This window comes from Rhodococcus aetherivorans, assembly GCF_011058165.1.
Taxonomy (GTDB): domain Bacteria; phylum Actinomycetota; class Actinomycetes; order Mycobacteriales; family Mycobacteriaceae; genus Rhodococcus; species Rhodococcus aetherivorans.
This window is the reverse complement of the sequence record NZ_JAALEG010000013.1, coordinates 56,508-104,633: the sequence shown is the minus strand read 5'-3', so window position 1 is coordinate 104,633 and position 48,126 is coordinate 56,508. Positions and strand designations below refer to the sequence as shown.

The 48,126-nt window shown below is 71.6% G+C and carries 43 protein-coding genes and 1 tRNA gene (1 of these 44 cut by a window edge); 17 read left to right on the top strand and 27 right to left on the bottom strand.

What is annotated here, in order from left to right:
• Nucleotides 1-170: 170 nt before the first annotated feature.
• The 3 genes from G6039_RS08345 to G6039_RS08335 form a co-directional block, all read right to left on the bottom strand.
• Nucleotides 171-647, bottom strand: coding sequence for a DUF5130 family protein (locus tag G6039_RS08345; protein ID WP_006930552.1), 477 nt, complete (start codon nucleotides 645-647; stop codon nucleotides 171-173).
• The gene (gene ctaJ, locus G6039_RS08340) at nucleotides 634-897 is read right to left on the bottom strand and encodes an aa3-type cytochrome oxidase subunit CtaJ (protein WP_006930550.1); all 264 of its coding nucleotides are present in this window, start codon (nucleotides 895-897) and stop codon (nucleotides 634-636) included. Before ctaJ ends, G6039_RS08345 begins: the two co-directional genes overlap by 14 nt.
• Nucleotides 898-961: 64 nt before the next feature.
• Entirely contained in the window at nucleotides 962-1,585 is a 624-nt protein-coding gene (locus G6039_RS08335) for an HNH endonuclease (protein WP_006930548.1), read from the bottom strand.
• 174 nt (nucleotides 1,586-1,759) lie between these two features.
• On the opposite strand from G6039_RS08335, the gene G6039_RS08330 reads away from it, so the two are divergent.
• The 3 genes from G6039_RS08330 to G6039_RS08320 are packed head-to-tail and all read left to right on the top strand — an operon-like array spanning nucleotide 1,760 to nucleotide 4,708.
• Nucleotides 1,760-2,152 carry a globin gene (locus tag G6039_RS08330; RefSeq protein ID WP_006930544.1) on the top strand — a complete coding sequence of 131 codons (393 nt, stop codon included), beginning with the start codon at nucleotides 1,760-1,762 and terminating at the stop codon, nucleotides 2,150-2,152.
• A 55-nt stretch (nucleotides 2,153-2,207) separates the two neighbouring features.
• Entirely contained in the window at nucleotides 2,208-3,797 is a 1,590-nt protein-coding gene (locus G6039_RS08325; protein WP_043798962.1) for a glycoside hydrolase family 13 protein, read from the top strand.
• A complete protein-coding gene (locus G6039_RS08320; protein ID WP_006930541.1) occupies nucleotides 3,785-4,708 on the top strand; it encodes a DMT family transporter in 924 nt (307 codons plus the stop codon). Before G6039_RS08325 ends, G6039_RS08320 begins: the two co-directional genes overlap by 13 nt.
• On the opposite strand, the gene G6039_RS08315 is transcribed toward G6039_RS08320, so the two are convergent.
• The 8 genes from G6039_RS08315 to G6039_RS08280 all read right to left on the bottom strand — a co-directional run bounded on the left by G6039_RS08315 (nucleotide 4,695) and on the right by G6039_RS08280 (nucleotide 16,447).
• Nucleotides 4,695-5,399 (bottom strand): DUF8010 domain-containing protein, encoded by a 705-nt coding sequence (locus G6039_RS08315; protein WP_006930539.1) that lies wholly within the window; start codon nucleotides 5,397-5,399, stop codon nucleotides 4,695-4,697. The two genes, G6039_RS08320 and G6039_RS08315, sit on opposite strands and share 14 nt — an antisense overlap.
• Nucleotides 5,392-5,826, bottom strand: coding sequence for an acyl-CoA thioesterase (locus G6039_RS08310; protein ID WP_006930531.1), 435 nt, complete (start codon nucleotides 5,824-5,826; stop codon nucleotides 5,392-5,394). The genes G6039_RS08315 and G6039_RS08310 overlap by 8 nt, the downstream gene beginning before the upstream one ends.
• Nucleotides 5,827-5,877: 51 nt before the next feature.
• A complete protein-coding gene (locus G6039_RS08305; protein ID WP_006930528.1) occupies nucleotides 5,878-10,701 on the bottom strand; it encodes an NAD-glutamate dehydrogenase in 4,824 nt (1,607 codons plus the stop codon).
• Between the two features lie 109 nt (nucleotides 10,702-10,810).
• Nucleotides 10,811-11,227 (bottom strand): acyl-CoA thioesterase, encoded by a 417-nt coding sequence (locus tag G6039_RS08300; RefSeq protein ID WP_006930526.1) that lies wholly within the window; start codon nucleotides 11,225-11,227, stop codon nucleotides 10,811-10,813.
• Nucleotides 11,220-12,893, bottom strand: a complete 1,674-nt coding sequence (gene ettA / locus G6039_RS08295; RefSeq protein WP_043798964.1) for an energy-dependent translational throttle protein EttA — start codon at nucleotides 12,891-12,893, stop codon at nucleotides 11,220-11,222. The genes G6039_RS08300 and ettA overlap by 8 nt, the downstream gene beginning before the upstream one ends.
• Nucleotides 12,894-12,974: 81 nt before the next feature.
• Nucleotides 12,975-14,102, bottom strand: a complete 1,128-nt coding sequence (locus tag G6039_RS08290) for a lipase family protein (protein WP_029543063.1) — start codon at nucleotides 14,100-14,102, stop codon at nucleotides 12,975-12,977.
• Nucleotides 14,103-14,180: 78 nt separating this feature from the next.
• Entirely contained in the window at nucleotides 14,181-15,245 is a 1,065-nt protein-coding gene (locus tag G6039_RS08285; protein ID WP_051446034.1) for a lipase family protein, read from the bottom strand.
• A 74-nt stretch (nucleotides 15,246-15,319) separates the two neighbouring features.
• The gene (locus G6039_RS08280) at nucleotides 15,320-16,447 is read right to left on the bottom strand and encodes an alpha/beta hydrolase family protein (RefSeq protein WP_043798966.1); all 1,128 of its coding nucleotides are present in this window, start codon (nucleotides 16,445-16,447) and stop codon (nucleotides 15,320-15,322) included.
• Between the two features lie 98 nt (nucleotides 16,448-16,545).
• Between G6039_RS08280 and G6039_RS08275 the strand changes: the two genes are divergently transcribed.
• Nucleotides 16,546-17,379, top strand: a complete 834-nt coding sequence (locus G6039_RS08275; RefSeq protein ID WP_043798969.1) for a tryptophan-rich sensory protein — start codon at nucleotides 16,546-16,548, stop codon at nucleotides 17,377-17,379.
• Here G6039_RS08275 and G6039_RS08270 read toward each other — a convergent pair.
• The 7 genes from G6039_RS08270 to G6039_RS08240 are packed head-to-tail and all read right to left on the bottom strand — an operon-like array spanning nucleotide 17,376 to nucleotide 26,227.
• On the bottom strand, nucleotides 17,376-19,409 hold the full coding sequence (locus tag G6039_RS08270; RefSeq protein WP_006930510.1) for a cytochrome c oxidase assembly protein: 2,034 nt from the start codon (nucleotides 19,407-19,409) through the stop codon (nucleotides 17,376-17,378). The two genes, G6039_RS08275 and G6039_RS08270, sit on opposite strands and share 4 nt — an antisense overlap.
• Nucleotides 19,410-19,440: 31 nt before the next feature.
• Nucleotides 19,441-20,661 (bottom strand): vWA domain-containing protein, encoded by a 1,221-nt coding sequence (locus G6039_RS08265; protein ID WP_051446033.1) that lies wholly within the window; start codon nucleotides 20,659-20,661, stop codon nucleotides 19,441-19,443.
• Nucleotides 20,658-21,527, bottom strand: coding sequence for an AAA family ATPase (locus G6039_RS08260; protein WP_006946617.1), 870 nt, complete (start codon nucleotides 21,525-21,527; stop codon nucleotides 20,658-20,660). The genes G6039_RS08265 and G6039_RS08260 overlap by 4 nt, the downstream gene beginning before the upstream one ends.
• A gap of 25 nt (nucleotides 21,528-21,552) precedes the next feature.
• Nucleotides 21,553-22,440, bottom strand: coding sequence for an XdhC family protein (locus G6039_RS08255; RefSeq protein WP_043798971.1), 888 nt, complete (start codon nucleotides 22,438-22,440; stop codon nucleotides 21,553-21,555).
• Nucleotides 22,441-22,468: 28 nt separating this feature from the next.
• Nucleotides 22,469-24,865: an aerobic carbon-monoxide dehydrogenase large subunit gene (locus tag G6039_RS08250; RefSeq protein WP_043798973.1), complete on the bottom strand. Its 2,397-nt coding sequence runs from the start codon at nucleotides 24,863-24,865 to the stop codon at nucleotides 22,469-22,471.
• The gene (locus G6039_RS08245) at nucleotides 24,862-25,341 is read right to left on the bottom strand and encodes a (2Fe-2S)-binding protein (protein ID WP_006946620.1); all 480 of its coding nucleotides are present in this window, start codon (nucleotides 25,339-25,341) and stop codon (nucleotides 24,862-24,864) included. Before G6039_RS08245 ends, G6039_RS08250 begins: the two co-directional genes overlap by 4 nt.
• A 4-nt stretch (nucleotides 25,342-25,345) precedes the next feature.
• On the bottom strand, nucleotides 25,346-26,227 hold the full coding sequence (locus G6039_RS08240) for an FAD binding domain-containing protein (RefSeq protein ID WP_006946623.1): 882 nt from the start codon (nucleotides 26,225-26,227) through the stop codon (nucleotides 25,346-25,348).
• Nucleotides 26,228-26,347: 120 nt separating this feature from the next.
• Here G6039_RS08240 and G6039_RS08235 point away from each other — a divergent pair, with 120 nt between their 5' ends.
• Together G6039_RS08235 and G6039_RS08230 are read left to right on the top strand one after the other, a co-directional pair.
• Nucleotides 26,348-27,070, top strand: coding sequence for a dienelactone hydrolase family protein (locus tag G6039_RS08235; RefSeq protein ID WP_006946624.1), 723 nt, complete (start codon nucleotides 26,348-26,350; stop codon nucleotides 27,068-27,070).
• Between the two features lie 35 nt (nucleotides 27,071-27,105).
• Nucleotides 27,106-27,179 (top strand) — tRNA-Arg (locus tag G6039_RS08230).
• A 152-nt stretch (nucleotides 27,180-27,331) separates the two neighbouring features.
• Here the strand turns inward: G6039_RS08230 and G6039_RS08225 are convergent.
• Complete coding sequence (locus tag G6039_RS08225; RefSeq protein WP_043798976.1) at nucleotides 27,332-28,201, bottom strand: SDR family NAD(P)-dependent oxidoreductase; 870 nt, start codon at nucleotides 28,199-28,201, stop codon at nucleotides 27,332-27,334.
• On the bottom strand, nucleotides 28,198-28,728 hold the full coding sequence (locus G6039_RS08220; protein WP_043798978.1) for an NUDIX hydrolase: 531 nt from the start codon (nucleotides 28,726-28,728) through the stop codon (nucleotides 28,198-28,200). The genes G6039_RS08225 and G6039_RS08220 overlap by 4 nt, the downstream gene beginning before the upstream one ends.
• A gap of 100 nt (nucleotides 28,729-28,828) precedes the next feature.
• Here G6039_RS08220 and G6039_RS08215 point away from each other — a divergent pair, with 100 nt between their 5' ends.
• From G6039_RS08215 to G6039_RS08195, 5 genes are all read left to right on the top strand, one after another.
• Complete coding sequence (locus tag G6039_RS08215) at nucleotides 28,829-28,996, top strand: hypothetical protein (protein ID WP_006946627.1); 168 nt, start codon at nucleotides 28,829-28,831, stop codon at nucleotides 28,994-28,996.
• Between the two features lie 141 nt (nucleotides 28,997-29,137).
• Nucleotides 29,138-29,419 carry a hypothetical protein gene (locus tag G6039_RS08210; RefSeq protein WP_043798979.1) on the top strand — a complete coding sequence of 94 codons (282 nt, stop codon included), beginning with the start codon at nucleotides 29,138-29,140 and terminating at the stop codon, nucleotides 29,417-29,419.
• A gap of 121 nt (nucleotides 29,420-29,540) precedes the next feature.
• A complete protein-coding gene (gene otsB / locus G6039_RS08205; protein WP_043798982.1) occupies nucleotides 29,541-32,792 on the top strand; it encodes a trehalose-phosphatase in 3,252 nt (1,083 codons plus the stop codon).
• A 166-nt stretch (nucleotides 32,793-32,958) separates the two neighbouring features.
• Nucleotides 32,959-33,477 (top strand): hypothetical protein, encoded by a 519-nt coding sequence (locus tag G6039_RS08200; protein WP_006946633.1) that lies wholly within the window; start codon nucleotides 32,959-32,961, stop codon nucleotides 33,475-33,477.
• The gene (locus G6039_RS08195; protein ID WP_043798984.1) at nucleotides 33,464-34,048 is read left to right on the top strand and encodes a hypothetical protein; all 585 of its coding nucleotides are present in this window, start codon (nucleotides 33,464-33,466) and stop codon (nucleotides 34,046-34,048) included. Before G6039_RS08200 ends, G6039_RS08195 begins: the two co-directional genes overlap by 14 nt.
• Nucleotides 34,049-34,121: 73 nt before the next feature.
• Here the strand turns inward: G6039_RS08195 and G6039_RS08190 are convergent, their stop codons facing one another.
• The 3 genes from G6039_RS08190 to G6039_RS08180 all read right to left on the bottom strand — a co-directional run bounded on the left by G6039_RS08190 (nucleotide 34,122) and on the right by G6039_RS08180 (nucleotide 39,631).
• Nucleotides 34,122-36,464 carry a heavy metal translocating P-type ATPase gene (locus G6039_RS08190; RefSeq protein ID WP_029543037.1) on the bottom strand — a complete coding sequence of 781 codons (2,343 nt, stop codon included), beginning with the start codon at nucleotides 36,462-36,464 and terminating at the stop codon, nucleotides 34,122-34,124.
• A gap of 120 nt (nucleotides 36,465-36,584) precedes the next feature.
• Nucleotides 36,585-37,976, bottom strand: a complete 1,392-nt coding sequence (locus tag G6039_RS08185) for an FAD-binding oxidoreductase (protein WP_043798986.1) — start codon at nucleotides 37,974-37,976, stop codon at nucleotides 36,585-36,587.
• Nucleotides 37,973-39,631, bottom strand: coding sequence for an L-lactate permease (locus G6039_RS08180; protein ID WP_043798987.1), 1,659 nt, complete (start codon nucleotides 39,629-39,631; stop codon nucleotides 37,973-37,975). The genes G6039_RS08185 and G6039_RS08180 overlap by 4 nt, the downstream gene beginning before the upstream one ends.
• 152 nt (nucleotides 39,632-39,783) lie before the next feature.
• Here G6039_RS08180 and G6039_RS08175 point away from each other — a divergent pair, with 152 nt between their 5' ends.
• Together G6039_RS08175 and gdhA are read left to right on the top strand one after the other, a co-directional pair.
• Entirely contained in the window at nucleotides 39,784-40,467 is a 684-nt protein-coding gene (locus G6039_RS08175; protein ID WP_010596353.1) for a GntR family transcriptional regulator, read from the top strand.
• 138 nt (nucleotides 40,468-40,605) lie between these two features.
• Complete coding sequence (gene gdhA / locus G6039_RS08170) at nucleotides 40,606-41,949, top strand: NADP-specific glutamate dehydrogenase (protein ID WP_043799023.1); 1,344 nt, start codon at nucleotides 40,606-40,608, stop codon at nucleotides 41,947-41,949.
• A 93-nt stretch (nucleotides 41,950-42,042) separates the two neighbouring features.
• Here the strand turns inward: gdhA and G6039_RS08165 are convergent, their stop codons facing one another.
• From G6039_RS08165 to G6039_RS08155, 3 genes are read right to left on the bottom strand one after another with little or no spacing between them, the layout of a single operon-like run.
• A complete protein-coding gene (locus G6039_RS08165; RefSeq protein ID WP_043798989.1) occupies nucleotides 42,043-42,270 on the bottom strand; it encodes a hypothetical protein in 228 nt (75 codons plus the stop codon).
• Nucleotides 42,271-42,283: 13 nt separating this feature from the next.
• Nucleotides 42,284-43,489, bottom strand: a complete 1,206-nt coding sequence (locus tag G6039_RS08160) for a fatty acid desaturase family protein (protein WP_043799025.1) — start codon at nucleotides 43,487-43,489, stop codon at nucleotides 42,284-42,286.
• Between the two features lie 26 nt (nucleotides 43,490-43,515).
• The gene (locus tag G6039_RS08155) at nucleotides 43,516-44,628 is read right to left on the bottom strand and encodes a ferredoxin reductase (RefSeq protein ID WP_043798991.1); all 1,113 of its coding nucleotides are present in this window, start codon (nucleotides 44,626-44,628) and stop codon (nucleotides 43,516-43,518) included.
• Between the two features lie 95 nt (nucleotides 44,629-44,723).
• Here G6039_RS08155 and G6039_RS08150 point away from each other — a divergent pair, with 95 nt between their 5' ends.
• The 3 genes from G6039_RS08150 to G6039_RS08140 are packed head-to-tail and all read left to right on the top strand — an operon-like array spanning nucleotide 44,724 to nucleotide 47,234.
• The gene (locus tag G6039_RS08150) at nucleotides 44,724-45,425 is read left to right on the top strand and encodes a TetR family transcriptional regulator (RefSeq protein ID WP_029543027.1); all 702 of its coding nucleotides are present in this window, start codon (nucleotides 44,724-44,726) and stop codon (nucleotides 45,423-45,425) included.
• 23 nt (nucleotides 45,426-45,448) lie between these two features.
• Nucleotides 45,449-46,288, top strand: coding sequence for an alpha/beta fold hydrolase (locus tag G6039_RS08145; RefSeq protein ID WP_043799027.1), 840 nt, complete (start codon nucleotides 45,449-45,451; stop codon nucleotides 46,286-46,288).
• Nucleotides 46,289-46,292: 4 nt separating this feature from the next.
• Nucleotides 46,293-47,234 carry an SGNH/GDSL hydrolase family protein gene (locus tag G6039_RS08140; protein WP_051359185.1) on the top strand — a complete coding sequence of 314 codons (942 nt, stop codon included), beginning with the start codon at nucleotides 46,293-46,295 and terminating at the stop codon, nucleotides 47,232-47,234.
• On the opposite strand, the gene G6039_RS08135 is transcribed toward G6039_RS08140, so the two are convergent.
• A complete protein-coding gene (locus tag G6039_RS08135) occupies nucleotides 47,218-47,817 on the bottom strand; it encodes a TetR/AcrR family transcriptional regulator (RefSeq protein ID WP_006939010.1) in 600 nt (199 codons plus the stop codon). The two genes, G6039_RS08140 and G6039_RS08135, sit on opposite strands and share 17 nt — an antisense overlap.
• 95 nt (nucleotides 47,818-47,912) lie before the next feature.
• Here G6039_RS08135 and G6039_RS08130 point away from each other — a divergent pair, with 95 nt between their 5' ends.
• On the top strand, nucleotides 47,913-48,126 hold the 5' portion of the coding sequence (locus G6039_RS08130; protein ID WP_006939009.1) for an acyl-CoA thioesterase. 608 nt of this gene lie beyond the right edge of the window; only the first 214 of its 822 coding nucleotides appear in the window; it begins with the start codon at nucleotides 47,913-47,915; the stop codon falls past the right edge of the window.

The window sequence follows — 48,126 nt, the reverse complement described above, 5'->3', positions numbered from 1 at the left end:
CCTTGGCGATCGACACCTTCGTCATGCGCATGGCGAAGAACCTAGCCTTCTTCGCCTCTCGTGCTGCTCGACCCACTGACATCTCCCCTGGTCAGGGAGCGTGTCGCATGGACCACCTGAGTCAGCCCCGATCGACGTGATGTGACATTCGGCCACAGAGGCGAAGGGAACTACGGCGCGGTGATCGCGTTCGCCATGACGCGGATTGCGCTGACGATGCCGTCGATCAGGTCGCCCTGCCCGAACGACGAGATCGCGGCGGTCACGCCGAGCTGCGTGACCCGGTTGTCGACGCGGTCCGCGACGCCGCGGCCGCTGCGGATCTCGATGGAGCGCTGGTTCGGGTACACGGCGATGAGCACCGAGTTCGGCGCCTCCGGCGTGGTCGGGAACACCGCGTCGGTGGTTGCCGCCGGGTCGGTGGCGTCCGCGACGTAGACGTTGAAGCGCACCTTCGTCGCCCGGGTGGCCTCGGTGAGCGCATCGTCGAGAGCGATCATGTCGCGGTCGCGGAACGGCGGGCCCTCGAACAGGCCGTCGAGGGGGCGGGTCCGGGAGATCCGGCCACTCGCCGTCAGCGCCGCACCGTACGGCAGTTCCGCGGGAGCCACAGCCGTCCGGCTGTGCATCACGTCACCACTTGCCACTTGCCCTACCTCCGATCGGGTCGACCGGCGCGCCGGCGACGAGTTCATGATGCCCACCGTGGTGGCCGTGCGTGGTGACCTCGTCGACCGCGCTCCACAGCATCGGATCGTGGTCCCACTTGTCCCCGAGCTTGTACTCGGCGGGCCGCGTGCCCGGAACCGGCTTCGTGAAGACGGAGAAGACCCCGAGTATCACGATGATCGCCACCGGGATGGCAACGAATATGAGGGTTGTCTCGAGAATGCTCACATCGCAAACGGTAGCCCAGCATGTGCGATCCCGGCGCGCTTGCCCCGACTTGCGGCGACGGGGATCAGGCCGCGCCCTCGCCCAGGTACGGCAACCAGGTCGGATGCAGCTCCGGCAGCGTCGCCAGCAGCCGCCAGTGCCGGCCCTTCGGGGGCACGAGCGCGGCGCGCAGCGTCCAGCCGAGTTCGCTGAGCAACTTGTCGGCCTTGCGGTGATTGCACGACGCGCAGCACGCCACGCAGTTCTCCCACGAGTGTTCACCGCCGCGGCTGCGCGGGACCACGTGGTCGATGGTCTCGGCCTTGGCGCCACAGTAGGCGCACCGGTTCCGGTCGCGGTGCATGAGCGCGGCGCGGGTCATCGGCACCCGCGCGTGGTACGGCACGTGCACGAAGCTCCGGAGCCGGATCACCCACGGAATCTGCACCGCCCATTCCGCGGATCGCACCAGCGGGCCGAGCGGATCCTCGTGCACGGTGTCGGCCTTGCCGCCGGCCATGAGCACGACCGCGCGACGGGCGGGCAGCGCGGTGAGCGGTTCGTAGGTGGCGTTGAGCAGAAGTACGCGGCGTTTGACCCAGTCCGGGACAGCGTCGTCGCGTACGACACACAGGGAGTTGGCCCCCGGCGCCCCGTTGTGGGCGTCGGCGGGCGGGAGTTGTCGATGTGCGATGCGTCGGTGCTTCATACGACCTCCGGAAGACTGCTCACAAGTGGACCACGGATCTACGCACGTCGCACGCCGATTCTGACGACTTTCCGGGTCCCGGAGGTGAACATCCCGTGCCGGAGACGTCCGATTGGGGCGCGCACTCCCGGAACCGGCACAATGGACGAGCGAGAGGGACGGTGAGCAGAACTGATGAGTGACGAGCAGACCTTCTACGACGCGGTCGGCGGCGCCGAGACATTCCGCAAGCTCACGGCGCGCTTCTACGAGGAAGTGGCCGAGGACGAGATCGTCCGCCCGCTGTACCCGGAGGAGGACCTCGGCCCGGCGGAACGGCGCATGCGGATGTTCCTCGAGCAGTACTGGGGCGGACCGCGCACCTACTCGGACGAGCGCGGGCACCCGCGGCTGCGGATGCGTCACCACCCGTTCCGGATCGGCCCGCTCGAACGCGACGCCTGGCTGCGCTGCATGCACACGGCGATCGCGTCGATCGACTCGCAGACGCTCGACGACGAGCACCGCAGCCAGCTGATCGCGTACATGGAGATGGCGGCGGACTCGATGATGAACTCGCCGATCTGAGGGCCGGCCACGTTCGAGTCGTGGCCCACCTGTCGGTTTGGCACTATGGGTGGCTGTGAGCACTCCCCCCGGCACCCCTGCACAACGCTGGTGGGCGGACGCCGTCTTCTACCAGGTGTACCCCCGCTCGTTCGCCGACTCGAACGCAGACGGCGTCGGCGACCTCGACGGGATCCGCGACAAGCTCGGATACCTGGAGCTGCTGGGGGTCGACGCGATCTGGCTGAACCCGGTGATGCGCTCACCGATGGCCGACCACGGCTACGACGTGTCCGACCCCCGCGACGTCGATCCCCTGTTCGGCGACCTCGCCGCTCTGGACGCCCTCGTCGAGGCCGCCCACGCCCGCCGGATCCGCGTCATGATGGACCTGGTCCCCAACCACACGAGTTCCGAACATCCCTGGTTCCGGGAGGCGCTGGTCGCCGCACCCGACAGCCCCGAGCGGGCCCGGTACCACTTCCGCGACGGCCGCGGGCCGAACGGCGACCTGCCGCCCAACAACTGGCCGAGCGTGTTCGGCGGCCCCGCGTGGACCCGCGTGACCGAACCCGACGGCACCCCCGGACAGTGGTACCTGCACCTGTTCGCACCGGAGCAGCCGGACCTGAACTGGCGCAACGACGAGGTGTTCGAGGACCTGGAGAAGACCCTGCGGTTCTGGCTGGACCGCGGCATCGACGGCTTCCGCATCGACGTCGCCCACGGCATGGCCAAGCCCGGCGGGCTACCCGACTTCGACCACTGGGAGCAGAACCGGCTGCTGCGGCACTTCGACGACGACCCGCGGTTCAACAACGCCGAGGTCCACGACATCCACCGCCGGATCCGCTCGGTGCTCGACGAGTATCCGGACACGGTGGCCGTCGGTGAGATCTGGGTGCACGACCACGTGCTGTTCTCGGAGTACCTGCGCCCCGACGAACTGCACCTGGCGTTCAACTTCCATCTTGCGCTCGCGCGGTGGGATGCCGCCGAGATCCGGGAGGCGATCGACGTGTCGCTCGCCGCGGTCGCGCCGAGCGGCGGGGTCGCGACGTGGACGCTGTCCAATCACGACATCGAGCGTGAGGTGACGCGCTACGGCGGCGGTCCGCTCGGGCGCGACCGCGCGCGGGCGATGATCCTCGTCGAGCTGGCGCTGCCCGGTGCGGCCTTCCTCTACAACGGTGCCGAACTCGGCCTGCCCAACGTCGACGACCTGCCCGAGGACGCGCTGCAGGATCCGGTGTGGGAGCGGTCCGGGCACACCGACCGCGGCCGGGACGGGTGCCGGGTCCCGATGCCGTGGGAGGGCACGCAGCCGCCGTTCGGCTTCACCAGCGCATCGCAGACGTGGCTGCCGCAGCCGGACACGTGGGCCGGGCTGACCGTCGAGGCGCAGCTCGAGGACGTCTCGTCCACCCTGTCGTTGTACCGGGCGGCGCTCGAGGCGCGACGTCGGCGGCCGGAGTTCGACGGCGCCGACGTGGACTGGTACGGCAGTCCGCCCGGGTGCCTGGCGTTCCGCCGCTCCGGTGGGCTGATCTGCGCCCTCAACACCACCGAGCACCCGGTGGAGATGCCGCCGGGCACGGTGATCCTGTCCAGCGCGCCGCTGGTGGACGGGCAGCTGCCCGGCAACGGCGCGGCGTGGCTGATCTGACCGCACACCGCTCGCCGGCGAGCGCGGTCGCCCTGGTGCTGGCGGCGTCCGCCCTGTTCGGGACGACGGGCACCGCGCAGGCCCTCGGTTCGCGTGCGCTCGGTGTCCCGTTGGACGCCGTCGCGGTCGGGGCGGGCCGCATCGTGCTGGCCGGGACGGTGCTCGCGCTGTTCGCGCGGGCCCGTGGCCCGCTGTTCCCGGCGGGCCGCCGGCTGCCGACGCTGCTCGGCGCCGGCGGCGTGGTGATGTATCAACTGGGGTTCTTCACCGCGGTGCAGACCGCGGGCGTCGCGGCGGGCACGATGATCGCGCTCGGGTCCGGACCGGCGTTCACCGGGCTGCTGCAGTGGCTGGTGTCCCGGCGCCGCCCCGGCCGCGTGTGGGCGGTGTCGACGGCGATCGCGGTCGTCGGGCTCGTCCTCATCGTCGCCGGATCGGGCGGCGGCACCTCCGCGGGCGCCGGTTCCGTCGCGGCCGGGGCCCTGCCCGCGCTTGCGGCCGGCCTGGGCTACGCGACGTACACCGTCGCGGGTGCCGCGCTGCTCGGCCGCGGCGCCACCCCGGCCGCGTCGATGGGCGCGATGTTCGGGCTGGCGGCGGTGCCCATGGCGGCGATCCTGCTGGCACAGTGGCCGGGCGGTCTCGACAGCGCGGCCGGCGCGACGACCGTCGTCTATCTCGCCCTCGTCCCCACGGTGCTCGCCTACCTGCTGTTCGCGCTCGGCCTGCGCACGCTGTCGCCCGCGGCGGTGACCACCCTCACGCTCGCGGAACCGGTGGTGGCGGCCGTGCTCGGTGTGCTGGTGCTCGGCGAGCGGCTCGGCCCGGTGGCCCTCGCGGGGACGGTGGTCGTGGTCGCGGCGCTGACGCTGCTGGGCCGGAATCTCGGCGGCGGTGTCAGCGCACGCTGAGGCCGAGACCTCCGCCGCGGCGGAGGTACACGGATCCGTAGCGGGCGTCGAGCCGCAGCCATGTCGCCGACGCCCGCACGCGCACCACTTCGGCCGGGTCGATCCGGTCGAGGTCGATCTCCGCTGTCGCGGGGGCACCGCCCGTGGGCACGAAGCCCATGGCGTTGAGTGCGAACACCAGCCGCATCGGCACCCCGGCCCGCTCTCCCCCACCGGCGACCTCGAGCACCTCCTGCGCCAGCAGCGACGACGGCGGTCCCTGCCCCTGCTCGCGACTGAGCGTGACGCCGCGCTGCGCGAGGTCCACGAGGACGCGGGCGGGGACGTCGTCGAGGTGGACGTACCCGGCATCCGGAGGCAGGGCCCCGCGCCACGCCGAGTCCATCGCCCACCCCGGGTCCATCCCGTCGCCGCCGGCGGCGACGAGGGCCGCGCGCAGCCCGTCCGCGGCGACGGTCGTGTCCGCCGGGGCGATCGTGCCGCGCAGCACCCGGGCGGCGAGGGCGTCGAACCCGGTGTTCACCCACGCCGAGAGCAGCCCGTCGGGGCGTTGCCGCAGCCGCACGACAGCGGCCTCGTCGAGCCGGACCGCGCGGGTCAGGAACGCGACGAGGTCGGAGCGGTCGGCGGGGTCCGGGACCTGCAGCCACCGTTCGGGTGACGTCCCGGCCGCACTGAGGGAATCAGCCACGACGCCACCGCTGCAGGTACTCGCGTTCGGGGCCGGTGAGCCGGCGCAGCCGCTGGGTGCCGATGTCGAACGCCGCGATCTGGGTGGAGGCGACCACCGAGGGCGTGGCGTCGGCGGGCGCGCCGCCGGGCCGGACCTCGTAGCCGATGGTGAAGTCGACCGCCCGCACCTGCTCGACCCACATCAGCACGTCCAGCGGGCTGTCCTCGTGCCGCAACTGGCCGCGGTACCGCACGTGCAGGTCTGCGATGACGGCACCCTCCCGCAGGTTCACGGTGGGCCGGCCGTCGGCGAACAGCCACGGGATGCGGGCCTCCTCGAGGAGGGTGACCATGCGCGCGTGGTTGATGTGCTGGAACGCGTCCATGTCGGACCAGCGCACCTCCACCGCGGTGTGGAAGCCGAACTGCTCGGTCGCGTCCCTCACTGCGCGGGCCCCGCGGCTCCACGGTGCTCCACCCCGGCGTGCTTCAACTGCCTACCTCCTGTCGGGTGCGCCGGCGCGCACCATGCTCCTGACCTGACGCGCCGCCACGGACAGCGTCGCGAGGTCCAGATTTCCAGACAGGAAGATCTCCTCGAGCGCCGACCTCGCCCGCCCGAGCCGCGAGCCGTTGGTCAGCTCCCAGTCCTCGATCATCTCGCGGGTGCTCTCGCCGGGTTCGGCGGTGCCGAGCACGTCGAGGGTGAGCGTGCGCAGCGAACCGTACAGTTCGTCGCGCAGGGCGAGCCGGGCCAGCGAGTGCCACCGGTCGCCGCGCTCGAGGGCCGTGACCGCGGACAGCAGCCAGTCGATCCCCATGTGCGCGTCCATCGCGTAGTACAGCTCGGCGACCTCGGCCTCGTCGCGTTCGGCGATGTCGGCGATGTCGATGACGTCCAGCAGCGGGAACTGGTCGAGGAGGCGGAACACGTCCCACGTCAGCTCCTCCGGGGCGCCACGCGCGAGCAGCGGCTCGGCGCGTTCCTTCAGGTCCTGTACGTGGTGGCCCTGCATCCACTCCTCCACGCGCGGCGCGAGCCGCGCGAACATCGCGCGGTACCGGCTGATCTCGGCACCGACGGCCAGGGGTTGCGGCCGGTTCGACAGCAGCCACCGCGACGCCCGGTCGAGGACGCGGTGCGATTCGAGCAGCAGGTCGTCGGCGACGGCCGCGGTCGTGTCGGCCGCGCGGATGCGCGCCCACAGGCCGGGCAGGCCGAAGATCTCGGTGACGGCAGCGTAGGCGCGGATGGCGTCGGTGCTCGACGCGCCGGCCTCCTCCGAGAGCCGGTAGACGTAGGTGATCCCGCCGTTGTCGACGGTCTCGTTGGCGAGGATCGTCGCGACGATCTGCCGGCGCAGCGGGTGGGACTTGATGCCGGTGCGGAAGGGTTCGCGCAGTTGCCGCGGGAAGTACCCGGGCAGCCGGCCGGCGAAGGTGTCGCTGTCGGGCAGGTCGGTGTCGAGCAGGTCGTCGGCGAGTGCGAGCTTGACGTGGGCGAGCAGGGTGGACAGCTCCGGGGAGGTGAGTCCCTCCCCTTCGAGGCGGCGCCGCTCGATCTCGGCGTCGCCGGGCAGTGCCTCGAGGGAACGGTCGAGACCGCGTTCGGCGACGAGGTCGGCGATCAGCCGCTGGTGCACCCCGAGCATCGTGGGCGCGCCGGTGCGGGAGTAGCCGAGCAGATTGTTCTGGGACATGTTGTCCTTCAGAACGATTCGCCCGACCTCCTCGGTCATGGATTCGAGCAGCGGGTTGCGGTCGGTGGACGTGAGGGCGCCGGCGGTGACCATCGAGTCGAGCAGGATCTTGATGTTGACCTCGTGGTCGGAACAGTCGACACCGGCGGAGTTGTCGATCGCGTCGGTGTTGATCTTGCCGCCGGCCCGGGCGTACTCGATGCGGCCGCGCTGGGTGACGCCGAGGTTGCCGCCCTCCCCGACCACCCGGGCGCGGACGGTGGCGCCGTCGACGCGGACCGCGTCGTTGCCCTTGTCGCCGACGTCTGCGTCGGTTTCGGTGGCGGCCTTGATGTAGGTGCCGATCCCCCCGTTCCACAGCAGGTCCACCGGCGCCCGGAGGATGGCGCGGATCAGTTCGGGGGGCGAGAGCTCGGTGACGTCGTCGTCGAGTCCGAGCACGCTACGGGCCTGGGGGCTGAGCGGGACGGACTTGAGCGAGCGCTCCCACACCCCGCCGCCGGTGCTGATCAGGTCCGCGTCGTAGTCGGCCCACGACGAGCGGGGCAGGTCGTACAGGCGGCGCCGCTCGGCGTACGAGGCGGCGGGCTCCGGGTGGGGGTCGAGGAAGATGTGCCGGTGGTCGAACGCGGCCACCAACCGGATGTGGGTGCTCAGCAGCATGCCGTTGCCGAACACGTCGCCGCTCATGTCGCCGACGCCGGCGACCGTGAAGTCCTCGCTCTGCGTGTCGACGCCCAGTTCGCGGAAGTGTCGCTTGACGCTCTCCCACGCGCCGCGCGCGGTGATGCCCATCGCCTTGTGGTCGTAGCCGGCCGATCCGCCGGAGGCGAAGGCGTCGCCGAGCCAGAACCCGTACTCGCGGGCGACCTCGTTGGCGAGGTCGGAGAAGGTGGCGGTGCCCTTGTCCGCGGCGACCACGAGGTACGTGTCGTCCCCGTCGCGGCGGACCACCCGCGGTGGCGGCACGGCCACGCCGCGGGCGCGGTCGAGGTTGTCGGTGACGTCGAGCAGGCCCGCGATGAACCGCCGGTAGCAGGCCTCCCCCTGCGCGCGCACCGCCTGCCGGTCGGCGGCCGCGTCCCCGGTCGGCGCGACGGGGCGCTTGACCACGAAGCCCCCCTTGGCACCGACGGGGACGATGACGGCGTTCTTCACGGCCTGGGCCTTGGCGAGCCCGAGGATCTCGGTGCGGAAGTCCTCGCGCCGGTCCGACCAGCGCAGGCCGCCGCGGGCAACGGAGCCGAAGCGCATGTGCACACCCTCGACGTCGGGTGCGTAGACGAACACCTCGAACTTCGGTCGCGGCTGGGGCAGTTCGTTGATGCGGGTCGGGTCGAGCTTGAACGACAGGACCCGGGCGGGCGCGGCGTCGGCGCGCGAGAGCGCGACGGCCCCGTCGTCGCCGGACACGAAGTAGTTGGTGCGCAACGTCGCCCGGATGAGGCCGAAGAGACCGCGCAGGATCCGGTCGGCGTCGAGGCTGACGACGGCGTCGATCCGGCCGACCAGTTCGGCGGCGGCGTCCTGCTCGCGGTCGGCGGACGCCTCGTCGGGGTCGAACATCGCCTCGAACAGTTCGGCGAGCAGCGCGGTGGTGTCCGGGTCGGCGAGCAGCACACCTTCGATGTGGTACTGACTGTAGGGGAAGCCGGCCTGCCGCAGGTACTTCGCGTAGGCGCGCAGCATCATGGCCTGCCGCCAGCCCAGCCCGGCCCGCAGGACCAGTTCGTTGAATCGGTCCGGCTCCGAGAGCCCGTGCCACACGGCGGCGAACGCCGCGGTGACACGGGTGGTCACCCTCGGGTCGGGTTCGAGGTCGACGGGCAGGACCAGGCCGAAATCGTAGATCCAGCAGCTCATCCGGTCGGCGCGGATGATCTGGTACGGGCGCTCGTCGAGCACCTCGACGCCGAGGCTCTGCAGCACCGGCAGCACCTGGCTGAGGGTGATGCCCTCGCTGCCGATGTAGAGCGTGAAGCGCCACCGGCGCGGGTCGGCGCCGGGGGGCCGGTACAGCAGCAGGTCGATGCTGCCGTCGCGCAGTGCCTCGAGGCGGGCGATGTCGGCCAGCGCCCGGACGGCGTCGAAGTCCTCCTTGTAACCGTCGGGGAGCGCCTCCGCGTAGCGCTGCACCAGCACGGGATCGACGGTGTGGTCGGTGGCGGCCAGGTCGGCGAGGTGGTCGTCCCAGCTGCGGCTGGCCTCGGTGAGCAGGGCCTGGATGCGCAGGCGATTCTCCTCGGAGGTGTCGATCCGCGGCAGGGCCTGTCCCGGCGGGGTCCGGATGGTCACGTGCAGCAGCGCCAGGTCGCCCTCCGTGACCCGGGCGGTGTAGTGGATGGAACCCCCGCCGTACTCGCGCATCAGGATCTGCTGCATCGCGACCCGGACCCGTGTGTTGTAGCGGTCGCGGGGCAGGTAGATCAGGCACGAGACGAAGCGGCCGTAGGGGTCGACCCGCAGGAACAACCGCAGTTGCCGGCGCATCGCGACCACCGCGGTGACGGTCTCGTAGAGGGTGTCGGTGTCGGCGGAGAACAGTTCCACCCGGGGCAGCGCCTGCAGCACCTCGAGCATCGCCTGTCCGGTGAAGGACGACAGTTCCACGCCGGCGCGGGCCACCACCTCCCGGACCCGGCGCGCCAGCACGGGAATGTCGAGCACGTTCTCGTGCAGCGCGGTCACGGCCAGCACACCGAGGAACCGGTGCTCGCCGACGACGCGACCGTCCGGGCCGAGGACGGCAACGCCCACGAAGTACGGGTACACCGAGCGGTGCACCGTGGCAGGCAGGGACGCCTGGGTGAGCACCAGCAGCGGCCGGTCGGTGGCCTCGACGGTCGCCGACATGTCGATCACGTCGTCGGCGGCGAGGTCGGAACGCAGCACCCCGAGACCACTGCCGGGCACGGCGCGGGCGTGCCGCGTCCCGGAGGCGTCGGCGACGATGTCGTAGCGCCGGTAACCGAGGACGGTGTAGTTGCCACGCGCGAGCCAGCGCAGCAGCGCCGCCGTCTCCCGCAACTCCTCCGCGGCGTGCCGCGGCGGCGGGTTCTCGGCGAGCGCGTCGAGTTCGACGGCGAGATCGCGTTCGCGGGCGAGCATCGCGGCGGTGTCGGCCCCGACCTGCCGCACGTCGGCGAGCACACCGCCGATCTCGGTGCCGACGGTGTCGAGGGTGGCCTCGGAGGTGGCCGGGTGCAGCTGGACGTGAATCCACGACTCCGCGACGAAGCCGTGCGGGGGCGTGGTGTCGGCCACCATCTCGAGCAGGCGTCCGTCCTCGTCGCGCCGGACGGACACGACGGGATGGACGAGTTCGCGGATGGCGACGCCGAGCCGGGTCAGCAGCGCGATGACGGATTCGACGAGCAGCGGCATGTCGTCGGTGACGATCTGCAGGGCGGCGCCGACGCCCCACCGATCGCCGGGCCGGTAGACGCGGGTCAGGACGGCGTCGGCACTCCGCTCGCGGCCGAGGTCCAGGTGGGCGGACAGGGCCGGATCGGGGGCGTCGAGGGTGTCCGCGTAGCGGCGGTAGACGTCCTCGAGCGCGGCCGCCGAGAGCTCACCGCGCCGGTTCGACGAAACCCCCTGGGGTGTGGCGGACTCGGCCATGGTGCTCACTCCCTCATTCGCCACCGCAAACCGGCAGCGCCGCGGACAGGCTCTGGTTCGAGCCTATCCGCGGCGCTGGGTGTGAGGGGGGAATCCCGGGCCGGGGTGGTCAGCCGACCGTCGCGGCGACGTAGTCCTCGAGGACCGCCCGCTCCTCGGCGGTGAGCGGCCGGGAGGACTCCGTGTGCGGGTCGAACCCGACGAGGACGGCGTCCCCGGAACCGCACGGATTGCCCTGCACGTCGGTGATCACGTGCCGCAGGGTGTACGAGCTGTTGCCCACGTGCAGGACCGAGATGGCGACGGTGATCGGGCCGGAGTCGTCCTTGAGCGGGCGCAGGAACTCCACGTCCATCTTTCGCACCACCACGGCGCCGCGCGCGAACGGTCCGCTCTGCAGGAACTTGATCCGGGCCTCCTGCATGTACTCCACGAACTTCGTGTTGTTCACGTGCCCGAGACGGTCGGAGTCGGCCCAGCGGACCTCCAGCGTGCAGGTGAAGGTCTTCTGCCCCGGCTCAGTCACGGGTGAGCTTCCGATGGGTGACGCGGTGCGGACGCGCCGCCTCCGCCCCGAGCCGCTCGACCTTGTTGGCCTCGTACGATTCGAAGTTGCCCTCGAACCAGAACCACTTGCCCTCCTCGACGTTGCCTTCCCACGCGAGGATGTGGGTGCAGGTGCGGTCGAGGAACCAGCGGTCGTGGGAGATCACGACGGCACAGCCGGGGAACTTCTGCAGCGCGTTCTCGAGCGAGCTCAGGGTTTCGACGTCGAGGTCGTTGGTCGGCTCGTCGAGCAGGATCAGGTTGCCGCCCTCCTTGAGGGTCAGTGCCAGGTTCAGGCGGTTGCGCTCACCACCGGAGAGCACCTCGGCCTTCTTCTGCTGGTCCGGGCCCTTGAACCCGAAGGCGCTGACATACGCACGCGAGGGCATCTCGTTCTGGCCGACCTCGATGTAGTCGAGTCCGTCCGAAACCACCTCCCACACCGTCTTGTTGGGGTCGATGTTCGCGCGGGACTGGTCGACGTAGCTCAGCCTGACGGTGTCGCCGACCTTCACGGTGCCCGAGTCGGGCTTCTCGAGGCCGACGATGGTCTTGAACAGGGTGGTCTTGCCGACGCCGTTGGGACCGATCACGCCGACGATGCCGTTGCGCGGCAGCGTGAACGACAGGTCCTTGATCAGCACGCGGCCTTCGAATCCCTTGTCGAGGTGGTCGACCTCGACCACGACGTCGCCCAGGCGCGGCGGTGTCGGGATCTGGATCTCCTCGAAGTCCAGCTTGCGGAACTTCTCGGCCTCGGCGGCCATCTCCTCGTAGCGGGCCAGACGGGCCTTGCTCTTGGTCTGGCGCGCCTTGGCGCCGGACCGGACCCACTCGAGCTCCTCCCGGAGGCGCTTCTGCAGCTTCTGGTCCTTCTTGCCCTGCACCTCGAGGCGCTCGGCCTTCTTCTCCAGGTAGGTGGAGTAGTTGCCCTCGTACGGGTGCAGCTTGCCGCGGTCGACCTCGCAGATCCACTGCGCGACGTGATCGAGGAAGTACCGGTCGTGGGTGACGGCGAGGACGGCGCCCGGGTAGCTCGCGAGGAACTGCTCGAGCCACAGCACCGACTCGGCGTCGAGGTGGTTGGTGGGCTCGTCGAGCAGCAACAGGTCGGGCTTGCTCAGCAGCAGCTTGCACAGGGCGACGCGGCGGCGCTCACCGCCGGAGAGGTGGGTGACCGGCTCGTCCGGCGGCGGGCAGCGCAGGGCATCCATGGCCTGCTCGAGCTGCGAGTCGATGTCCCAGGCGTTGGCGTGGTCGAGTTCCTCCTGGAGCTTGCCCATCTCCTCCATCAGCTCGTCGGAGTAGTCGGTCGCCATCAGCTCGGCGATCTCGTTGAACCGGTCGAGCCTGACCTTGATCTCGCCGAGACCCTCCTCCACGTTGCCGCGGACGGTCTTCTCCTCGTTGAGCGGCGGTTCCTGCAGCAGGATGCCGACGGAGGCTTCCGGGTCGAGGAAGGCCTCGCCGTTGCTGGGCTGGTCCAACCCGGCCATGATCTTGAGGATGGACGACTTGCCCGCGCCGTTCGGTCCGACCACACCGATCTTGGCACCCGGGTAGAAGCTCATGGTGACGTCGTCGAGAATGACCTTGTCACCGTGCGCCTTGCGCACCTTCTTCATCGTGTAAATGAACTCCGCCATAGGTCCAGCGTATCGGGCGGACCCGCAGAACCCACATCCCGGACGACCGGGCCCGCCCGGCGGGACCCGGGAGCGGGCCGGCTACGACCCGAACAGCCGCGCCACGAACGGGGTGGTGTCGGGCAGGGACCGGGTCATGGTCGTGTTGTGCCCGGCCACGTACACCCGGTAGTCGGCGTCGGCGCCCCCCGCCCGCAGGTCGGCTGCGAGTTTGGCCGACAGCGGCGCCGGAACCATCGTGTCGTGGATGCCCTGGGCGAGGAACACCGGCCGGTCGTACCCGCTCGTCGGGACGCCGAGGTAGTCGGCGAATACGGCGGGGAACCGGCCCGCGGACAGCGGCAGCGCCGCCAGCTCACCCACCCGCACCCCGTCGGCGAGCGCGTTCAGCTCGTTGTAGCAGAGCTGTTCGGCCGCGTCGACGAACTTCCGCCCGGTCGGGGTCAGGTAGCTGTTCACGTCCAGGTCGGGCTGGGCGGCGCGGAGCCCGGCGAAGATGTAGGAACTGAAGGCCACCAGACCCTCGAAGCCCGGATCCGGGAATCCGGGTCCGCCCATGGGAAACAGCTGCTCGAGGTTGGACGGCGCCCCGGTGGTGACGGTGCCGCGGAAGTCGAGCTCCGGGGCCCGCGACGAGGCCCGGTGCGCGGTGTGCAGCGCCGCGTGCCCGCCCTGGGACTGGCCGACGACGACCCAGCGCTGCGACAGCGACGGCTCGGCGGCACGGCCCGCGCGCACGATGTCGACGACGCTGTTGGCGGCGCTCTGCCCGTCGAGATACGGGTGGACGCCCTCGGTGCCCAGGCCCGGATAGTCGGCCGCGACGACGGCATAGCCCTGGGCGAGCCAATGCTCGAGGTACGGACGCTCGAGATCGGACCACGGGTGCCGCGACGGGGCGCAGCCGTCGGCGATGCCGACGGTGCCGTGCGCGTAGGACACCACCGGCCAGCCGCCCGCCGGGGCCGGCCCCGGCGGGAGGAACAGCACGCCGGTGCCGACGGCCGGAGCGCCGGAGCGCCACTCGGTGCGGTAGGTGAGCCGCTCGGCGACCGCGGCACCCGGCACCGACATCTCGGCCGGCAGCGGCTCGACCGACACGATCGCGCCCGGCGCGGGGTCGGCGGCCGCGACGGACGGGGCGAGCACGCCCGCCAGCACCGCGCCGATCGCGCCCAGCGCCCGTCGCCACCGTCTGTTCCGGCCCATGAAGTCCTCCGCTCGTCCGAGGGGCGTGCCGATCGTCGGCATGCGCCACCTCGCACGTCGGTCGCCGGCCGTCCCGCGTTACCGGACGAATCGGGCGGCCACGAACGGTGTCGTGTCCGGGAGCGCGGCGAAGAGGGTGGCGAAGTGGTCGTCCGGATAGGTGCGGTAGTCGACGTCGGCGCTACCGGCCCACAGGTCGGCGACGAGCTTGAACGACAGCGGCGCGGGAACCATCCGGTCCCGCAATCCCTGGCCGACGAACAGCGGCCGGTCGTAACCGCGGGTCGGGACACCGAGGTAGTCGGCGAGCGCGGCCCGCATCCGGTCGTCGCCCAGCGGCCGGGACAGCAACTGCCCCACATCCACGTCGGCGGCGCGGTCCTCGAGATCCCCATAGCAGAGGTACTCGGCGGCGTCGACGAGATCGCGTCCGACGGGCGTGAGGTAGCTGTTCACGTCGAGGTCGGGGCGTGCCGCCCGCAGCCCGGCCATGATGTAGGCGCTGAACGAGACGAGCCCGTCGAGGTCGAGGTCGGGGAAGCCGGGCACCCCGAACGGGAACAGCAGCTCGAGGTTGGACGGCGCACCGGTGGCGACCGCGCCGCGGAAGTCGAGCTCCGGCGCGCGCGCCGTGGCCCGGCGCGCGGTGTGCAGCGCCGCGTGCCCGCCCTGCGACTGGCCGACGACCACCCACCGCTGCGACAGCGACGGCTCGGCGGCCCGGGCGGCCCGGACGACGTCGACGATGCTGTTCGCGGCGGTGGGCCCGTCGAGATACGTGTGCAGGCCCTCGGTACCGAGGCCGGGATAGTCGGCGGCCACCACCGCGTAGCCCTGCGACAGCCAGTGCGCGAGATACCGCCGCTCCCGTTCGATGCGCCGGTTGCGCGACGGCGCACAGTCGTCGCCGATGCCGACGGTGCCGTGCGCCCACGACACGACCGGCCAGCCTCCGTCGGGTGCCTCACCCGGCGGCAGGAACAGCACCCCCGTGCCGACGGCGGCGACGCCGGACCGCCACTGGGTCCGGTAGGTGAGCCGCTCGGCGACCACGGCACCGGGCACGGAGAGTTCGGCCGGCAACGGTTCCACCGACATCACCGCGCCGGGCACGGGTTCGGCGACCGCGACGGCCGGGCACATCACGGCCACCGACGCGCAGGCCGCCCACAGCGACCGGCGCACTCCCCACCTGCTCACGGCGCAACCCCTCTGCTCTACCTGCCGAGCAATGTCGCCGCGAACGGCGTGGTGGCCGGCAGGGCGTCGAACATGGTCTCGGAATGCCCGTTGGGGTAGGTGCGGTAGTCGACGTTCGTGCCCCCGGACCACAGGTCGGCGACGAGCTTGAACGACAGCGGCGCCGGCACGACCTGATCCCGCAGCCCCTGACCGAGGAACAGCGGCCGATCGTAGCCGCGGGTGGGCACCCCCATGTAGTCGGCGAGCGCGGCACGCATGCGGTCGTTGCCGAGCGGGCGGGCGAGGATCTCCCCCACGCCGATGCCGCGGACGCGGTCGCCGAGGTCGGCGTAGCAGAGCCGTTCGGCGTCGTCGACGACGTCCCGCCCGACCGGGGTGAGGTAGCTGTTCACGTCCAGGTCGGGCCGCGCGACCCGCAGGCCGGCCAGGACGTAGGACAGGAACACGGTGGTGCCGTCCAGGCCCAGATCCGGAAAGCCGGGACCGCCGAACGGGAACACCGTCTCGAGGTTCGACGGCGCGCCGGTGGCGATCATGCCGCGGAAGTCGAGCTCCGGCGCCCGCGTCGTGGCCAGGCGCGCGGTGTGCAGGGCGGCGTGACCGCCCTGCGACTGGCCGATCACGATCCACCGGTTCGACAGCGAGGGCTCGGCGGCGCGGGCGGCGCGGACGACGTCGACGATGCTGTTCGCGGCGCTCGGCCCGTCGAGATACGTGTGCAGGCCGTCGCCGCCCAGGCCGGGATAGTCGGAGGCGACCACGGCGTAGCCCTGGGACAACCAGTGCCCGAGGTACGACCGGTCGCGGTCGCTGCGCGGGTTGCGCGACGGGGCGCAGTCGTCGCCGATGCCGACGGTGCCGTGCGCCCACGACACGACCGGCCAGCCGCCCGCGGGGGCCTGGCCGGGCGGCAGGTACAGGACACCCGACGCGGTGGTCTCCGCACCGGACCGCCACTGGGTGTGGAAGGTCAGCCGCTCGGCCGTGGCCGCACCCGGCACCGACAGCGCACCGGGCAGTGACTCGACCGCGACCACCTCGCCGGGCGCGGGCTGCGCGCCGGCCGTCGCGGGCACGACCAGCCCGGCCGCCACGGCGCCGATGCACGCGAGCGCCCGCAGCCGCCACCCCGTACCCCTCATCGCGCTCCTTCCGTCGTCGGTGCCAGGCGCTCAAGTTAACAGCCGAGCCCGAACGGACGGGACGTTTCGGACACGGCGACGCCGGGCATCTTCCGGGGATGACGACTTCCCCGGCGAGCTCGACGCGACCCCAGGCCACCTCCTCCGACCGGCTCCGCGTCGCAGGCGTCGCCGTGTCGGCGATCGCCGCGGTCGCTCTGTCCTTCCTCGGTTCCGGGGCCGTGGTGGGCACACCGATCTCCGAGGTGGCCGACGGGGCACTCTCGGCCGATGCGACGGCGGTGGCGCCAGGCGGTCCGGCGTTCGCGATCTGGTCGGTGATCTACGCGGGTCTGCTGGCGCTGGCGGTGTGGCAGGCGCTGCCCGCGCACCACGCCGATCCCCGCCAGCGGGCGCTCGGCTGGTGGATCGCCGCGTCGATGCTGCTCAACGCCGCGTGGATCCTCGTCGTGCAGCTCGAACTGCTCGCGGTCAGCGTCGCGGTCATCGCCGCGCTGCTGGCCGTGCTGGTCCGGATCTTCCTCGGCCTGACCCGCACCGCGCCGTCGTCCCGCCTCGAGGGCGTCGTCGTGGACGGCACCATGTTCCTGTACCTGGGCTGGGTGGCGGTGGCCACGGTCGCGAACACCGCGGCGGCGCTGCGCGCCGCGGAGGTCGACCCGTTCGCGCTGGGCGCCGACACCTGGGCGGTGCTCGTCCTGGTCGTGGTCGCCGCGGTGTCGGTGCTCCTCGCCGTCGCCGGGCACGGGCGGCTCGCCGTCGCCGCGGCCATGGCGTGGGGGCTGGTGTGGATCGCGGTGGCCCGCAGCGGCGACACCGGCTTCACCTCCACCCCGGCCGCCGTCGCGGCCGGCGGCGCGGCGGCCGTCGCGCTGCTCTCCGCGGTCGGCGTGCGACTGCGCACCGAGACCGCGCAGCGCCGGCGACCCTAGTGGCCCTCGCGGTCCCGCCGCGCCAGCTCGGCGAACATCGCGTTGTGGGCGGCGAGATCGGCGTCGTCGTCCCGCTCGGCGGCGCGGTCCACCCGTCGCGCGGTGCGCTCGTCGCTGCGCGACCACTGCACCAGCAGGGCCAGCATCACCAGCACCAGCGGGATCTCCCCGGCCGACCAGGCGATGCTGCCGCCCACCTTCTGGTCGGCGAACAGGTCGCTGTTCCAGGCCAGGCCGAGACCGCGGTAGTAGGACTCGGCCATCACCGTGCCCATGCTCATCAGGGTCACACCGAAGAACGCGTGGAACGGCAGCGAGCCGAACACCATTGCCAGCTTCGTCACCGGCGTCACGTCGCGCGGCGACGGGTCCACGCCGATCACGACCCAGTAGAACAGGTAGCCGCTCATCAGGAAGTGCAGGTTCATCAGCACGTGCGCGGCGTGACTGTCGGCGTTGGCCTCGAAGATCCCGCCCAGGTACAGCGCGTAGAAGCCGCCGACGAACATCACCGACGCGACGACCGGATGGGTGAAGAACCGCGACGGCGGGCTGTGCAGGAACGCCAGGAGCCATTCACGCGGGCCGGGGTAACCGTCGCGGCCCGCCGGTTTGAAGGCCCGCAGCGCCAGGGTCATCGCCCCGCCGAGGGCGAGCAGCACGGGCGCCAGCATCGACATCGCCATGTGGGCGCCCATGTGCACGCTGAACATCGCCGGCGAGTACATGCCCACGCCCGACGACGTGGCGACCAGCAGCACGAAGCAGCCGGAGAACCAGGCGATCGACCGGCCGACGGGCCAGCTGTCGCCGCGCCGGCGCAGCGTCCACAGCCCGATCGCGTAGCCGACCGCGAGAACCAGGGCGATCGTGCCGAAGATCAGGTCGAAGCGCCACGCGCCGAAGAAGAGGGTGCCGACCGTCGGGGGGCCGTCCAGGTTGTAGCCCAGCTCCACCTCGAGCAGCGACGGCACCGTCGCCGGCGGGGGCGGCGGGGTACGGCCCAGCCCCACGGCCAGTCCGACGGTGGCGGCCAGGATGACGGCCTCGACCGCCGCGAACCGGACGAGCGCGCCCCGGTCGTCGGGGTTCGCCTCGAGCGCGGGCAGCGCGCGGCGCCGCTGCATCCATCCGAGGGCGCCCAGGGCGATCAGCGCCAGCGCCTTGGCCAGGACGAGCCGGCCGTAGGTGCTGGTGAGCAACTCGTCGGCCGGCAGCCGCACCGCGGCGTTGACGATGCCGCTCAGGGCCATCACCGCGAAGGCCACCCCGGCGACGAACGAGAACCGGCGGGCGGCGAGGTCGGTGTGCGCGCCGCGGCGCCACCCGTGGGCGAGCAGGGCGAACAGGCCGCCCGCCCACACCGCCGCCGCGACCAGGTGCAGCACCAGGCTGTTGGTGGCCATGTCGTGCGATCCGCCCGACGACGAGTGCCCCGTCAGGGCCAGCGGCATCAGCGTCACCAGGGACAGCAGCAGCAGGTACGGCACCCACGACCAGCGCACCGCGGCGCGGATCAGCACCGCCAGGATCAGGGCGAGCGCCGCCGTCCACGCCCACGCGAGCGCGGTGTCGATCTGCCCGATCGCACCCCACAGGTTCTCCGGCTTCAGCGCCTCGGCCAGCGGCTGTCCGGATGTGTCGGACAGGGTCAGCGGCACCAGCACCGCCGAGCAGAACGCCCAGATCAGGGCGGCGGCGCCCGCGGTGCGCACGGCCCGGTAGCCGTCCACGTCGAGCACCCCGCTGCGCTGCGGCGGCACCAGGAACGCGGCGAAGAACAGCGAACCGACCGCGGCGACGGCCGCGACCTCCGCGATCGCCCGCACCGCGGGCAGCCCGTAGGTAGTGAGCGGACCGGGGTCGGGGATGCCCAGCAGCACCAGCGCCTGCGCGGCGGACAGGCCGACCACGATCGGCGCGACGACCGCGGCGACGAGCCCGAGGAGGACGTACAGTGCCGACGTGTTGCGCCGCCCGGCCGGCGGCGAGGACGTCGGCGCGGCCGACGCGAGCTCGGGTGATGCCATACCTAACAGGGTAGGACCTCGACGAGCGCCGCTACGACGGGCCGTCGGAGACGTGCGCCACCCGGCCGGCGGCCGGGTCGAGATCGAACACCGCGCGCAGGGCATCGAGGGTGTCGGCCGCCAGCAGGGCGTCGCAGTGCGGCAGCGCCGCCGCCATCGGCCCGGTCTCGGGACGGTACCCGGGCCGGCCGGCCCGCGGGTTCAGCCAGATCAGCCGGTGCGCGCGGCGGCGCACCCGCGCGACGGCCCGGCCGAGGGCCTGCGGATCGTCGCTGTCCCACCCGTCGGAGGCGACGAACACGACGGCGCCGCGCAGCAGGTTGCCGTGGTGGGAGGCGAGCAACGCCTCGAGGCTGCCGGCGATGTGGGTGCCGCCGTAGCGGTCGACGACCGTGTCGTTGGCGCGGGCGACCGCGTGCTCGGCGGAGCGGTGCGCCAGGGTCGCGGTGAGCCGGGTCAGGCTCGTGGAGAACGCGAACACCTCGGCGTCGCCGGCGCGCACCGCGGCCCGCATCAGGTGCAGGTAGATGTCGGCATAGCCGTGCATGGAGCGGCTCACGTCGCACAGCACCACGATCCGGCGCGGACGGCGGATCGGGCGGGCGCGGCGCAGGCGCACCAGTTCGAACCCGGTGTGCCGGGACGCGTCGAGGGTGGCGCGCACGTCGAGGCGGCCGTGGTGGTGCGGCGTGCGGCGGCGGCCGAGGCGCCGCGGCCAGCGCACCCGGGCCTGCTCGAGCCACTGTCCCAGGGTGCGCAGGTCCTCGGGCCGCAGGTCTGCGAACGGCTGGTCGGCGCGGATCTCGACGGGGCTCGGGGCCCACGGCCCGGGCCGGACCGTCTCGGGCGGTTCGCCGGACCGGCGCGGCCTGCGGGTGTGCCACGGCACGCCCGGCTGCGGCGACGCCGGCGCCGGGTTCGGCGCCGCACCCTGCACGACGGCGTCGCCGGCACCGACCGTCCCGTCGGGGCCGGTGCGGCGGGCGTGCGGGTCGACGGCGAGGACCTGGTGGTCGAAGACCTCGGCGAACACGGCGTCGAACGCCGCGAGCGCGTCCTGCCGATCGACGAGGGCCACCCGCGCGGTCCAGTACAGCCGGCTGCGGGTGCGCGGCGGGTACAGCCGCAGCGCCCGCACCAAGGTCGCGGCGGCGGTCGCGGCGACGGGCACGCCGGCGCGGCGCAACCGGTCGGTGAGCGCCACGGTGAACGCGGCGAGGTCGACGCCGCGCAGCAGCAGCGCGGTGCTCACGCCCGGTACTCCTCGTACTCGGCACGGATCGTGGTCCGGTCGTCGGGGGTCTTGGCGAGCGCGGTCAGCGTCGCCACCGCGCCCGGGTGGACCAGATCCCCCACCCCGAGCGCGACAAGCGCGGACACCCAGTCGATGGTCTCGGCGATGCCCGGCGCCTTGTCCAGGTCCAGCCGGCGCACGGAGGCGACGAAGTCGGCGGCCGATTCGACGAGCGCGAGGTTCGCAGCGGGGACGGTGCGGCGCAGGATCGCGACGGCGCGGTCCCGGTCCGGATAGTCGATCCAGTGGTAGAGGCAGCGCCGGCGCAGAGCGTCGTGCAGGTCTCGGCTGCGGTTGGAGGTGAGCACGACGATCGGGGGCCGCGCGGCGGTGAGGGTGCCCAGTTCGGGGATCGTGACGGAGAACTCGCCGAGGAACTCGAGCAGCAGCGCCTCGAACTCGTCGTCGGCCCGGTCGATCTCGTCTATGAGCAGTACCGGCGCGGTGGGGCCGCGGTGCCGCACGCAGCGCAGCACCGGCCGCTCGAGCAGGAACTCCTCGGTGTAGAGGTCGGCCTCGCTCAGACTCTCACCCCGGGTCTCGGCGAGCCGGATCGCGAGCAGTTGCCGCTGGTAGTTCCAGTCGTAGAGGGCCTCGCTCGCGGCGAGGCCCTCGTAGCACTGCAGCCGGATCAGCTCGGTGCCCACGGCGGCGGCGAGGGCCTTGGCGGCGGTGGTCTTGCCGACGCCGGGCTCGCCCTCGAGCAGCAGCGGCCGGCCGAGCTCCACCGCGAGATACAGGGCGGTGGCGGTGCCCTCGTCGAGCAGGTAGTCCTGGTCGTCGAACCGGCGGATGACGTCGTCGACGCCGCCGAACACGCTCATCGGCCGGCTCCCGGGGCCGGTCCCGTCACGAACACGCGGCGTGTTCCTTCTGGTAGGTGCGGCGGCAGCCCGGGCAGCAGAACCACACGTCCGCGCCGGCGTCGGTCAGGTGCGGGGTGTCGGCGGTGACGGTGACGGTCATCCCGCACACGGGGTCCACCGCGGTGTGCGGCGGCGCGGCCGGCGCGACGGGCGCACCGAGGCTCTCGCGGCGGATCGCCTGCACCAGTTCGGCGACGATCGACAGCCCGATCTCCGCGGCGGTGCGCGCACCGATGTCGAGACCCGCGGGGGTGTGCACGCGGGCCCGTTCGTCGGGGCGCACCTCGGCCTGCGCGAGCACGTCGGCGCCGCGCCGCCGGCTGGCGACGAGGCCGACGTAGCCGATGCCGGCGTCGAGGGCGGCCCGGATCATCCCGGCCTCCTCGCCGCCGAGGCTCGCGACGACGACGGCGGTGGCGTCGGCGTCGGGGGCGGCGCCCGGGCCGGGGCGGGTGACGGCGAAGTCGAGCCGCGCGGCGATGTCCGCGACGGCCTCGGCCACCGGCGTCGACCCGGAGACGACGAGGATCGGGGTGGGCAGTTGCGGCTCGAGGAAGATCTCCGTCGCGCCGCCGGACAGGCACGGGTTGACCGCGACGGTCGCCCCCGGAGTGTCCGGGAAGGTCTGCGTCGCGCCGGGCAGGACCCGCAGCAGGATGCTCTCCCCCGTGTTCAGGGCCTGCCGCGCGGCGTCGCGCACCGAGGTCTCGGTGCACTGGCCGCCGACGAAGCCCTCGATCGTGCCGTCGTCGAGCACCAGCGCGCAGTCGCCGGCGTGGGCGGACGTCGGCCGCTGGGCGCGCACCACCGTGGCGCGGACGAACGCCCGTCGCCGGCGGGTCAGTTCCGCGGCGCGCACCGTCAGATCCATGTGGCTCTCCCTGGTTCGGGCCGGTCGGTCAGATCGGCGGGGTGGGCCGGCCCTGCATCGCCTCCCACACCCGCGACGGAGTCAGCGGCATGTCGGCGTGCCGCACCCCGAAGGGGCGCAGGGCGTCGACGACGGCGTTGACCACGGCGGGCGGCGAGCCGACGGTCGCGGACTCGCCGATGCCCTTCGCGCCGATCGGGTGGTGCGGCGACGGGGTGACGGTGAAGCCGGTCTCGAAGTGGGGCACCTCCATCGCCGTCGGGATCAGGTAGTCCATGAGCGAGCCGCCGAGGCAGTTGCCGTCCTCGTCGAACTCGATCATCTCCATCAGTGCCATGCCGATGCCGTCGACGATCCCGCCGTGCACCTGCCCCTCGATGATCATCGGGTTGATGCGGGTGCCGCAGTCGTCGACGGCGAGGAACCGGCGCACCGTCACCTCCGCCGTCCCGGGATCGATGTCGACGACGCAGAAGTACGCCCCGTACGGGTAGGTGAGATTCTCGGGGTTGTAGCAGATCTGCGCCTCGAGTCCGCCCTCGACGCCCTCGGGCAGATCGCCGGCGCCGTGCGCCCGCATCGCGATGTCCTGAATGGTCACCGACGCGGTCGGATCGCCCTTGACGTGGAAGGCGCCCTTGACCCAGTCGAGGTCGGCGACGGACACCTCGAGCATGCCGGAGGCGATGATCCGGGCCTTGTCGCGCACCTTGCGGGCGACGAGGGCGGCGGCCGCGCCGGAGACCGGGGTGGACCGGCTGCCGTACGTGCCGAGACCGAACGGGGTGTTGTCGGTGTCACCGTGCACGACGTCGATGTCCTCGGGTGGGATGCCCAGTTCCTCGGCGACGATCTGCGCGAACGTGGTCTCGTGGCCCTGCCCCTGGGTCTGTACCGACAGTCGCACCACCGCCTTGCCGGTGGGGTGCACGCGCAGTTCGCAGCCGTCGGCCATGCCGAGGCCGAGGATGTCCATGTCCTTGCGGGGGCCGGCGCCGACGGCCTCGGTGAAGAACGCCACGCCGATGCCCATCAGCTCGCCACGCGCGCGGCGTTCGGCCTGCTCGCGGCGCAGTTCGTCGTAGCCGACCATCTCCACGGCCTTGCGCAGGGTGGTTTCGTAGTCGCCGGAGTCGTATTTCCAACCGGTCTTGCTCGTGTACGGGAACTGTTCGGGGCGAAGCAGATTCCGCAGCCGCAGCTGCACCGGATCCAGCTCGAGGTCGTAGGCGAGGCAGTCCACGAGCCGCTCGACGAGGTAGACGGCCTCGGTGATGCGGAACGAGCACGCGTAGGCCACGCCGCCGGGCGCCTTGTTGGTGTAGACGGCGGTCATGTGACAGTAGGCGGCCTCGATGTCGTAGCTGCCGGTGAACACCCCGAAGAACCCGGCCGGGTACTTCACCGGGGCGGCGGTGCCGTTGAACGCGCCGTGGTCGGCGAGGACCTGGGTGCGGATCGCGAGGATCTTTCCCTCCCGGGTCGCGGCGATCTCGCCGACCATCACGTAGTCGCGCGCGAAGCCGGTGCTCACCAGGTTCTCGCTGCGGTCCTCCATCCACTTGACCGGCTTGCCGGTCACGAGCGAGGCGACGATCGCGCAGACGTACCCGGGATAGATGGGCACCTTGTTGCCGAACCCGCCGCCGATGTCCGGGGCGATCACCCGGATCTTGTGTTCGGGCAGACCGGCGACGAGGGCGTAGAGGGTGCGGTGGGCGTGCGGCGCCTGACTGGTCGACCAGAGCGTGAGCTTGCCGCTGATACGGTCGTAATCGGCCACGGCGCCACAGGTTTCCATGGGCGCCGGGTGCACGCGGGGATAGACCATCTCCTGCCGGGCGATCACGTCGGCCTTCGCGAACGCGGCCTCGGTGGCGGCGGCGTCCCCCGTTTCCCAGTCGAAGCAGTGATTGTCGGTCTTGCCCTCGAGGTCGGTGCGGATCACGGGCGCCTCGGGCGCGAGCGCGCGGCGGACGTCGACGACCGGGTCGAGGATGTCGTACTCGACGTCGATGAGCTCGAGGGCGTCGCGCGCCGAGTAGCGGTCGTCGGCGACGACGAAGGCGACCTCCTGGCCCTGGAAGCGAACCTTGTCGGTGGCGAGGACGGCCTGGACGTCGTTGGACAGGGTCGGCATCCATGCCAGGCCCTTGTCCGCGAGGTCGGCGCCGGTGACGACGGCCCTCACCTTCGGGTGGGCCTGCGCGGCGGTGGTGTCGATGCCGAGGATCTTCGCGTGGGCCACGGGTGAGCGCAGGATCGCCAGGTGCAGCATGCCCGGCAGCTGCACGTCGTCGACGAAGCGGCCGTGGCCGCGGATGAAGCGCGGGTCCTCCTTGCGCAGCATGCGCCCGTGACCGCACGGCTTCTTGTCGTTGTCGACGGTGTCGAGCAGCTCGGGGGTGGGGTCGACGGCGGTCATGACGGCGCCTTCTCGGTGACGGGGTGCTCGGCGGCCCAGCGGATGGACCGCACGATGGTGGTGTAGCCGGTGCAGCGGCAGATCTGCCCGGAGATCGCCTCGCGGATGGTCTGCTCGTCGGGGTCCGGGTTGCGGTCGAGCAGGGCCCGGGCGGTGATCATCATGCCGGGGGTGCAGAAGCCGCACTGCAACCCGTGGCAGCGCATGAATCCCTCCTGCACGGGGTCGAGCACGCCGTCGCGCTCGAGTCCCTCGACCGTGCGCACGTCGTGGCCGCTCGCCATGACGGCGAGCATGGTGCACGACTTGACGGGCTCGCCGTCGACCGCGACGACGCAGGTGCCGCAATTGCTGGTATCGCAGCCCCAGTGCGTGCCGGTCAGGCCGAGGTGATCGCGCAGGAAGTGGACGAGCAGCAGCCGCGGTTCCACCTCGGCACTGACCTCGTCACCGTTGACGGTCATCGAAACACGCATCGGGTCAACCCCTTTCGGAGGTGGTGAGCCGCTCGACGGCGCGCCGCAGGGTGCGCACCGTGAGCTCCGCGGCGAGGTGGCGTTTGTAGTCGACGGTGCCGCGCTGGTCCGCGACCGGGTCGCTGGCGGCGGCGGCGAGTTCGCCGGCCTCGCGGTAGAGGTCCTCGGACGGTGTCGCGCCGCGCAGCCGGTCGGAGATGCCGGCCAAAGCTTGCGGGTCCGCCCGGAGCGCGGTGAGACCGACGCGGGCGTCGTCGATGGCCCCGTCGCCCATCCACACGGCGGCGCCGGCCGCGGCGATCGCCCAGTCCCCCGTTCGTCGCTCGACCTTGGCGTAGGCGCTCGACCCGCGGCCCCGTCGCGGCAGCCGGACCTCGACGAGCAGTTCGTTGGGGGCGGCGGTCGTCTCGTAGGGGCCGAGATGGAACTCGTCCATCGTCAGCGTCCGGCTGCCGTGCGGACCGCGCAGCACGACCGAGGCGTCGAGGACGTCGCACACGGTGGACAGGTCTTCGGCGGGGTCGGCCTGGCACAGCGACCCGCCGATCGTGCCGCGGTTGCGCACGACGGGATCGGCGATGACCCGTTCGGCGTCGCGGAAGATCGGGAAGATCTCGGCGAGCGCCTCGCTTTCGAGGAGTTCGCGGTGCCGCGCCAGCGCGCCGATCCGCACGACGTCGGGCTCGACGGCGATGTAGCCGAGCTCGCCGGCCAGGTCGTTGATGTCGATCAGGCATTCGGGGGCGGCGAGCCGCAGTTTCATCATCGGCAGGAGACTGTGCCCGCCCGCGACGACCCGGGCTTCCTCGCCGCGTTCGTCGAGGAGTGCGATGGCGTGATCGATGCCGGTGGCGCGCTCGTATTCGAAAGCCGAAGGTACTTGCATGTGGCATACCTCACATTTCAGCTACCTACGGAGTGTATGCCCGCGCTTGCGGCGCGACGGGCGGATTCGCCGCCCGATAGATTCGGACGCAATCACCCGGCCGGAAGGACGTCTGCCCGAATGAACGAGATCCGCACCTCCGTCGTCGCGGTCGGGCCGCTGCAGGGCTACCTCGCGGCTCCCCGGGACGGCAGCGGCGTGGGCATGGTGCTGCTGCCGATGATCACCGGAATCGGCGCGCAGGTGCGCGAGTACGCCGAGGACATCGCAGCCACCGGGATCACCGCGCTGGTGTGGGATCCGTTCCACGGCCCGAACGCCGACGACACCCCGAGGGAACGCCTCTACGAACTCATGAACGGCCTCGACGACGATGCCGCGCTCGCCGAGATCCGCGGGCTGACCGACCACCTGCTGGGCGAGCTCGGCGCCGAACGCGTCGGCGTGCTCGGTTATTGCCTCGGCGGGCGCCTCGCGCTGCTCGCCGGCGCGCGCGACGAGCGGCTTGCGAACGTGATCGCCTACCATCCGTCGATCCCGGCCGTCCCGGCCGCGAACCACACTCACGACACCGTCGCCGACGCCGCGCGCATCGCCGCACCGGTGATGGTGCTGCACGCCGGCGCCGACACGATCATGACGGCCGACGTGTTCGCCGACCTGCAGCGGTCGCTGCTGTCCCGCACCTCGGGCGCGACGATCGTGCACGTCTACCCCGGCGCCGAACACGGCTTCAGCACCCGCGCCCGGCACGGCAACCCTGTCAACGCCGACGCGTACGCCCTGTCGTGGCCGCAGGCGCTGAACTTCATGGCGCAGACCCTCGCCGCGGGCCGCCCGTGAGAGCCGCCGCGGCGAACGGTTAAGATTCTGGCCGCGCCTCCGTAGCTCAGCTGGATAGAGCAAGAGCCTTCTAATCTCTAGGTCGCAGGTTCGAGTCCTGCCGGGGGCACTGGGACACTGCCGGCCTCCGGCCGGGGTGCGCCTGCAGGGTTCGAACAAGATCGACGAAGGCGCACCACACTCCACTCAGCGCCCGTAAGCACTGCACGGAGATCTCGCGTCCTCGCGGGGCCGGCCACGTCCCACCATCGGCGCGACAGGTCAGGCGAGACCGGTGAGATGTTCGGCGATCGTCCAGAAACGTCCGGCCTGGGCAACGTCGTGGGACTGCGCGCTGGAGTCGATTTCGTGACACTCGCCGAAGAACTTTCCGCCCACCCCGTCGAGCGACGGGTCGACCGCCGTGAACACCAGCGAATCGGTGGCCGCATCGACGGACGTGGCGAAGGGCATGTGCGGCAACACGTGCGCCATGAACAGCCGCATCAGACCGCGGGTGCTCGCAGCAGCGGTGGTGGGCACGAAACCGGGACACACGGCGTTCGCAGTGATCGGCCGCCCGGCGAGGCGGCGCTGGAGCTCGTAGGTGAACCACATCACCGCCAGCTTGGAATTCTTGTATGCCCGCTCGGGGTTGTAGCCGTGCTCGAGCTGGACGTCGGCGAAGTCGAAGTCCACCGGCGCTCCGCGGGAGCCGGGCAGGTGCAGCCGCGAGCCGACGGTGACCACACGCGCCGACGGGCTGCGCTCGAGTGCGGGCAGGAGCAGGGCGGTGAGCAGGAACGGAGCCAGGACGTTGACGGCGAGGGTCTCCTCGTGCCCGTCGACGGTGAGCCGGCGTTCCTTGCTCGTCTGCAGGATGCCGGCGACATGCAGCAGCACGTCGATCGGTTCGCCCCGCTCGGCTTCCGCGACGCCGAAGAACCGGACCTGCTCCAGAGAAGACAGATCGACCCAGCGCGGCTCGACCCGAGCGTCGGGATCCGTCCGCTGTATCGCTTCGGTTGCGTCCTCCGCGGCAGCGCGGGTTCGCGCGGTGAGCAGGACGCGATGTCCCCGAGCGGCGAGCTTCTCGGCCGTGGCCCGGCCGAGCCCCCGCCCTCCTCCGGTGACGAGCACGGTCTTGCTCATGTGCCCGGTTCTTCCGTTCCTGCACCGGGCACCGGCGGACCGGACGCGAACGACCGGCCGGCAGCGTGCACGCGCTCGCCGAGCCGGGCGAGGATCGGGCGTTGCCCCTTCACGAGCTTGATGGCCGCGACGGCGGGCGGAAACCAGCGAGCGTCGTCCACCTCGGGAAAGCTCTGCACCTTTCCGGACCGCGGCGGCCACTCCAGGTCGAAGGTGTTGCTGCCGACGAAGGCCAGATCGTCGGCGGTCTCACCGGCGTAGACGGTGACGATCTTGCCGGAGGGCTGCTTGAACCGCCCGAGCATCTCGTAGTTCACCTGGGGCGCGGGCATCCCGCATTCTTCCTCGAACTCTCGCAAGGCCACGGCGAACGGGTCTTCGTCGTCGCCGTAGACCCCCTTGGGGATCGACCAGACCGCCTCGTCCTTGCCGACCCAGTACGGCCCGCCCGGGTGCACGATCCACACCTCGAGCACGCCGTCGGCGTCGATCCGGTACAGCAGAAGGCCGGCGCTGGTCACTGCCATCGCTCCCCCTTCCCGTCGCCGTACGCTCCCGCCCCACACGGTAGTTCTTCCGGGCACACTGAGACCCGGCAAGCGCGCCCCCGAACCGGAAGGACTCTCGATGACCGATACGACCGGCGACCATCCCGTCACCGCCCGCGCGAACGGACCCGGTGTCGTGCTCGACCTGCCGGAAGGCCTCGGCGTCGCCCTCGACATCGTGCAGGCGAAGGCACTGCTGGACCAGCTGCAGGCGGCGATCGAGGAGGCCGAGCGGTTGGAGGACTGAGACCGGAGACATACGTACCGGTTCGTGCGAACGCCTGCGCGCCGGGCACCCACCGGTGATCATCGAGAGCGGGCTTCGGCAGAGTTCAGGGTCGCGACGGTGTGCCGGCGCCCGGACCGTTCCCACGCCGAAGGAGTCCTCGTGTCGAAGAACGTCGCCCACAGGGCCGCAGCACTCGCCGGTCTCGTCGTCGCCCCGATCGTCCTGGGGGCCACCGTGGGAGCCGGAACGGCCGCCGCCGCGCCGTGGCGCATCGGTCCGCTCTACCGCGCCGAGTTCGCCGGACCGGACGGCGACGCCGTCTGCCCCAAGGCCGAGGCGTTCGATCGGTCCCTCGGCGCCGTCGTCCTCGTGTCCTGTTCGTGGGACCCTACGACGAACGCCTGGTTCTACGTCGTCTTCAACCCGAGGACCTGGTCGTAGCCTGCACCGAAACGGACTGCACGCCGCCGGTCCCGTCATAGAATGGGGAACCCCTTGTGGGCCTGTCCTGCAACGGTGCGGAGGGACAGACTGCCATGCACTCATCATCCGAGCCGAGCCGATGACCACCCCCACGGTCGAACCGCGCCCCCGCGAGCGCCGGCTGTCGGAAATCCCGGACGCCTTGGCATCTCGTCACCAGGCCACCGCCATCCTGCGCACCCGGCGCTACGCCGTGTTCCTGGACTTCGACGGCACCCTCGCCCACCTCGTGAACGATCCCACCGCTGCCACCCTGGTCGAGGGCGCGGCGAAAGAGCTTGCCCGGCTGGCCCGCTACTGCCCCGTCGGCGTGATCAGCGGCCGCGACGTGACCGACGTGCAGGCACGGGTCGGCGTGCCCGGACTCTGGTATGCGGGTAACCACGGTTTCGAACTCGTCGGGCCGGACGGCGAGTACCACCGGAACGATGCCGCCGTCCCCGCGGTGCCCGACCTCGATCGAATCGCCGGCGCCCTGCGGGACCGCCTGGCCGGCGTGCCCGGCGTTCTGGTGGAGCACAAGCGTTTCGCCGTGGCAGTTCATCACCGCAACGTCGCCGAGGACCGGATCGAGGAGGTCGTCGCAGCGGTGCACGATGCGGCCGACCGGGACGGCCGGCTCCGCGTCACGAGCGGACGCAAGGTCACCGAGCTCCGCCCCGATGTGGACTGGGACAAGGGGCGGGCGGTGGCCTGGGTGCTCGAGCACCTCCGCGGCGCAGAGGACCCGATGCCGGTCTACATCGGCGACGACCTCACCGACGACGACGCGTTCGGCACCCTGACATCGACCGGGATCGGCATCGTCGTGCGCTACAGCGAGGAAGGCGATCGGCGGTCGACGGCACAATTCGCGGTCGACGGTCCGGACCGGGTTCGTGAGCTACTGGAGCGGCTGGCGGATCTGCTCGGCAGCGACCCGGGGATCGCGCCGCCCCCGGACGACGCCTGGACGATGTTCTTCGAGGGCTACGACCCGCTCACCGAGAAGCTGCGCGAGGCCCTCTGCACCGTCGGGAACGGCTTCTTCGCCACCCGAGGCTGCGCGCCCGAATCCCGCGCGGACGGCGTGCACTACCCCGGCACCTATGTGGCCGGCATCTTCAACCGTCTCCAGGACGAGGTGGCGGGGAGTGCCATCGACCACGAGAGCCTGGTGAACCTGCCGAACTGGTTGCCGGTGACCTTCCGGGTCGACGGCGGGCAGTGGTTCGACCTCGACACCGCAGAGCTGCTCGACTACCGCCAATACCTCGACCTCCGCCGCGCCGTCCTCATCCGGCGGTTCCGATTCCGCGACGCGGCGGGGCGCACCACGTCGGTGCGGCAGCGGCGCCTGGTTGCCATGCATCTGCCGCACGCCTGCGCCCTCGAGACGACGATCGTGGCCGAAGACTGGTCGGGCCGGCTCGAGATCCGCTCGCTGCTGGACGGCGCGGTCCGGAACTCCCTCGTCGAGCGCTATCGCGACCTCGCCGACCAGCACCTCGAGCCGCTGCAAGCCACCGCGCTGTCCGTCGACTCGGTGCTGCTGGCGGTGCAGACCAACCAGTCGCGGATACCGGTGGCGATGGCGGCCCGGAACACGGTGTGGTGCGACGGGGAGCCCGTTGCCGGCGAGTACCGGCTGGTCGACGGCGACGATCGGATCGGACACGACATCACCGTCGACGTCGAGACGGACCGGCCCGTGACGCTGGAGAAGATGGTGGCGGTGTTCACCGGGCGCGATCAGGCGGTCTCCGAGCCGGCCGACGAAGCCGCCCGCTGGCTTCCCCGGCTGGGCCGGTTCGACGAACTGCTCGACGGCCATGTGCTCGCCTGGGGATATCTGTGGGACCACCTGGGCATCGAGTACGAGGGTCCGGGCCACGGCCACGCCCTGCGAGTCCTCCGGTTCCATCTTCTGCACCTGCTGCAGACGGTCTCCGCGAACACCGCCGACCTCGACGTGGGCGTGCCGGCACGGGGGTTGCACGGCGAGGCGTACCGCGGGCACGTCTTCTGGGACGAGCTGTTCGTGTTCCCGGTGCTGAACCTGCGGCTGCCCACGCTGACCCGGTCGTTGCTGCGCTACCGCTACCGCCGCCTGCGGGAGGCCCGCCGGATGGCGCGCGAAGCCGGTCACCGCGGTGTGATGTTCCCGTGGCAGTCGGGCAGCGACGGCCGCGAGGAGAGCCCGCAACTGCACCTCAATCCCAGATCCGGCCGCTGGAACCCGGACCCCAGCCGGCGCCAGCACCACACCGGCATCGCGATCGCCCACAACGTGTGGCAGTACTACCAGGTGACCGGCGACCTGGAGTTCCTGATCGAGTACGGCGCCGAGATGCTCGTGGAGATCGCCCGCTTCTACGCCGATCTCGCGTCCTACGACGAGGAACGCGGACGGTACAGCATCCGCGGCGTCATCGGCCCCGACGAGTTCCATTCCGGCTACCCCGACGCACCGTACGACGGAATCGACAACAACGCGTACACCAACGTCATGTCGGTCTGGGTGATCCTGCGCGCCCTCGAGGCGCTCGAGCTGATCCCGCTGCAGATCCGCTCGTACCTGACCCAGGCCCTGGGGCTGCACGCGCAGGAGACGGCGCGCTGGGAGGACGTCACCCGCAGAATGTTCGTCCCGTTCCACGATCGTGTCCTCAGCCAGTTCGAGGGGTACGAACGCCTCGCCGAACTGGACTGGGACGGCTACCGGCGGCGCTACGGCGACATCCAGCGCCTCGACCGGATCCTCGAGGCCGAGGGCGACGACGTCAACCGCTACCAGGCGTCGAAGCAGGCCGACGTGCTGATGCTGTTCTATCTGCTGTCCTCCGACGAACTGCGGGAACTGCTCGAACGGCTCGGCTACCGGTTCCCGAACGAGGACATCCCGCGGACCATCGACTACTACATGGCGCGAACGTCGCACGGTTCCACCCTGAGCGGGGTCGTCCATTCCTGGGTGCTGGCACGCGCCCACCGGGACGAGGCCGTCGACTTCTTCTACCAGGCGCTGAAAGCCGACATCGCCGATATCCAGGGCGGCACCACGATGGAGGGCATCCACCTGGCGGCCATGGCCGGCAGCGTCGATCTGTTGCAGCGGTGCGTCCCCGGCCTCGAGACCCGGGGCGACCGGCTCGTGTTCGCCCCGCAGTGGCCCGAACCACTCGGTGCCCTCGAATTCCCGATCTTCTACCGGGGGCACCGCCTTCGCCTGCGCATCAGCGGCACAGAGGTGCAGGTGAGCGCCGGTCCCGGGATGCAGGCGCCGATCGAGATCGAATGCCGCGGCCGGGTCGCCCAACTGCACCCGGGAGGCACGGTTCGCCTGAGCTAGTGCGACGACGACGAACCCGCGACCGAGGGCAGGACGTCGGGCCTTCGCCGCGTCGGCATCGCCCGTGCGGCGTCGCTGGGGACCTACGGCCCTGGAACGAGCACGGTTCCGCGGTTCACGATGAGAGGGGGCCCGTTTCCGCGGGCCGTGATCAGGAGGACGCGCCGTGGATTCTGCTGCCTCGTACGTCCGGAAGCAGGCCGTCGTCACCGGCCTGGTGAACGTCGTCGTCAATCCGCTGCTGGCGTGGGCGGGCAAGCGCGGCACGTCGTTCGTGCCGCTGTGGTCGGCCGACGGGATCGTCGTCGACATCGCGCTGACCGCGATCATCCTCTCCGTGCTCGTCTCCTGGTTCTCCGCTGCCGGGGTGCGACGGGCGTTGCGCGCAGGGCTCGATGCGACCACCGCCGACGCCCCGCAGGCCGGTCGGTGGCTGGCGCGATTGCCGTCCGGCACCTGGTCTCTGGGCCTGTCGCTCGGGGTGGCGGCCGCGGCCGTCTCCGTGCTCGCGATCTGGGTGCTGCACCTCCTCGGTGTGTCAGGGCTGTCGACGGGATGGTTCCTGGTGCTGAAGGCCGTCTACGGCGGTGTCCTCGGCTACCTCGTCGCGCGCTGGGTGATGGTCCGGCAACTGTCGGCGACTCGAACCGCGCAGCTTCCGAGGAGCAACAATGCCGGACGGTGAATCCACCGCGACCGAACGGCAGCTGCCGGTCTTCGAGCAGCGGGTCGTACGCGCGCGGGTGGTCGACGCCCCGGCCGGGGACACGTTCGCCGCGATCCGGCGCATCGACTTCATGCGGTCCCCGGTGATCGCCGCCCCCAATCTGGCCCGGATGGCCTTCGACGCCGTGCGCGCGCCGCGGCGTCGGGAGGTGCGGGCGCACCGCTCGATCCGCCTCGGTAACCTGATCGGTCCGCAGGGCGGCTTCGAGGTGGTCGCCGAGGAACCGGGGCGGGAACTCGTGCTCGGCTTCGTCGGTCGGTGGTGGGAGCCGGGTTACGGCCGCGTCGACTGGGATCCCGGGGCGCCCCTGTCGAGCATCGCGATTCCCGAATGCGGGGTCGGCACATGGAGTTTCACCGTCCTGCCGTACGACGCGCAGACCTGCGTCCTGCTCACCGAGATCCGGGTGCACGGCACCGACGAAAAGGCCCGCAGACTCTTCCGCCGCTACTGGACGACGGTCGGGCCGTTCGTGCGGGCCATGGCACGGCCGACTCTGTCGATGATCGCGGCCGAAGCCCGGCGCTGACCCGGCCGTCCCACCGCGAACGTCGCACCGGCAGAACCGGATACGTACGGCCGCAGCCGTCCGCCCGGACCGGTCATGCCGAGCCGTCCGCCCGTTCGGCCTCGGGCGCGAGGGTGAAGTAGTTCTCCTCCTCCTGCACGAAGTGCAGCCGCAGCAGCGCGTACAGCCCGTACAGGCAGGCGAGCAGGTCGTCGCACTGGTCCGGTCGCAGCCCGCCGGCGGCGTCGGCCTGCGCCAGGTGCGTGCGCAGGCGGCGGCTGAGCCGGTCGATCTCGGCATGCATCCGGCTCATTGTCGCGGTCGCCTCCCCGCTGCCGAGCGGCACCGCGAGCGCCGGGTACAGCTCGCTGTCCTCGGCCTGCTCGTGCGGCAGCAGCGTGTCGAACAGGAACGCGTCGACGCGGCGCAGCGCCGTGTGGGCGGCGGGCCGATCGCCGGACGCGAGCAGCTGGGCGGTGTCGCGCAGGATCGACAGCTCGTCACGCAGGACGTCGTGTTCGGCCGAGAACCGGTGCAGCATCGCCTCGGTGTCGTCGGGCAGGGCCAGCTCCCGGTCCCGGTCGCCGCGCAGGGCGCGCAGGGCGTTGAGGATCACCGCGACGTCGATGCCCTCCTGCAGCAGCGCACCCACCGCGGGAGGCAGGTAGCCGAACGCGGCGAAGCCCATGGCGACCAGCGACAGGCCCATGCCGACCGTGGCGCTCTGCACGGCGATACGCCGGGAGCGACGCGCGATCTCCATGGCATCGGCGAGCCGGTCGAGGCGGTCGGTGGTGAGCACGATGTCCGCCGCCTCCGAGCTCGCCGTGGATCCGCGGGCGCCCATCGCGACGCCGACGGTCGCGGCGGCGAGGGCGGGGGCGTCGTTGACGCCGTCGCCGACCATCACCGTCACCGCCGACTCCCGCTCGGCACGCACACCGTTCACCTTGTCCGCCGGGGTCTGCTCGGCATAGACCCCGTCGAGGCCGAGGACGGAGCCGATCTCCTCGGCCGGTTCGCGACGGTCGCCGGTGAGCATGACCAGCCGGTCCAGCCCGGCCGAGCGCAGCCGCCGCAGCGTGCGGGCGGCGTCGCGGCGCAGCGGGTCCACGAGCAGCAGGGCGCCGGCCAGGTCACCGTCGACGGTGACCCAGGCGACGACGGCGCCGTCGAGCGCGGCACGGCTGAGCACCGCCCGGGCCCAGCCGGGCGCGTCGGCGGGCAGCGGCAGGCTGCCGACGGTGACGCGCCGGCCGTCGACGGTCGCGGCCACGCCGGTGCCGGCCTGCTCGGCGACGTCGGTGGGCAGCGACAGGGTCAGCCCGCGCATCTTCGCCTCCTGCACGATGGCCTCGGCGAGCACGTGCGGGGAGAGCTGGTCGGCGGACGCCGCCAGGCGCAGCAGCTCGGCGCCGTCGCCCCCGGGTGCGGTGACGATGTCGGCGCCGGCGGGCCGGCCGCTGGTGAGCGTGCCCGTCTTGTCCATCACCAGCGTCGTCGCGTGCCCGAGGTTCTCGAGTGCGCCGCCACTGCGGATCACCACCCCCAGGCGCGAAGCGCGGGAGAGACCGGAGACGATCGCGACGGGCGCGGCGAGCAGCAGGGGGCACGGGGTGGCCACCACCAGCACGGCGACGGCACGGGTCGCCGACCCGCTGAGCAGCCACGCGAGCCCCGCCACCGTCAGCGACAGCGGCAGGAACCACGCGGCGACCCGGTCCGCGATCCGCACCACCGGGGCGCTCTCGGCGGCGGCCTCGCGGGCCAGGCGCACGATGCCGGCGTAGGTGCTGTCCTCGGCGGTGGCGCGGGCGTGGATCTCGAAGGCGCCGCCGGCGGCGACGACGCCGCTGCGCACGGCCTCCCCGGTGCGGCGCTGCACGTGCATCGGCTCGCCGGTGAGGACGGACTCGTCGAGCACCGCGAGTTCGGACGTGATCCAGCCGTCGACCGGCACCACCTCGCCCGGCCCGACGACCAGGGTGTCCCCGGGTACGACGTCGCCGAGCGGCACCACCTGCACCTCGTCGCCGACGCGGCGGCGCGCGGTGTGCGGGGCGTGCTCGAGCAGGGCCCGCAGGTCCTTGGTGGCGCGGCGTTCCGCGGCGGCGTCGAGGGCCTGCCCCGACGCGAGCATCACGCCGATCAGCGCCCCGGCGACGTACTCGCCGACCAGCAGGGTGCCGACCAGGGAGAGCACCGCGATCAGATCCACCCCGACGCGGCCGCGGCGCAGCGCGTCGATCACCCACCAGGTCGCGGGCACGATCGCGACGACGGTGCCGGCGATCCAGCAGGCGTCGGCGACGGCGTGGGCACCGAGAAGCCAGGCGATGCCCCCGGCCGTCAGGGCGGTGAGGGTGACGGCGAGCAGCGCGGGTTCGAAGGCGCGGCGCAGCCGCTCCCGCCGCGTGGATTCCGGTTGTGTCGCCACTGCCGCACTCCCCCGTTCCGCACCGGTGCCGATGTCACCTCCCACCGTGCCACCACCAGCCGTCGGCCGGGTAGGGACGGAGGTCCGTCGACGGGTCCGTCCCCGGGGGTCGCCGGCCGGTCAGATCCCGCGCCCCGGGTTGAGAATCCCGCTCGGGTCGAACGCCGCCTTGATGCGCTGCATGAGCGCACGCTCGACCGTGCCGACCTGGGTTTCGAGGTACGGCTGTTTGAGCACCCCGATGCCGTGCTCTCCGCTGATCGAACCGCCGAGCGCCAGGCATTCGGCGACCATCTCGTCGAACGCCTGCCGGGCCCGCCTCGCGACGACCTCGTCGGCGGCGTCGAACACGATGGTGGGATGCAGGTTTCCGTCCGCCGCGTGTCCGAACGTGCCGATGAGCAGCTCGTGCCGCGCGGCGATCGCCTCGATCGCCGCGAGCATCTCGGGCAGCCGCGGCACGGGAACGGCCAGGTCGTCGAGCAGGGTGCTGCCACACCGCTCGAGCGCGGTGAGCGCGACCCGCCGCGCGGCCATGAACTCCTCCCCCTCCACCGGGTCGGCGGTGTCGTACACCTCGGTGGCGCCCGCCGCGGTACAGGCCCGCGCGGACACCTGCGCTTCGGCGGCGGCGTCGCGCCCGTCGCACTGGACGAGCAGCAGCGCACCGGCCGTGTCGTCGAGTCCCATGTGCGTCATGTCGTTGACGGCGGCGATGGTGGTGCGGTCCATCAGTTCGACGAGGCACGGCTCGGCCTGCTCGCGGATCGCCAGCACCGCGGCGACGGCCTGCGCGGTTTCCGGGAAGCTCGCGACCACCGTGGCGGCCGCGGTGGCGGCGGCGCGCAGCCGCACGGTGGCCTCGACGATGACGGCGAGGGTGCCCTCGGACCCGACGAGCAGTTGCGTGAGGTTCAGTCCCGCCACGTTCTTCCGGGTGACGGCGCCGGTGTGGATGATCCGCCCGTCGGCGAGCACCGCCTTGATGCGGGCGACATGGTCGGCCGTGACCCCGTACTTCGCGCAGCAGGTGCCGCCGGCGTTGGTGGCGAGGTTGCCGCCGATGGTGGAGACGGCGCGGCTGCCAGGGTCCGGCACGTACCACAGCCCCCGCTCGGCGGCCGCGGCGGCGAGATCGCCGTTGATCACCCCGGGTTGCACTGTGGCGGTGCGTGATTCGGTGTCGATTTCGACGATGGCGTTCATCTTCTCGACGCTGAGCACGATGCCGCCGTCGAGGGCGTTGGCCGCACCCGCGAGACCGGTGCCGGCGCCGCGGGTGACGACGGGGATGCCGTGCCGGTGCGCGATCGTCAGGGTGGCGACGACGTCGTCGGTGTCCCGCGCCCGGACCAGGGCGAGCGGCATCCCGGCCGGCGTGAGCAGCGACTGGTCGCGCCGATAGGCGAGCATCCGGTCCGGATCGGTGACGACGGCGTCGCCGAGGGCGTCGACGAGCGCGGCGACGACCGGCTCGGTGTCGGGGACGGGAGTCACGACGCTGGTGTTCACGGAACCATCCAATCGAGAACGGGGGTGGACTGCAGGTAGATGACGACGGTGAGGAACACGAGCAACCCGAGGCTCCAGCCGATCAGACGGCGCAGGATGACACCCTCCGCCCCGGCCAGGCCGACCGCGGCCACCGCGACCGACAGGTTCTGCGGCGAGAGCATCTTGCCGAGCACACCCGCGGACGAATTGGCCGCCGCCATGAGCACCGGGTCGAGCCCGGCCTGCTGCGCGGCGGTCATCTGCATGACGCCGAACAGCGAGTTCGACGACGTGTCGGATCCGGTGATGGCCACGCCGATCCAGCCGATCAGCGGCGAGACGAGGGCGAACACCCCGCCCGCGGACGCGAGCGCCATGCCCAGGCCGGCGGTCTGACCGGACAGGTTCATCACGAAGGCCAACGCGAGCACCGAGGTGACGGTGACGATGGTCCAGCGCAGCTGCACGAGGGTGTCGGCGTAGGCGCGGACGGCGCGGCGTACGCCGATCCCGTACATCCCGGCCGTGACGGCCCCGGCGAGCAGCAACAGGGTGCCGGTGGCCTTGAGGTGGTCGAGCTTGAACGTCTGCGCGCTCAGCGGCTTGCCGTCGACGTCGACGATGTCGAGTCCGGGCCAGCGGAACGACACGGTGCCGATCTCGGTGAGCCACGTCTTGACGAACGGGATCTGCGCCACGGTGAAGATCGCGATGATCGTCAGGTACGGGGCGAGGGCCAGCAGCGTGCGCCGCGTCCGGCTGTATCCGTCGAAACGCGACGGCGGGGCGGCGATGCCGACCGCGGTGCCGGCGCCGACCGGTGCGGTGAGGGCGGTGTCGGTCGTGGCGACCAGGCGCTCCCCCGGCTGCCACACCTTCAGCATGCCCAGCACCGCGCCGACCGTGACGATCGCGGCGACGACGTCGGTGAGCTCGACGGTGAGGTAGTTCGCGGTGACGAACTGGGCGAGGCCGAAGGTCAGGCCCGCGACGACCGCGACGGGCCAGGTCTGCCGAACTCCGCGGCGGCCGTCGACGAGGAACACCATCACCATCGGCACGACGGCCGCGACGAACGGCGTCTGCCGGCCGGCCATCGCGGACAGGTCGTCGAGCGGCAGCCCGGTGACCCCGGCGAGCGCGAGGATCGGGGCACCCATCGCGCCGAAGGCCACAGGCGCGGTGTTCGCCAGCAGGGACGTGCACGCGGCTTTGAGCGGAGCCATGCCCGCGGCCATGAGCATCGCCGCGGAGATCGCGACGGGCGCGCCGAATCCGGCGAGCGACTCGAGCAGCGCACCGAAGCAGAAGGCGATGAGAATGGCCAGGATGCGCTGGTCGTCCGAGATGGACCGGATGACCCGGCCGAGCTCCTCGAACCAGCCGGTGACAACCGTGAGCTTGTAGACGAAGAGGGCGTTGACGAGGATCCACAAGATCGGGAACAGGCCGTAGAAGGCTCCCTCGGCGGTCGCGGCGGCGGCCTGGCCGAGCGGCATGCCCCACCCGGCGACCGCCGCGAGCACGGCGAGCGCCAGACCGACGAGGGCCGCGCGGTGCGCCTTCCATCTGAAGACGCCGAGCATGACGAACATCGCGGCCAGCGGGATCGCCGCGACCACGGCCGACCAGGCGAGTGAGCCGCCGATCGGGTCGAGTGTCTGTTGGTACATAGCGCGCCTCTCGTTGTGATGCCTGTCACCGTTCCGAGAATTGTCAGACAAGTACACATTCCTGTCAAGAATGCATGTGCGGCGTCGTGCAAGAATGCTGGTGTTCGCGCAGGTCCGTGCGGGTGCGCGGAGAGCCGGGAAGGAGCGGGGCATTGGTCGGACGCGTCGAGGCCCTGTCGATCGTCGACGCCCTCGCCCTGGAACTGCGGCGGCGCGTGTTCGCCGGGGAGCTGACGCACGAGGACGCCCTCACCGAAGCCGAGGTGTCCCGCGCCTACGAAGTCGCCAGGCCGACCGCCAAGGCCGCCATCGAGAAGCTCGTCGGCGAGGGCCTACTGCAGCGCAGCGCCCACAAGACCGCCCGCGTGCCCCAGTTGGGCCCCGACGACGTGCGCGACATCTACCGCACCCGCGCGCACCTGGAATCGGTAGTGCTGCGCGCGCTCGCCGAGACCCGGGCGGTGCCTCCGGCGGCGTCGGCCGCCAACGCCGAGATCTCGGCCATGACCGAGGCCGACCCGCTCACCGTCGTCGAACCCGACATGCGCTTCCACACCGCCCTGGTGGACGCGCTGGGCAGCCCGCGCACCAGCCGCATGTTCGGTTCGCTCGTGTCCGAGGTGCGGCTGTGCATGGTGCAGGTGCAGGGCAAGCAGCTGCTCACCACCACGAGCATCGCGGCCGAACACCAGCAGATCCTCGACGCCGTCCTGGCCGGCGACGGCGATGCGGCGGTCGAGGTGATCACCCGGCACCTCGGACGCGCACGCGAACGCCTCGTCGCCGCGCTCGGCGGCAGCCCGGGCCCGGAAGCCACCCTTCCCGAGCCCGCGTAGCCGTCCCCCGGTTCGGCCGACACCCTCGACGCCCGGAGCCCGGGCATACTGCCCCCTTTTATCGGATGCCCGGTGCCTGCGCCTATGATTCAACGTGTTAACGCCATGTAACAGTTTCCTCACAGTCAGGTGGTGAGCGTGTCGACCCGGGACCGCATTGCAGAGATCTACGAACAGGTGAAGGCGCGCAACGCCGGTGAACCCGAGTTCCATCAGGCAGCCGCCGAGGTGTTCGAGTCCCTGCATGTCGTCCTCGAGCGTCACCCCCGCTACTTCGAAGCCGGCCTCATCGAACGGCTGACCGAGCCCGAGCGGCAGATCATCTTCCGGGTGCCGTGGGTCGACGACCAGGGCAACGTGCACGTCAACCGCGGCTTCCGGGTCCAGTACAACAGCGTGCTCGGCCCGTACAAGGGCGGCCTGCGCTTCCACCCGAGCGTCAACCTCGGCATCGTGAAGTTCCTCGGCTTCGAGCAGATCTTCAAGAACGCCCTCACCGGCCTGCCCATCGGCGGCGGCAAGGGCGGCTCGGACTTCGACCCCAAGGGTCGCTCGGAGCAGGAGATCATGCGCTTCTGCCAGTCCTTCATGACCGAGCTGCACCGCCATATCGGCGAGTACACCGACGTCCCGGCCGGCGACATCGGCGTCGGCGGACGCGAGATCGGGTACCTGTTCGGCCAGTACAAGCGCCTGACCAACTCCTACGAGTCCGGCGTGCTCACCGGCAAGGGCCTGACCTGGGGCGGCTCGCAGGTGCGCCGGGAGGCCACCGGGTACGGCGTCGCCTACTTCGTGGCGGAGATGGCCAAGTCCGTGAACTCCTCCCTCGAGGGCCGCAAGGTCGTCGTGTCCGGTTCGGGCAACGTGGCGATCTACGCGATCGAGAAGGTGCACCAGCTCGGCGGCATCGCCATCGCCTGCTCCGACTCCTCCGGCTACATCGTCGATCAGAACGGCATCGACCTCGAGCTGCTCAAGGAGATCAAGGAGGTCCGGCGCGGCCGCATCTCCGAGTACCTCGACGAGCGTCCCGACGCGCAGTACTTCCCGGGTGGTTCGATCTGGGACGTGCCGTGCGACGTCGCCATCCCCTGCGCCACCCAGAACGAACTGGACGAGACCGCCGCGAAGACCCTGGTGAACAACGGCGTGCGGGTCGTCGCCGAGGGCGCGAACATGCCCACCACCCCCGGTGGCATCGCGGTGTTCCGCGAGGCGGGCGTCGCGTTCGCCCCGGGCAAGGCGGCGAACGCCGGCGGTGTGGCGACCTCCGCGCTCGAGATGCAGCAGAACGCCTCGCGCGACTCGTGGCACTTCGACTACACCGACGAGCGCCTCGCCGGCATCATGCGCGACATCCACCAGAACTGCGTGGAGACCGCAGCCGAGTACGGCAAGCCCGGTGACTACATCCACGGCGCCAACATCGCCGGCTTCGTGAAGGTCGCCGACGCGATGTTCGCGCTCGGCGTCATCTGATCCGAACACACGCCGACGGCGCGGGGCGGGCACCGGATCCCGGTGCCCGCCCCGCGCTGTCTGTGTGTTCTTCAGCTACCCGGCGTTCTTCGCCTACCCGCCGGACGGCTCGGACGGCGGCTCTGCGACGCGCGCGTCGTCGGCGCTCGCCTTGCGGGCGGCCTCCCGCATCTCGATGCCGTCGCTGATCCAGTCCCCGACCTCCCGGGTGACCTCGCGGACCGCGCCGGTGATGATGCCGGCGATGTTGCCGACGTGCGTCGCCGCGGACTCGGTCAGTTCCTGGAGCGTGTCCTTGTTGCGTTCGAACCTACCCACCATGGCGGTGCCCCCTTCAGGCGCTGTCGTGGGCGAGGGTACCCGCGACCGGCACGCCGCGCTCGATGAGCACCGACGTCGTGGGCTCCTCGGAGACCCAGCTCGGCGGCAGGGCCAGCTTCACGATCTTGCGCCACACCGAGCCGACCTGGGCGAGCAGGCCCCCGGTGTTGTAGGGCAGCCCGTAGCGTTCGCACAGTTCCCGCACCTCCGGCGCCAGCTGCGGGTACCGGTGCGCCGGAAGATCCGGGAACAGGTGGTGCTCGATCTGGTGCGAGAGATTGCCCGACATGATGTGGAACAGCGGCGTGCCGGTGATGTTCGCGCTGCCGAGCAGCTGACGGACGTACCACTCGCCGCGGGTCTCGTGCGCGGTCTCCTCCTCGGTGAAGGACTGCACCCCGGACGGGAAGTGCCCGCAGAAGATGATGGAGAACGCCCACACGTTGCGGACCAGGTTGGCGGCCGCGTTGCCGAGCAGCGTCGGCACGAACATCGGCCCGGACAGCAGCGGGAACGCGACGTAGTCCTTGACCACCTGCCCGCGCGCCTTACGCCACCACCCCCGGGCGAGCGGGATCACGTCGCGCCAGCTGCGTTTGCCGGCGACGACGTTCTCGACCTCGGCGTCGTGCAGCATCACACCCCACTCGAACAGCAGCATCAGCCCCGTCGCGTAGACGGGATTGCCGAGGTAGTAGGGGTGCCAGCGCTGCGCCGGATCCATCCGCAGGATGCCGTAGCCGACGTCGCGATCCATCCCGAGGATGTTGGTGTAGGTGTGGTGCAGGTAGTTGTGCGAGTGCCGCCACTGGTCGGCGGGACATACGGTGTCCCACTCGAAGTTGCGGGAGTTCAGTTCCGGCTCGCGCATCCAGTCGTACTGGCCGTGCATCACATTGTGGCCGATCTCCATGTTGTCGAGGATCTTCGACACGCTCAGCGTGGCCACGCCCGCCACCCATGCCGGCGGCAGGAAGCCCACGAACAACAGGGCACGACCGGCGATCTCGAAGCGCCGCTGCGCCCCGACGATGCGGTAGATGTACTCGCGGTCGGCCGCGCCGAGCGAGGCGACGGTGCGCTCGCGCAGGGCGTCAAGTTCGCGGCCGATCTCCTCGACCTGCTCGCGGCGCAGCACGACCGGCGACGGGTCGGGATCGCGACGGCCGGACAGGAACGCCGGCAGCGGAAGGGACAGGGGGATGGACAAACCGAACATGGTGTCCTCCAATTGTTTCGAGTGGGTCAGAGGTCGAAGGCCGCGTCGCCGACGGGGACGTTCACGCAGATCTGCACCTCGGCGCCGGGCTCGTCGTCGATCTCGCCGGTGCGCACGTCGCGGGTGCCGCCGGACAGCCGGGTCACGGTGCAGGAGTGGCAGATTCCCATGCGGCACCCGTGCTGCGGGGTGAGCCCGGCCGCCTCGGCCTGTTCGAGGGCGGTGACGCCGCTGTTCTCGGCGCGGACCCCGGACGCGGCGAAGGTGACGGTGCCGCTCGCGTCGTCGTCGCGGACGACGACGGGCGGGGTGAACTGCTCGGTGCGCAGCAGGTGCGCGGCGCCGGCGTCGCCGTAGACCTCCCGCACGCTGTCGACGAGCCCGGCCGGGCCGCAGACGTAGGCGGGTGCGCCGGCGAACCACGGGGCGACCCGCTCGAGATGACTCCGGTCGAAGCGGCCACGCAACGCACCGTCGTCCGCCCGGGTGTAGGCGAAGGCCACGTCGACGCCGGCGTGGGCGCCGGCCAGGGACTCGATCGCGTCGCGGTGCGGCACGTGCGCGGCGGTGGGCGCGTAGTGCAGGAACGCGACGGTTCCGGAGTGGCCCTCGTCGGCGAGGGTGCGCAGCATCGACAGCACCGGAGTGATGCCGCTGCCGCCGCTGACGAGCACCAGCCGCTCCGGCCGCTCCGCCGGGAGACAGAACTCGCCGGTGGCCGCCGCGAGGTCGACCACGTCGCCCGCGGTGGCGTGCTCGTGCAGGTGCCGCGAGACGACGCCGTCCGGTCGCACCCCGACCGTGAGCTGGATGCGCCCGTCGGCTCGATGCTGGGAACTCACCGGCGAGTAGCTGCGGCTGTGCCGCACGCCGTCCACCACCACGCCGAGTTGCAGGTGCTGACCGGCCCGGAACTCCAGGGGCCGGCCCGGGCGCAGCTCGAGCGTCACCGCACCCGGGACATTTCGGTCAACGTTCGTGATCCGGGCGCGCGTGTGCTGCACGGCCAGGAGCGGATCGGCCAGTTCGAGGTACCGATCCGGGTGGTGCGGCGCGGAGAGTACATGCAGCGCCTTGATCAGGGCTTTGCGTCCGATCGACGGCCCCGGCCCGCGTCGGGCGCGGTGAAGCAGGGTCATGGCGTCGCTCCTCTCGAGCGAGAATCCAAAGTCAGTGCACAAATGTGCACTGAGTTCAGTGTGCCAGGGTCGCCCGGTGGGCTGTCAACGTTGTTGTGGCGGCCGTCACCACGGTCCCCGACCGCCGCCGCGTCGCACTGCCTAGACTCGGAGCCGTGTCCGCAGCCCCCGTTCCCGAACCCGCGACGCGAGCTGCGCGCAAGGAGCGCACCCGCCAGGCCCTGCTCGACGCGGCGCTCGAACTCTCCGCCGATCGCAGCTTCGCGACGGTGAGCCTGCGCGAGGTGGCCCGCCGAGCCGGGATCGTGCCCACGGCGTTCTACCGCCACTTCGGCTCGATGGAGGAACTCGGCGTCGCCCTCGCCGCCGACACCATGCGCATGCTCCGCACGCTGCTGCGCGAGGCCCGGCGCACGCGCGGCCCGTCCTCGGCGCGGGCGTCGCTCGAGGCCCTGGTGCGGCAGGTCCGCGCCCACGAACAGGCGTTCCGATTCCTGGCCCGGGAGCGCTACGGCGGCCAGCCGGCCGTCGCGCGCACCGTCACCGTCGAGTTGCGGCTGATCACGGGCGAACTCTCCGTCGATCTCTCCCGCATGCCCGGAATGGCGGACTGGGACGTCGACGACCTGGAGATGGCGGCCGACCTGCTGGTGACCGCCATGCTCGAGGTGGTGCTCGAACTGCTCGACGTGGACCGGCCCGGCGGGCCGGCGGAGGCCGAGGTCCTCGCCCGCGCCGAAAAGCAGATGCGTCTCATCGTTCTCGGCATGGGCGCGTGGAAACCTTCCCACCGCTAACGGCAACCCGTACGGTGGGCGCCATGTTCGAGACCACTCACGTCACCCTCGGAGACCTCACCTTCGACGTTCACGTCACCGGTCCCGCCGACGGCACGCCCCTCGTGCTGCTGCACGGATTCCCGGAGACCGCCCGCAGCTGGGAGGCCGTGGCGCCGCAGCTCGCGGAGGCGGGTCTGCGAGTGCTGATGCCGGACCAACGGGGGTACTCCCCCGGCGCCCGCCCGGACGGCGTGTCGGCATACACCGTCGACCTGCTGGTCGGTGACGTGATCGGGCTGCTCGACGCGACCGGCCTCGGGCAGGCCCACCTGGTGGGGCACGACTGGGGCGCCGCCGTGGCCTGGCAGGTCGCGGCGCGGCACCCCGAGCGCATCAGCACCCTGACCGCGGTGTCCGTGCCGCACCTCGCGGCCTACGGCTGGGCCCTGCGCGAGGACGCCGATCAGCAGGCCCGCGCCGCCTACATCAAGCTGCTCCGGCAGGAGGGAAAGGCCGAGCACGTCCTGCTCGAGGACGACGCCCGTCGCCTGCGCGCGATGTACGGCGACCGGGTGAGCCCCGAGTCGATCGACGAATACGTGCGCGTGCTGTCCGAGCCCGGCGCCCTGACCGCCGCGCTCAACTGGTACCGCGCGATGACCCGGGAGCTCTCCGAGCTGGCACCGGTGCGGGTGCCCACCACCTACGTGTGGAGCACCGAGGATTCGGCCCTCGGCCGGGTGGGCGCGGAGCGCTGCGGCGAGTTCGTCGACGCGCCTTACGAATTCGTCGTCCTCGACGACGTCAGCCACTGGGTGCCGGAGGAGGCACCGGACGCGCTGGCGAAGGCGATCCTCGCCCGGATCGGCGACCGGCCGTAAGAGCATGTCCACAGGAGGGGCCGTGACCACCGCAGCTTGCCATCGCCGTATGCGTCGCCGGCTCGGCGCGGTCGCGGCCGCCTCCCTCACCGTGCTCGCCACGGCCTGCACCGATCCCGGGTCGCCCGCCGATTCCGCGCCCGAGCCCGGCCCCGCCTACAGCTCCTATGTGGCCCTGGGTGACTCGTTCACGGCGGGCCCGATGATCCCGCCCCAGATCGACTCGGCGTGCGCGCGCTCGGGGAGCAACTACCCCCATGCGGTGGCCGAGACGCTGGGCATCGACAACTTCCGCGACGCGTCGTGCAGTTCCGCGACGACAGCGAACCTGACAGGGCCCCAAGTGGTTTCGTCGGGCGCCACCGTCCCTGCGCAGTACGATGCGCTCACCCCCGAGACCGAGCTGGTCACCGTCGGGATCGGCGGCAACGACATCGGCCTGGTCGCCCTGGCCGGATCGTGTCTCGCGCTCGACCGCTCGTCCGGCAGGGCCGCGGCACCGGCCGGACCCCTGTGCGCGACCGCGAACGTCCGCGACGGCCTCGACCTCGTGGACCGCGCGATCGACGACTTCGCCCCCACCTACGGCGTGATCGTGCGGGAGATCCGCAACCGCGCCCCGGACGCGCGCATCCTGCTCGTCGGCTACCCGACCGGGATCCGGGACGGCGGATGCTATCCCGATCAGCCGATCCTGCCGGACGACGCGACGTACCTGCAGGCGAAGATCGACCGGCTCAACACGGCGATGGAACAGCAGGCCGACGCCGCGGGCGTCGACTACGTCGACCTGCGCGAGTCCACCGTCGGGCACGACGCGTGCCAGCCCTCCGCGCAGCGCTGGACCGAAGGCCTGTTCCCGTCCCAGCCGGCCGCCCCGCTGCACCCCAACGCCGACGGCCACCGCAACGCAGCCGAACAGGTCCTGGTCACGATCGCGGACTAGCCGCGGGGTCGATCGCCGATCGGCACAGGGCCGAGAGCTCGTCGACCACCGCGTCGAGCGGCGCCGAGCTGCGCTGCGCCTGGGCGAGCACCAGCGCACCCTCGAGCGCGCCGACGATGAGCACCGCCAACGACCGGGCGCGTTCCGGGCCCACCCCGTCCGCGACGAGCGTGCCGGTGAGCAGGCCGCACCAGTGCTCGAACGCCTCCCCGGCGACATCGCGGGCGCCGCGCTCGGTGCCCAGGGCCGCCGCGACGATCGGGCAGCCGACCGCGTAGTCGCCGGCCTCGAGACCGCGACGCCACAGGTCGGCGAGAGCCTGCAGTGCGCCGGGGGTGTCCGAGGAGTCCAGCACCCGTGCCATCCCGTCACCCAGGTGGTCCGCGGCACTGCGGGTGGCCTCCTCGACGAGCTGCGCCTTTCCGCCCGGGAAATGGTGGTAGACCGACCCGCGCGGCGCGCCGCTGTGGGCGAGCACGTCGGCGAACGAGGTCGCCGCGACGCCCCGCTCGCGGATGAGCCGGATCGCGCTGCGGATCATCGCGGCGCGAGGGCCGGTGGTCGGGTCGCTTCGCCTCGCCATGTCCGCGCTCCGCTCTTGCCGTCGGTTTCTATGTATGTTGTCATACTTAGGTCCGGACCGTGCCGGAACGGACCCGTTCTTCCCGAGGAGTCGTCGTGACCGAGATCGCCGCCCCGCCCCACCCCTTCGACGCCGCCGTGGCGCTCGAGCCCGCGGAGGACGGTCACGCGCGGGGGCGGACCAGCCCGGAGTACACGAACATGGTCGGTCCGTTCGGCGGCGTCACCGCCGCCGCCCTGCTGCGGGCCGTCCAGCAGCACCCGGACCGGCTCGGCGATCCCATTTCCCTCACCGTCAACTACGCCGGCC

Bases quoted from the DNA above. Each gene is read 5' to 3' on its own strand.
- G6039_RS08135 (WP_006939010.1), bottom strand. From the start codon at position 47,817: ATGGCGAGGCGAAGCGACCCGACCACCGGCCCTCGCGCCGCGATGATC.
- G6039_RS08140 (WP_051359185.1), top strand. From the start codon at position 46,293: ATGTCCACAGGAGGGGCCGTGACCACCGCAGCTTGCCATCGCCGTATG.
- G6039_RS08155 (WP_043798991.1), bottom strand. From the start codon at position 44,628: ATGACCCTGCTTCACCGCGCCCGACGCGGGCCGGGGCCGTCGATCGGA.
- G6039_RS08195 (WP_043798984.1), top strand. From the start codon at position 33,464: ATGCCGGACGGTGAATCCACCGCGACCGAACGGCAGCTGCCGGTCTTC.
- G6039_RS08145 (WP_043799027.1), top strand. From the start codon at position 45,449: ATGTTCGAGACCACTCACGTCACCCTCGGAGACCTCACCTTCGACGTT.
- G6039_RS08215 (WP_006946627.1), top strand. From the start codon at position 28,829: ATGACCGATACGACCGGCGACCATCCCGTCACCGCCCGCGCGAACGGA.
- G6039_RS08250 (WP_043798973.1), bottom strand. From the start codon at position 24,865: ATGACCGCCGTCGACCCCACCCCCGAGCTGCTCGACACCGTCGACAAC.
- G6039_RS08305 (WP_006930528.1), bottom strand. From the start codon at position 10,701: ATGGCCGAGTCCGCCACACCCCAGGGGGTTTCGTCGAACCGGCGCGGT.
- G6039_RS08180 (WP_043798987.1), bottom strand. From the start codon at position 39,631: ATGTACCAACAGACACTCGACCCGATCGGCGGCTCACTCGCCTGGTCG.
- G6039_RS08255 (WP_043798971.1), bottom strand. From the start codon at position 22,440: ATGGATCTGACGGTGCGCGCCGCGGAACTGACCCGCCGGCGACGGGCG.
- G6039_RS08335 (WP_006930548.1), bottom strand. From the start codon at position 1,585: ATGAAGCACCGACGCATCGCACATCGACAACTCCCGCCCGCCGACGCC.
- G6039_RS08160 (WP_043799025.1), bottom strand. From the start codon at position 43,489: ATGTTCGGTTTGTCCATCCCCCTGTCCCTTCCGCTGCCGGCGTTCCTG.
- G6039_RS08330 (WP_006930544.1), top strand. From the start codon at position 1,760: ATGAGTGACGAGCAGACCTTCTACGACGCGGTCGGCGGCGCCGAGACA.
- G6039_RS08165 (WP_043798989.1), bottom strand. From the start codon at position 42,270: ATGGTGGGTAGGTTCGAACGCAACAAGGACACGCTCCAGGAACTGACC.
- G6039_RS08270 (WP_006930510.1), bottom strand. From the start codon at position 19,409: ATGGCATCACCCGAGCTCGCGTCGGCCGCGCCGACGTCCTCGCCGCCG.
- G6039_RS08235 (WP_006946624.1), top strand. From the start codon at position 26,348: ATGAACGAGATCCGCACCTCCGTCGTCGCGGTCGGGCCGCTGCAGGGC.
- G6039_RS08245 (WP_006946620.1), bottom strand. From the start codon at position 25,341: ATGCGTGTTTCGATGACCGTCAACGGTGACGAGGTCAGTGCCGAGGTG.
- G6039_RS08280 (WP_043798966.1), bottom strand. From the start codon at position 16,447: ATGAGGGGTACGGGGTGGCGGCTGCGGGCGCTCGCGTGCATCGGCGCC.
- ettA (WP_043798964.1), bottom strand. From the start codon at position 12,893: ATGGCGGAGTTCATTTACACGATGAAGAAGGTGCGCAAGGCGCACGGT.
- G6039_RS08285 (WP_051446034.1), bottom strand. From the start codon at position 15,245: ATGTGCCCGGCCGTCGCGGTCGCCGAACCCGTGCCCGGCGCGGTGATG.
- G6039_RS08260 (WP_006946617.1), bottom strand. From the start codon at position 21,527: ATGAGCGTGTTCGGCGGCGTCGACGACGTCATCCGCCGGTTCGACGAC.
- G6039_RS08290 (WP_029543063.1), bottom strand. From the start codon at position 14,102: ATGGGCCGGAACAGACGGTGGCGACGGGCGCTGGGCGCGATCGGCGCG.
- otsB (WP_043798982.1), top strand. From the start codon at position 29,541: ATGACCACCCCCACGGTCGAACCGCGCCCCCGCGAGCGCCGGCTGTCG.
- G6039_RS08220 (WP_043798978.1), bottom strand. From the start codon at position 28,728: ATGGCAGTGACCAGCGCCGGCCTTCTGCTGTACCGGATCGACGCCGAC.
- G6039_RS08225 (WP_043798976.1), bottom strand. From the start codon at position 28,201: ATGAGCAAGACCGTGCTCGTCACCGGAGGAGGGCGGGGGCTCGGCCGG.
- G6039_RS08240 (WP_006946623.1), bottom strand. From the start codon at position 26,227: ATGCAAGTACCTTCGGCTTTCGAATACGAGCGCGCCACCGGCATCGAT.
- G6039_RS08275 (WP_043798969.1), top strand. From the start codon at position 16,546: ATGACGACTTCCCCGGCGAGCTCGACGCGACCCCAGGCCACCTCCTCC.